Origin of the sequence: Streptomyces sp. NBC_00433 (assembly GCA_036015235.1) — a bacterium.
Lineage (GTDB): Bacteria > Actinomycetota > Actinomycetes > Streptomycetales > Streptomycetaceae > Actinacidiphila.
Genome location: CP107926.1, coordinates 5276668 through 5334338 on the forward strand (window position 1 = coordinate 5276668; position 57671 = coordinate 5334338).

The 57671-nt window shown below is 68.5% G+C and carries 50 protein-coding genes, 1 tRNA gene and 1 pseudogene (1 of these 52 running past the window's edge); 35 read left to right on the plus strand and 17 right to left on the minus strand.

What is annotated here, in order from left to right:
• The first annotated feature begins 104 nt into the window (after positions 1–104).
• The 4 genes from OG900_22645 to OG900_22660 all read left to right on the plus strand — a co-directional run bounded on the left by OG900_22645 (position 105) and on the right by OG900_22660 (position 4629).
• Positions 105–1112: a lysophospholipase gene (locus OG900_22645; protein ID WUH92628.1), complete on the plus strand. Its 1008-nt coding sequence runs from the start codon at positions 105–107 to the stop codon at positions 1110–1112.
• Positions 1113–1126: 14 nt separating this feature from the next.
• Positions 1127–2278: a caspase family protein gene (locus OG900_22650; GenBank protein WUH92629.1), complete on the plus strand. Its 1152-nt coding sequence runs from the start codon at positions 1127–1129 to the stop codon at positions 2276–2278.
• Complete coding sequence (locus tag OG900_22655; GenBank protein ID WUH92630.1) at positions 2275–3807, plus strand: hypothetical protein; 1533 nt, start codon at positions 2275–2277, stop codon at positions 3805–3807. The genes OG900_22650 and OG900_22655 overlap by 4 nt, the downstream gene beginning before the upstream one ends.
• Before the next feature lie 396 nt (positions 3808–4203).
• A complete protein-coding gene (locus tag OG900_22660) occupies positions 4204–4629 on the plus strand; it encodes a transposase (GenBank protein WUH92631.1) in 426 nt (141 codons plus the stop codon).
• Here the strand turns inward: OG900_22660 and OG900_22665 are convergent.
• On the minus strand, positions 4574–5143 hold the full coding sequence (locus OG900_22665; protein WUH92632.1) for a hypothetical protein: 570 nt from the start codon (positions 5141–5143) through the stop codon (positions 4574–4576). The genes OG900_22660 and OG900_22665 overlap by 56 nt on opposite strands.
• 140 nt (positions 5144–5283) lie before the next feature.
• Here OG900_22665 and OG900_22670 point away from each other — a divergent pair, with 140 nt between their 5' ends.
• The 5 genes from OG900_22670 (at position 5284) to aspS (OG900_22690) (ending at position 12041) form a co-directional block, all read left to right on the plus strand.
• On the plus strand, positions 5284–5538 hold the full coding sequence (locus OG900_22670) for a hypothetical protein (protein ID WUH92633.1): 255 nt from the start codon (positions 5284–5286) through the stop codon (positions 5536–5538).
• Complete coding sequence (gene drmC, locus OG900_22675) at positions 5535–6281, plus strand: DISARM system phospholipase D-like protein DrmC (GenBank protein ID WUH92634.1); 747 nt, start codon at positions 5535–5537, stop codon at positions 6279–6281. Before OG900_22670 ends, drmC begins: the two co-directional genes overlap by 4 nt.
• A 120-nt stretch (positions 6282–6401) precedes the next feature.
• The gene (locus tag OG900_22680) at positions 6402–7664 is read left to right on the plus strand and encodes a hypothetical protein (protein ID WUH92635.1); all 1263 of its coding nucleotides are present in this window, start codon (positions 6402–6404) and stop codon (positions 7662–7664) included.
• An 83-nt stretch (positions 7665–7747) separates the two neighbouring features.
• Positions 7748–9871 (plus strand): UvrD-helicase domain-containing protein, encoded by a 2124-nt coding sequence (locus tag OG900_22685; protein WUH92636.1) that lies wholly within the window; start codon positions 7748–7750, stop codon positions 9869–9871.
• Positions 9872–10718: 847 nt separating this feature from the next.
• On the plus strand, positions 10719–12041 hold the full coding sequence (gene aspS / locus OG900_22690; protein ID WUH92637.1) for an aspartate--tRNA(Asn) ligase: 1323 nt from the start codon (positions 10719–10721) through the stop codon (positions 12039–12041).
• Positions 12042–12192: 151 nt separating this feature from the next.
• On the opposite strand, the gene OG900_22695 is transcribed toward aspS (OG900_22690), so the two are convergent.
• The 4 genes from OG900_22695 to OG900_22710 all read right to left on the minus strand — a co-directional run bounded on the left by OG900_22695 (position 12193) and on the right by OG900_22710 (position 15558).
• On the minus strand, positions 12193–12978 hold the full coding sequence (locus OG900_22695; protein ID WUH92638.1) for a hypothetical protein: 786 nt from the start codon (positions 12976–12978) through the stop codon (positions 12193–12195).
• Positions 12975–13883 carry a radical SAM protein gene (locus OG900_22700; GenBank protein WUH92639.1) on the minus strand — a complete coding sequence of 303 codons (909 nt, stop codon included), beginning with the start codon at positions 13881–13883 and terminating at the stop codon, positions 12975–12977. Before OG900_22700 ends, OG900_22695 begins: the two co-directional genes overlap by 4 nt.
• An 11-nt stretch (positions 13884–13894) precedes the next feature.
• Positions 13895–15106 carry a radical SAM protein gene (locus tag OG900_22705; protein WUH92640.1) on the minus strand — a complete coding sequence of 404 codons (1212 nt, stop codon included), beginning with the start codon at positions 15104–15106 and terminating at the stop codon, positions 13895–13897.
• A gap of 95 nt (positions 15107–15201) precedes the next feature.
• A complete protein-coding gene (locus OG900_22710) occupies positions 15202–15558 on the minus strand; it encodes a hypothetical protein (GenBank protein ID WUH92641.1) in 357 nt (118 codons plus the stop codon).
• Positions 15559–15948: 390 nt separating this feature from the next.
• Here OG900_22710 and OG900_22715 point away from each other — a divergent pair, with 390 nt between their 5' ends.
• Entirely contained in the window at positions 15949–17211 is a 1263-nt protein-coding gene (locus tag OG900_22715; GenBank protein ID WUH92642.1) for a hypothetical protein, read from the plus strand.
• Positions 17208–17921, plus strand: a complete 714-nt coding sequence (locus tag OG900_22720) for an SDR family NAD(P)-dependent oxidoreductase (GenBank protein WUH92643.1) — start codon at positions 17208–17210, stop codon at positions 17919–17921. The genes OG900_22715 and OG900_22720 overlap by 4 nt, the downstream gene beginning before the upstream one ends.
• 31 nt (positions 17922–17952) lie before the next feature.
• Here the strand turns inward: OG900_22720 and OG900_22725 are convergent, their stop codons facing one another.
• Positions 17953–18168, minus strand: coding sequence for a DUF397 domain-containing protein (locus OG900_22725; protein ID WUH95880.1), 216 nt, complete (start codon positions 18166–18168; stop codon positions 17953–17955).
• A 17-nt stretch (positions 18169–18185) separates the two neighbouring features.
• Complete coding sequence (locus OG900_22730; protein ID WUH92644.1) at positions 18186–19058, minus strand: helix-turn-helix domain-containing protein; 873 nt, start codon at positions 19056–19058, stop codon at positions 18186–18188.
• A gap of 215 nt (positions 19059–19273) precedes the next feature.
• Between OG900_22730 and OG900_22735 the strand changes: the two genes are divergently transcribed.
• From OG900_22735 to OG900_22770, 8 genes are all read left to right on the plus strand, one after another.
• Entirely contained in the window at positions 19274–19735 is a 462-nt protein-coding gene (locus tag OG900_22735; protein ID WUH92645.1) for an ATP-binding protein, read from the plus strand.
• The gene (locus OG900_22740) at positions 19732–21291 is read left to right on the plus strand and encodes a helix-turn-helix domain-containing protein (GenBank protein ID WUH92646.1); all 1560 of its coding nucleotides are present in this window, start codon (positions 19732–19734) and stop codon (positions 21289–21291) included. Before OG900_22735 ends, OG900_22740 begins: the two co-directional genes overlap by 4 nt.
• A gap of 4 nt (positions 21292–21295) precedes the next feature.
• Positions 21296–22012 carry an SDR family NAD(P)-dependent oxidoreductase gene (locus OG900_22745; protein WUH92647.1) on the plus strand — a complete coding sequence of 239 codons (717 nt, stop codon included), beginning with the start codon at positions 21296–21298 and terminating at the stop codon, positions 22010–22012.
• 379 nt (positions 22013–22391) lie between these two features.
• On the plus strand, positions 22392–23240 hold the full coding sequence (locus OG900_22750) for a hypothetical protein (GenBank protein WUH92648.1): 849 nt from the start codon (positions 22392–22394) through the stop codon (positions 23238–23240).
• Positions 23240–24277, plus strand: coding sequence for a hypothetical protein (locus tag OG900_22755; protein WUH92649.1), 1038 nt, complete (start codon positions 23240–23242; stop codon positions 24275–24277). Before OG900_22750 ends, OG900_22755 begins: the two co-directional genes overlap by 1 nt.
• Before the next feature lie 63 nt (positions 24278–24340).
• The gene (locus tag OG900_22760; GenBank protein ID WUH92650.1) at positions 24341–25870 is read left to right on the plus strand and encodes an amino acid permease; all 1530 of its coding nucleotides are present in this window, start codon (positions 24341–24343) and stop codon (positions 25868–25870) included.
• Positions 25870–27234: a glutamine synthetase family protein gene (locus OG900_22765; GenBank protein WUH92651.1), complete on the plus strand. Its 1365-nt coding sequence runs from the start codon at positions 25870–25872 to the stop codon at positions 27232–27234. The genes OG900_22760 and OG900_22765 overlap by 1 nt, the downstream gene beginning before the upstream one ends.
• A 317-nt stretch (positions 27235–27551) precedes the next feature.
• Positions 27552–29525, plus strand: coding sequence for an ABC transporter ATP-binding protein/permease (locus tag OG900_22770; GenBank protein ID WUH92652.1), 1974 nt, complete (start codon positions 27552–27554; stop codon positions 29523–29525).
• A gap of 16 nt (positions 29526–29541) precedes the next feature.
• Here OG900_22770 and OG900_22775 read toward each other — a convergent pair whose 3' ends face one another.
• From OG900_22775 to OG900_22795, 5 genes are all read right to left on the minus strand, one after another.
• Positions 29542–31239 carry a relaxase/mobilization nuclease domain-containing protein gene (locus tag OG900_22775; GenBank protein ID WUH92653.1) on the minus strand — a complete coding sequence of 566 codons (1698 nt, stop codon included), beginning with the start codon at positions 31237–31239 and terminating at the stop codon, positions 29542–29544.
• A complete protein-coding gene (locus tag OG900_22780) occupies positions 31236–31709 on the minus strand; it encodes a MobC family plasmid mobilization relaxosome protein (protein ID WUH92654.1) in 474 nt (157 codons plus the stop codon). The genes OG900_22775 and OG900_22780 overlap by 4 nt, the downstream gene beginning before the upstream one ends.
• A 572-nt stretch (positions 31710–32281) precedes the next feature.
• On the minus strand, positions 32282–33046 hold the full coding sequence (locus tag OG900_22785; GenBank protein ID WUH92655.1) for a DUF2637 domain-containing protein: 765 nt from the start codon (positions 33044–33046) through the stop codon (positions 32282–32284).
• Between the two features lie 103 nt (positions 33047–33149).
• Complete coding sequence (locus tag OG900_22790; GenBank protein WUH92656.1) at positions 33150–33842, minus strand: ATP-binding protein; 693 nt, start codon at positions 33840–33842, stop codon at positions 33150–33152.
• On the minus strand, positions 33839–34762 hold the full coding sequence (locus OG900_22795; protein ID WUH92657.1) for a hypothetical protein: 924 nt from the start codon (positions 34760–34762) through the stop codon (positions 33839–33841). Before OG900_22795 ends, OG900_22790 begins: the two co-directional genes overlap by 4 nt.
• Before the next feature lie 361 nt (positions 34763–35123).
• On the opposite strand from OG900_22795, the gene OG900_22800 reads away from it, so the two are divergent.
• From OG900_22800 to OG900_22835, 8 genes and pseudogenes are all read left to right on the plus strand, one after another.
• Positions 35124–35642 carry a helix-turn-helix domain-containing protein gene (locus OG900_22800; protein WUH92658.1) on the plus strand — a complete coding sequence of 173 codons (519 nt, stop codon included), beginning with the start codon at positions 35124–35126 and terminating at the stop codon, positions 35640–35642.
• Positions 35643–35806: 164 nt separating this feature from the next.
• Positions 35807–36154 (plus strand): helix-turn-helix domain-containing protein, encoded by a 348-nt coding sequence (locus tag OG900_22805; GenBank protein WUH92659.1) that lies wholly within the window; start codon positions 35807–35809, stop codon positions 36152–36154.
• Between the two features lie 23 nt (positions 36155–36177).
• Positions 36178–37686: a LacI family DNA-binding transcriptional regulator gene (locus OG900_22810; protein ID WUH92660.1), complete on the plus strand. Its 1509-nt coding sequence runs from the start codon at positions 36178–36180 to the stop codon at positions 37684–37686.
• A 192-nt stretch (positions 37687–37878) separates the two neighbouring features.
• Positions 37879–40458, plus strand: coding sequence for a DUF262 domain-containing protein (locus tag OG900_22815; GenBank protein WUH92661.1), 2580 nt, complete (start codon positions 37879–37881; stop codon positions 40456–40458).
• 655 nt (positions 40459–41113) lie between these two features.
• Positions 41114–42016: a pyridine nucleotide-disulfide oxidoreductase gene (locus OG900_22820; GenBank protein WUH92662.1), complete on the plus strand. Its 903-nt coding sequence runs from the start codon at positions 41114–41116 to the stop codon at positions 42014–42016.
• Between the two features lie 62 nt (positions 42017–42078).
• A complete protein-coding gene (locus OG900_22825) occupies positions 42079–43032 on the plus strand; it encodes an FAD-binding oxidoreductase (protein WUH92663.1) in 954 nt (317 codons plus the stop codon).
• Positions 43033–43141: 109 nt separating this feature from the next.
• Positions 43142–43696: a flavoprotein gene (locus OG900_22830; GenBank protein WUH92664.1), complete on the plus strand. Its 555-nt coding sequence runs from the start codon at positions 43142–43144 to the stop codon at positions 43694–43696.
• A gap of 121 nt (positions 43697–43817) precedes the next feature.
• Positions 43818–44005 (plus strand): annotated as a pseudogene (locus OG900_22835) (ARMT1-like domain-containing protein).
• Positions 44006–44092: 87 nt separating this feature from the next.
• Here the strand turns inward: OG900_22835 and aspS (OG900_22840) are convergent.
• Together aspS (OG900_22840) and OG900_22845 are read right to left on the minus strand one after the other, a co-directional pair.
• Positions 44093–45370, minus strand: a complete 1278-nt coding sequence (gene aspS / locus OG900_22840) for an aspartate--tRNA(Asn) ligase (GenBank protein WUH92665.1) — start codon at positions 45368–45370, stop codon at positions 44093–44095.
• Positions 45371–46057: 687 nt separating this feature from the next.
• Positions 46058–46828 (minus strand): aminotransferase class IV family protein, encoded by a 771-nt coding sequence (locus OG900_22845; protein WUH92666.1) that lies wholly within the window; start codon positions 46826–46828, stop codon positions 46058–46060.
• Between the two features lie 143 nt (positions 46829–46971).
• Here OG900_22845 and OG900_22850 point away from each other — a divergent pair, with 143 nt between their 5' ends.
• The 7 genes from OG900_22850 (at position 46972) to OG900_22880 (ending at position 54041) form a co-directional block, all read left to right on the plus strand.
• Positions 46972–47466, plus strand: coding sequence for a hypothetical protein (locus OG900_22850; protein ID WUH92667.1), 495 nt, complete (start codon positions 46972–46974; stop codon positions 47464–47466).
• Between the two features lie 160 nt (positions 47467–47626).
• Positions 47627–48133 carry a hypothetical protein gene (locus OG900_22855; GenBank protein ID WUH92668.1) on the plus strand — a complete coding sequence of 169 codons (507 nt, stop codon included), beginning with the start codon at positions 47627–47629 and terminating at the stop codon, positions 48131–48133.
• Between the two features lie 617 nt (positions 48134–48750).
• On the plus strand, positions 48751–49425 hold the full coding sequence (locus OG900_22860; GenBank protein ID WUH92669.1) for a Crp/Fnr family transcriptional regulator: 675 nt from the start codon (positions 48751–48753) through the stop codon (positions 49423–49425).
• A gap of 161 nt (positions 49426–49586) precedes the next feature.
• Positions 49587–50489 (plus strand): hypothetical protein, encoded by a 903-nt coding sequence (locus OG900_22865; GenBank protein WUH92670.1) that lies wholly within the window; start codon positions 49587–49589, stop codon positions 50487–50489.
• Positions 50486–52585 (plus strand): hypothetical protein, encoded by a 2100-nt coding sequence (locus tag OG900_22870; protein WUH92671.1) that lies wholly within the window; start codon positions 50486–50488, stop codon positions 52583–52585. Before OG900_22865 ends, OG900_22870 begins: the two co-directional genes overlap by 4 nt.
• On the plus strand, positions 52582–53499 hold the full coding sequence (locus OG900_22875; GenBank protein ID WUH92672.1) for a hypothetical protein: 918 nt from the start codon (positions 52582–52584) through the stop codon (positions 53497–53499). Before OG900_22870 ends, OG900_22875 begins: the two co-directional genes overlap by 4 nt.
• 8 nt (positions 53500–53507) lie before the next feature.
• Positions 53508–54041, plus strand: a complete 534-nt coding sequence (locus OG900_22880) for a DUF5706 domain-containing protein (protein ID WUH92673.1) — start codon at positions 53508–53510, stop codon at positions 54039–54041.
• 137 nt (positions 54042–54178) lie between these two features.
• Here OG900_22880 and OG900_22885 read toward each other — a convergent pair.
• Both OG900_22885 and OG900_22890 read right to left on the minus strand, forming a co-directional pair.
• A tRNA-Pro gene (locus OG900_22885) sits at positions 54179–54252 on the minus strand.
• Between the two features lie 49 nt (positions 54253–54301).
• A complete protein-coding gene (locus OG900_22890; protein WUH92674.1) occupies positions 54302–55231 on the minus strand; it encodes a metallophosphoesterase in 930 nt (309 codons plus the stop codon).
• A 121-nt stretch (positions 55232–55352) separates the two neighbouring features.
• Here OG900_22890 and OG900_22895 point away from each other — a divergent pair, with 121 nt between their 5' ends.
• On the plus strand, positions 55353–55811 hold the full coding sequence (locus OG900_22895) for a GatB/YqeY domain-containing protein (GenBank protein WUH92675.1): 459 nt from the start codon (positions 55353–55355) through the stop codon (positions 55809–55811).
• Positions 55812–56022: 211 nt separating this feature from the next.
• Here OG900_22895 and OG900_22900 read toward each other — a convergent pair whose 3' ends face one another.
• A protein-coding gene (locus OG900_22900; GenBank protein WUH92676.1) for a penicillin-binding protein crosses the window boundary here: on the minus strand, positions 56023–57671 show its 3' portion. 661 nt of this gene lie beyond the right edge of the window; the window shows 1649 of its 2310 coding nt (coding positions 662–2310); its start codon lies beyond the right edge, outside the window; its stop codon occupies positions 56023–56025.

Here is a 57671-nt window from a genome sequence, read left to right on the forward strand (position 1 = left end):
CGGCTATCTGGAATCCTTGTTGGGGCGCTCTCTTGCCCCCGCCAGCGTGGGACTGGGCCAGTCTGCGGGTTGACGGCGTCGAATCCCTCGGCGAGGACGGCCTAGTGGCCGACGACTCGGTCGCAGAGATGGTCGCGGGGGTCGTGGCTGCGTCGTCAGACGTCGCCGAAGGACGCGTGCTGGTAACGGCGGCGCGCAAGTCGCTGTTGTGGGCACTGGAGCTGCTGGCGAAGTCGGTGGAAGCGCGATCAGCCGAGGAGCGGGACACGACGGTGGCGTTCTGCCTTCGGGCCGTGGCCTATTGGGCGTGGAAGACCGACGACGGCCGACGCGGCGACGGCATCGGCTTCTTCGGGTGGCTTGGCGAGGTCGAGGCTGACATAGACTTTCTGGACCACCTGGAAGTACAACTTGAGTCCTGGCACTACGAGTTGGAGAACAGCGGCGAGCGGAAGGGCGCACCGAGCGAATGGGAAGCGTTTGGCGCGCTGCCCGTGCCACGGCCCGCCCGTGCGGCCGTGCGGCGGATCAACGCCGTCTTTGCGAGAACCGTCGCCGGCGGTATGGCCGCCGTGAGCCGACGCTTTATGCCGAAGGCTGCTTTGTTGTTCGCGGACGTTGCCGGATACCTTGCCGGGCGCGGCAGTGTTGAACGACCGGGTCCAGTCGTGAACCTGGTGGGCAAGGCGCTGGACGATGCGAGCGGGGCGGCCCGGGCGTGCGGTGATCCGTTGGTCGTCGTGGCGCACAGCATGGGCGGCAACATCGTCCACGACATCGTCTCTTTCCACCGGCCCGACGTGCACATCGACCTGTTGGTCACCGTAGGCACGCAAGTTGGCCTGTTCGAGGAGCTGAAGCTGTTCGCCGCGAGCGACTCGACATTGCCGTCCCCCCAGGTCGAAAGGGTGCCGGCGCTGCCGAACGTGACGCGGTGGATCAACGTCGTGGACGTACGAGATCCGTTGGCATTCGCAGCTAGCCCGGTGTTCGCCGGCGCCGAGGATCTAGTGTTCGACAGCGGGGCACTATTACCGCACGGCTCATATCTCACCTCGCCGGACTTCCATCGGCGACTGGCTCGCCGGGTTGCCGAGGACATCTGCTTGTGACGACACTCAGGGATATGGCCATCGACGGGCCGGCGTTGCACGCGTTCGTCATTGGCGTGGGGCGGTACGACTGGTTCAAGGGCGGTGCGCGTCAGCGGCTCAGGGCTCAGCGTGACGACCACTGTCGCAGCTTCGCGCAGTTGACGGCGCCGCCTGCATCCGCGATGGCGATGTGCGAGGCTCTGCTCGGTCCGCTGGGCGCGCGCCCGGAGTTGCCGCTGGGCAGCCTCGAGGTGGTGATCTCGGCTGAGACGTCGACCCACCTGGCAGGCGACGACGGCCTGACAGCGATCGCCCCCGCCGAGCTCCGCGAGGTGAAGACAGCGTTCGAACGGTGGTACGAGCGCTGCGATAGCCACGCGGAGAATGTCGCGCTGTTCTACTTCTGCGGTCACGGCGTGCAGATCGGCCGCGGCCCGCACGGCCTTCTGTTGCAGGACACAGGGGAGAGCTTGTTCTCCTACTTTGCTAACGCCGTCGACCTGGATCGCACGGTGCAGGGGATGGAGAACAACGCCGCCGAGAAGCAGCTATTCTTCGTCGACGCGTGCCGTGGAATGCCCTCGTCGTTGGAAGAGGCAGCGAGTCTGGACTCCATGGCGCTCAAGTCCCCAGCTGCTGTACCCCGGAGCCGTGATCGGCTGGTGCTGCGGTCCACCGACGTCACCGCCGACGCGTATGCCCGCCTCAAATCGCCGTCGCTGTTCACCCGTGCGGTACTGAGGGCGCTGTGCATGCCGCGCGAGCCTCGACAGGGCTCGCGGTGGGAGGTCACGACGGACACCATCGGGCCGTATGTCCGCCAGCTTACTGAGTGGCCGGGACTACGTGCACCAGACGAGCCACGCCAGGTGTGCGACTCCTCCCTCAGCTCTACTAAGGGCGGAACTCTGTTTGCGTTCGATGCGTGCCCGCCGGTGCCGTTTCACTTCGACACGAATCCTGGTGACGCGCTTTCATCGGCCGCGTGGACACTGTCCGAGCGTATTGGCGGTAATCCCATCCAGCAGCGCGACCCGGGTCCTGACCCGTGGCAGGGCGAGGGTCCCAGCGGTCCGGCACGCGTCGACGCCGACTTCGTTAACGGCCGATTCACCGCGACCGGTTTCGACGTGTGGCTGTCTCCGCCAAGCCACGAAAGCACTCTCACTTTGGGAGAGCTGTGAGTACCCGCACGGAGCGGACCGCCGTGCTCGCCCCAACCCTGCCCGCTGCTGGCGTGGGCACAGTCGTTGGCGCGGCGGAGATCTTGGACCGCCGCAATCATGTCCTGGACCGTTTTCCGCTCTGTGCCGACCGCCCGCATACGGTGGAGCTGCGTGCTGGCGAGCGGTTCCTGCTGCGCGGCTGGTCACCGTACGTGCCGCTGCGCCGCACGCTTGTCACCGGCGGAGACCCGACGGCGCGCCTTGGGACGGTCGCCACTACGGAGTCGCGGCCATCAGATAGAGAGCGGCACAGCACGAGCGGGTGGCTGTGTCTGTGGCAGGGGGATCGAAGTGGTGCCAACAGGTGGGTGCCCCTGGCGACCTCGGCCCTGCGTGACGCGGAGGCGGACGCGACGGCGTTTGTCCCGATGGGTACGGCCGAACATCAGTTCGTCGTGCAACTGGGTGGCGGCAGACGTGCCCCTGCCTGCACGATGGTGCCGCCCGGCTTGCCTATGACCGTTGACCCGGTGGAGGGCCTGGCCAGCAGCCGTCTGGGGCTGCGGCCGACGGCCGACTCCGGCTATACCTTGCTGGAGGCCCTGCGGCGCGGCGAGTCCCTGTGGGCGGGAGCCGTTGCGCAAGCGTGGCGGCCGCTGCCTGCCACCCGGCCACGAGCCGGGGAGTCGACCCTCTTCGACCTGGCCGTCGCGTATCTGCGGTGCCGCCAAGGGGACGTCGATTGGGTCGACGCGTGGCTGTCCTCGCGCTCGGATCTGCCCAGATCGCAAGCCGACGCAGGTGACATCGCCGCACTGTCGGCCTGGGTCGCGCGTCGGAGGGGCGGCCGCGAGTCGCACGAGTCGGCGTTGCGCGAGGTCCTCGACCATTGGGTACTCCCCTTGACCGGTGAAGGGCTTGGCCTGCTCTACGAGGACCTGATCCGGCAACCGGAGCCGAACCGCCACATTGAGTCGCGCGTGATGCCGTTGATGGCGGCTATGCATCCCTCGGCCCTGCTTACGTACACGGCTCCGGAGCCCGACAAGCCGAGGGCGTTCGTACGTCGAGGCGATCGGTCCCCTCATGGGCCGGTGCGGAAGTTCTCGCTGGGCACGCAGGACGGCTCCGGGGTTCGCCTGAGGTTGAATCGTACGTCGACGCCCGCAGAGGTTTGGGAGCCGGTGTCGGTCGCCGCTCAGGAAGCATCGGGCGGCACAGAGTATGACCTAATCGTCCGCTGTGGCCCCCGCCGCGTGGATCGCGACCTATTGTGGGAGCTGGCTCGCGTCGTCATGGACGCGGGCGTGCACGGTGCCGAGCTGCGGTTCACGACGCCCAACCAAATGGTCATTCCGCTTAGCGGCGTCTCGACCCCTTCCCGCGACCGACTCGTGAGGATCGTCCAGGGGTGGTGGGCCGGCGCACCCCACGTCGGCACCCTCACCCTCACCACCCCAATGGGCAGGGTCCTTCTCGATCACGACGTCGCAGACGACCCCTATCCCCGCGCGCTTGAGGAGCTGGTGCACACCGACGAGGACTGACCTCGGGAGGTGCTGCGGGCCGATCGGGTCTGGTGCAGAGTTGGGTGACAGGTTGACCTGCCCCACGTCCTGGGTTCCAGTTTTGATTGGTGATTGACAGCCCTTCACGGAAGGCTGGCAGTCAGTCGCGTTGTCGTACCGGCCGTGCGGGATGTGTCTCGAACCGGAGTTCCCGTTCTTTGGGTAGTGGCTGTGGGGCCGGCGCATAAGGGTGGGGCCTTCTGAACAGTTCGGTGGTGTCGAATCAACGAGCAACGTCAGGAGGCCCCGGTGTTGGAGTGTTCCGTGTGGATGGCCGGGCGGTCCAGTTCGGTCACTCGGGGGTGTGACTGTCTGGCACACTGGTTCGGAAACGCCGCCGACAACGGCACGCGCCGGCGTCGGTATCCGTCGGACATGACGGACGCTGAATGGGCCGCGGTCCGGCCGTTGCAGCCGGTGCCGGGCTGGATGCGGGGCCGGGGCGGGCAGCCGGAGGTCTACTGCCACCGGGCCATACTGGACGCTGTCCGCTATCTGGTCGACAACGGCATCAAGTGGCGAGAAATGCCGGCCGACTTCCCGCGGTGGGACCCGGTCTACGCGTTCTTCCGCCGCTGGCGCGACCACGGTCTGGCCCGGGAGTTCCACGACCGGCTCCGTGACCGGGTCCGCACCCGTGCGGGCCGTGATACCGAGCCGACGGCCGCCGTGATCGACTCACAGTCGGTCAAGGCGGACGCCTTGGTCGGCATCGACAGCCGCGGCTTCGACGGCGGCAAGCTGATCAACGGGCGAAAGCGTCACTGGTGGTCGACACCTTCGGCCTGCTGCTGGGCGTGATGGTCACTGCCGCGGACATCGGGGACCGCACCGGACCCGGCTCGGTCAGCCAGCCCCGCGCGACCAGACGCTTCGCCTTCGACCGCAAACCCTCCACCCGCGCCGGCACCACGTCCATCCCGAACACCGCGGCCATCTCCTGGCACGTCAGCGGCCCCTGACGAAGCCGCACGCGGTCCGCGAGCGTCTGCACGATCCGCCGGTAGTCCAGCGACAACACCGACCGATCAAGGCCCTCACACCACACCGGCACCTGCGACCTCGGCTTGACCGCATCCCCGGACGGCGACGGCACATCCGCGTCCAACGGATCCGAGGTGACCTCCGTACCAGCGGTGCCGGCACCGGGAGCCAGGACCGCATCAACCCGCCTACGGGCGACAGCCCACTCCTGCCATTCCTGCTCCGCCGCGGCCAACTCAGCCTGGATCCGATCGGCCTCCTCCCGCAACCCGTCGACACGACGGCGAGCAGCGAGCTCGTGCTGTTCCAGCAGTCCGACAACCGACGGCATCCCGGCCTCCCCGGCGAGCGACAACCCGACAGGCCACAACTCCCACCGAATCACCGACCCTATGTCTGACCAGCGAAAACGCTGCCCTCAAGTTCGGAACGACAAGAGCGACTGACAGCGACGGCACCCTCGGCGGCCTCGTGCAGCTCAGCGAACCGCAGCGCCTGCAGGGCGTCGTCGCCAGTGCGCTCAGTAAGGCCGCTCGTTACTCGTCCGACCCGATCTGCACCAAACGCACCCCGCAGAAACCCGAGGACTTCCTGCACGGCGCCGCCTGCCACTGCTGCGTCATGGCCTCTGAGACCTCCTGCGAGCGCGCCAACCGCTTCCTCGACCGCCGCTTCCTCCTGGACCTGCCCGGTAGCACCCTCGGCTTCTTCCAGGCCACTGAATGAGCGGACCTCCGACCGCCGTGGCTGCGCCTTGGCTGCTCGGCCGGCTCCTCACCGGCACTGAGGCCAAGGATGTGGCCGACCGCCTGGCCGACAGCGACACCTTGACTACGGCACTCAAGGTTGTTGCATCCAGTCGCAGGGCAGAGGCTCGGCAGCTCCTGGACGCAATTGGGCGCGGCCCCGCAGCGCGGCACGAGTACGTGCTCGTCCTGCGCGCGATCGAGGGCGCGCGGGCACTCCCCAGCAGGCTGTCACCCTTGTGGACGATGCCGGGCCACCTCGCCCAGAGTGGCCCGCTCACCACGTCCGTGAGCCGCATAGTGGACAGCGCCCGCCACGCGATCACCTGCTCCACCTACAACTTCCAGCGCAGCTCTGCCCTCTGGGCCTCCCTGCGATCGGCGGCCCAGCGTGATTCCGTCGCCGTCCGTGTCTACCTCGATGCCCGTGCCGCCGACAACAACAGCCACCACTGGTCCCCGTCCACCTCCGAAGTGGCCGCTCACCTTGCTCCGGCAGAGGTGTGGCGGACCAAGGAATTCGACGGCGGCTACGTCCGCAACCACGCCAAGTTTCTCGCAGTCGATCACCATCTCCTGCTCGTCACCAGCGCGAACTTCTCCTGGAGCGCAGAGAACAACAACGTCGAGTTCGGCGTCCTCGTCGACAACCCGAGCCTCACCGAAGCCGTCGAGCGGGAACTGCACGAGGTAGAGGGAACCCTTTATGAGCAGGTCCGCTGAAGACGTTGTGTGCTCTCGAAAGGCGAAGCGTGGGTGCGGAGTAGAAGCGTCTGAACAATGCGGCTGACGGTGGCGCACTCGATCCTCCCCGCTGTCAGTGGTCGCTCATAGAATGGCTGCATGGCTAACGGCGTGTGGCACACCCGGCACGGCATAGAGATCAATTTATCGCTGCCCGACCTCGGTCACCCGAACCGTCCCGACCTACTCCGAGAGATCACTGCGAACATCGCGGAGCGCGATCCGCGGTTACTCGAATGCCTGGCCCATCACGACGGGCGGCAGTGCCTCTCGGAGGCCGGTGGCAAGTCGCCCTGGATGTTTATCCGCCGCGGCCGGATCGGCGGTCGCCGTCCTTTGGTCGCCTCCCACCTGCCGGTGACGCACAAGGCGACTCCTGCAGAAAGTGAGCAGCACAAGGCCACGAAGGAACGGGTCGTCGACACCGCCATCGGGTACGGCCTGGAGGCTGAAGCCGAGGTCTCCATGGCTAATCGGCGGAGTGTCTCGGATGCCGTCGTCACAGGTCCTGATGGCCTGCGGATTGGCTGGGAGATCCAGTACCACCACCTCAGTCCGAGCAGTGTGCACCGACGGTCGGTCAATGCGGTGGACCAAGGGATCACGCCCCTGTGGGTGGCGAAGGATCGCACGGCGTCCTTGATTGACCGGGCGCCGTGGGTCCGTGTGGACGACATGCTGTGGAGGGACATCGCCGGTGGCAAGGAGATGCTGATTCGCGGTGGATACCGGCACCTTCAGGTCTGGAAGTGCGTTCCGAGTAGCGCGCGTCATTGCCTCGTCCGGGAGGGGGCCGGCCACTGTGGAGCCATGCATGCGGACTGGTTCGTGCCCGCGCTATGCCTGCCCGAGAAGCGGCCGGTGCACATAGAGGACATGGTTCTGCAGAGCGCCACGGGTGAGAGCGTCCCGGTCTACGTACCTAGCCGCGGAGGAGGTCGCGCGGGCCGTCATATGTGGGTCTCGGTCGACGACCGTGCTCTCTGGGAGGAACTGGTCGGGGAGAAGGAATCCCTCCCAGCGGCCTCAGCCTCGGAGAACGACGACATGATTACTTTCGCAGAGCAGGAGGTCGACCGTAGCTGCCGTGCCGGCGAAGAGGGTTGGTTCGTCAGTGATGCCCGGCCCGTCCGTGATCGCTCGCAGCCGACCGGCGGCTTCACTCTTTCCCGGATGCCGGTCCGGCGGCCCCGCGACCCGATGCGGATCACCCACGTGGAGCGAGTCGCAGCCTCTGCCGCACTGGGTTGCCCACCCTGGGAGCTTGGGCCGTGTGCGGAGTGCGGTCAGCTTCTGCGCAGGTACGGGCGGTTCGCGGCCATGTATTGCCGCTCTTGCCGCGAGCTTCTCAACGGCGGGTAGTCGGGCGCCGTCCGAGGCCGCTGCCCGCTGTAGCTACGGCTCGGCAGGCAGCGCGACCTGTCGCCGCTATGGCACAGCATCCTATGATCGTTGTTCCGTGTGAGAGGGGTGGGGCTGTGGGGGCGGACGGATCGGTGGAGCGTCGGGGGCAGGAAGCGCGGCGTAAGGAGAGGGAATTACGGGAGCGGTGGCGGGCCGCTCACCAGGTGGTCCGGCGGTGGGGGCGGGCGAGCGAGGGGGAGCGGCAGGTCGCCGCTCAGCTGCTCACGCTGACTGGCAGAGGGGGCTGGCGGCTGCTGGCCGACCGCCGCTGGCCCGGCGCGGTTGAGGCGGGCGCGTACATGGTGCTCATCGGCCCCGCCGGGATCTTCGTCGTCGACGTCAAGGACTGGGAAGCCGAACCGTTGGTCGTCGACGGCCAGCTCGAGGCGGCCGGGGAGTCTCGGGACGGCGACGTTCAGCGGCTCCTGCAGGTGACACGCACCGTGGAGGAGGCGTCGGCGGAGCTCGGGATGTCTCCCGTGGCCGTGCAACCGCTCGTGGTCTTCGCGGGCAAGCAGCTCGACGCGGCGCCGCTGGGAAGAGTCCACCTTCTCGGGGAGCGTGAGGTCGGCCCATGGCTCATATCTCGCAGCCTCCGACTGCGCCCAGCGTTGGTGCGCCTTCTCGCCGGGCATCTTGAGGAGACCCTCCAGCAGTACGAGAAGGCATCGGTGGAGGAGGCTCCGCAGCCCGCAGGCACGGCGGCTTCCGATGCCGAACCGCTTGGGCTCTTCGACGTCGACGCGATGCGGGACGCCGCTCTCGACGAGGCCATGCGCGCGCCCATCGAGAAGTGGATGACGTTCCTCCACCCCGACCAGGCCGCGCTGGTCCGCCGCAACTGGGCAGGTCCCGCCCGGATCAGCGGTCCGGCCGGCACCGGCAAGACCGTAGTTGCCCTGCACCGAACGGCTCACCTAGCCCAGCGCACGACCGGCCGCGTCCTGTACGTGACGTTCGCGAGTAACCTGCCGCGCGTTCAGCAGACGTTCCTTTCCTCCCTCGCCCCGCACGTCGCCGACCGCGTGGACTTTCACAGCCTGCACGCATGGGCACTCGACTACTTGCGGTCGCAGGAAGTGCAGGTGAACCTGAGCGCGGAGAAGGCGGAGACCGCGTTCAGCCTGGCCTGGCGACGGGTCGGCCGCGAGAGCGCCCTGGCCGATCTCGTCCCCCAGCCGCAGTACTGGCACGACGAGATCACATACGTCATCAAAGGCCGCGGCGTAACCGCCTTCGACGACTACGTCACCGTGCGGCGGCCCGGCCGCCACACGGTGCTCCGGCGTCACCACAAAGAGGCCGTCTGGGCGCTGTACGAGGCGTACGAGTCAAACCGTAGCGAGCGCGGAGTACACGACTTCAGCGACCTGTTGTCCCTCGCGCTGGCCGAGGTACAGGGAGGCGCCAGGCCGCCTTACGCCGCGGTGATCGCTGATGAGGTCCAGGACCTCACCCTCGTTGGGGCCAAGCTCCTGTACGCCCTGGTCGGCGACGCACCGAACGGCCTGCTGCTGGTGGGTGACGGTCAGCAGGCCGTCTACCCAGGAGGCTTTCGGCTGTCCGACGCGGGCATCGAGGTCCGCGGCGACCGCGGCCAGGTGCTGCGCCTCAACTACCGGAACCGCAAGGAGATTCTTGAGGCCGCCATGGACGGCGTCGCGGAGGACTCCTTCGAGGACATCGACGGTGAACGCCTCTCGGGGCGTCGGGATGTGGAAGCCGAGTACCAGGAAGGAGCGGTAGAGCGGGGCGAGTGGCCGACATCGGAGGAGCATGACAAGGTGCTGGTGGAGGCTTTGAGCAGTCTCGACGCGGAACAGCAGGCAGATTCGGCCGTGCTGTGCTCGACCAAGCGTTTGCTGGAACACTATTCGCAGCTGCTCGGCCGGTCAGGTATTCCGGTCGTCTTGCTGGAGCGGTACGACGGGCGCTCGGTGCCCGGCGTGAAACTCGGCAGCTACCAGCGCTCGAAGGGACTGGAGTTCAAGCGCGTCTACCTCCCGCGACACGACGCGGCGATGCCCAAAAGCGAAGGGAATGCGGAGGCTGATCGCGAGCGCCGCGAACTCGGCCGACGCCAACTCTTCGTGGCGACGACGCGAGCTCGTGACTTCCTCTGGACGGGCAGCGTGACGCCAGCCGACAGCGCTCAGCCAGGCTGACCCTGGATGAGGCCGTTCCTTAGGGCGCGGATGTGCGATGCCCTTCGTTCTCTTCGATCTCGACAACACGCTCGTGGGCCAGTGGGTAACGGTCGCCTGCTGGGCCGCTGAGTTCACCTCCCGGCGCGGCCTGGGGACGAGGAGGAGGCCCACGTCATGGGGTCGTTGGCAGATCAAGAGTGTCCGGCGACTTTCGAGGCGATCTGGCGGGTTGCGCAGCGCAATGCCATTGGGGTGATCGCCGCGAGGACGGCGACGCTGCGCTCACCCAAGACCAGCACGCTGCGCCCGTTCGTCTGGTCGATTGGGAGGTCGTGCACGCTTTGCCGCGATCTACCGACGTGAGATTGTAGCGGCGGGCGTAATTCTCGGTAAGCCCGGAATCTCCCTGTCGGATTCCCGTTGGCCACCAGTGGTGCAACCGCCGTGAAAGTGAACTGGAAATTTCCTGCAGTATTATTCTATGACTGAAGCGGTCGGGCAACAACACCGACGGAAGAGCTGAGCCACTGAGGTCTGGTGGCTTACTGCGAAATCTTGCCGCTCTACCCTCCCTGGCCAGCTATGCTCAGCGTCAACGCGTTGAAGGAGACAAGTAGCGGCGGGATCCGCGAGCAGAGAGAGCTGCTGGTAGCTGTGAAGGCAGCCTCGCGCCCCACGTGAAGACCCTCCCGAGCGCGGGGAGGAACAGCCGTTCGATACGGCCCAATGCCCCGCCGACTGGCCCCCGTGACCGGGTCCGAATGAGGTCGTCGCCATCTGGTGGCGGCAAAGGCGTGGTGGCACCGCGAGTCCCCTTCTCGCCCACGCCCCGAAGGGATCATGACGACGCCCCTGGAGGGCCGAGATGATCCACACGACCACCCGCGTATTGGTCTCCGACCTGCGAGAACACGTCGGCGAGACCGTTTCTGTCTGCGGCTGGGTGAACGCCCTCAGGCTGCAGCGCAAGATGCAATTCGTCATCGTCCGCGACCACACCGGAATGGTGCAGGTCACCCACAAACGTGGCGGCGAGAGCGACAGCACCGAAGCCGCTCTGGAGAGCCTGACCACCGAGTCCGCGGTCAGGATCACCGGCCGCGTAGTCGACAACCCGATCGTGAACCTCGGCGGCCTGGAGATCGTGCCCGAGCAGGTCGAGGTGCTGAACCGAGCCGAGACGCCCCTGCCGATCGACGAGAACACCGGCTTGGAGCACCGCCTCGACTGGCGGTTCCTCGACGTGCGGATGCGTCCGCAAGCACAGCTGCTGTTCGCCGTGCAGACCACCCTCGAGCAGGGCATGCGCGAGTACGCCTACAGCCAGGGCTGCACCGAGATGCACACCCCGAAGCTGATGGGAACCGCGAGCGAGTCCGGGGCCGAGGTATTCAAGCTCGGCTACTTCGATCGCTCCGCGTACCTAGCGCAGAGCCCACAGTTCTACAAGCAGATGGCGATTTCCGCCGGCATCGACAAGGTGTTCGAGATCGGCCCCGTTTTCCGCGCCGAGCCGTCGTTCACATCGAGGCATGCGACGGAGTTCACCGGCGTGGACGTGGAGCTCGCCTGGATCGACGACGTCGAGGACGTCATGGTCTTCGAGGAGCAGATGCTCACCCACGCCATCGCCACGGTCGCCGACGTTCACGGTGAGGCGATCCGCGAGACCTTCGGCGTCGAGGTCACGGTCCCCACGACGCCATTTCCACGGGTGACCATGGCGGAAGCCCAGAAGATCCTGCGGGCGGGCGGCTGGGACCCTGCCGGTGAGAAGGAGGACCTGGACCCGGAGGGCGAGCGCGGTATCTCCGCGCACTTCGAGGAGAAGACCGGGCACGAGTGGGTGTTCATCACGCACTACCCGACAAGCATCCGCCCCTTTTATCACATGCGCCCAGAAAGCGACCCGGGCTCGACGCTGAGCTTCGACCTGCTGTGGAAGGGCCTGGAGGTCACCACCGGCGCCCAGCGTGAGCACCGGTACGACGTGCTGCTCAAGCAGGCCGCTGAAAAGGGCATGAGAACCGAGCCGTTGCAGGACTACCTGAACGCTTTCCGCTTCGGCTGCCCGCCGCACGGAGGCCTCGGTATGGGCCTGGGCCGGGTACTGATGGTCCTGCTCGGACTCGACTCCATCCGCGAGGCCGCCTTCCTCTTCCGCGGACCGAACCGGCTCACCCCGTAGAACCCGTGCCGTTTCATGGGATTGGGGCGGTCGGCACTCTTGCTGACCGCCCCAGCATGGTCGTGTCACTTGCCTCGCGTGTAGCGCGTTCGTCGGCCCCGGTACTGGTGGCCGAGTGCCATCCTGTGCCTTGCCCGTCCGGGAGGACCGGTCAGTAGCGGACGTTGCGGAGATCGTGCATCCAGGCTTCGTCGGGATGCTTGTCCCAGTAGGCGCGCAGCGCCAACTCCCGCTCTGAGAAGCGGCCCTGATGGCAGAGCCCGCCGTGGGCGAGGGTGATACTCATCGCGAGTGGTGACTCGGTGGTCACCCAGTGCGGGGTCAAGGCGTGACTCCACAGCCGGTCGCCCGGCTCCATACGGACAGAGAGCCGGTCGGCGGGCGCGTGCTCGGGTGGCTCCTCGGCGGTGGTCTCGCCGACGACCGCGGCGTCGGCGGAGAGGATGCGGTCGGGGTCGTAGAAGCTGTGGAACGTCTTGGTGCCTTCGATCTGCCAGACCAGGCCGTGGGAGTTGTCGTTGTGATACGTCGACGCGGCGCCGGCTGTGGACAGGAAGAGCTGGGGCGCGCACCGTTGCCACGTGTATCCCCAGCCGGACATCCGGGTGCGCCAGGGGATCATGACCTGTTCTTGGAAGCCGGCGAGGATGGCGGGGTAGAAGCGGGTGAGGTTGAAGTGCACCAGACGGAACGGCCACGTGACGATCTCGTCGATCGGGGCGGTGCGGAAGGCGGCGGTGCGATCCATGCGGAGCGCCCAGTCGTCGGCGCCGAGAATCGTGAACCTTACATCCTCGTCCTGTCGGACCTCGTCGAGAACGTCGATGGCGAGCGGGGGGCTGTAGTCGAAGCTGATCAGTTCCCTGTGGACCAGGAAGTTCGGCGGGATGCGCCAGCGGTTGAGGAACTCGTCTCGGGTTCTGATGGGGTTTGTCATGGGCTGCTCGCAGGTGGGGGTTCGGCGCGGCAGATGGCCGCGCAGGAAGGGGTGGTCCACTCCTGGGGCTCGGCGTCGAGGAAGTCGCGGATTGTCGTCCTGGGGGCGGTCACGCTCACTGAGGCTTTGCCGTACGGACAACGGCGGATCTCACCTGCCGCGGACACGTACAGGGACCTGCCCTGGCAACGTCGCCTCCCAGGCGGTTCGCGGTGCAGGGCCTGGAGGTCTTGGACGTGTCGGCGGAAGCGCGGCGTGAGGCGGAAGTGGGCGCCCAACAGGGTGGTGTCGTCGCTCTGCTGACGGAGATAGTCGGTCACGCTCCACCCGGCGCGAGCCCGGTCGGCTTCGTCGAGCATGACCGGACTGAATTGGACCTCTGTCTTCGATTCGGCAACCAGATCGTGCAGGGCGCGGCACTCGGCATCGGTGAGCTGCCAGTAGGTGACGTGCAAGACCCTGCCCAGTGTGACGCTGAGCTTGTCGAGGGTAGCCATCCCCGTGGCGGCGCTGCGTTGGGTCCGACCGAGCCTCATCGCGGCGGCTGAGTCCGCGGACACGGTGACGTTGGCCAGCAGATGCGCCACTTCCTCCAGCCGCTCCACGTCCTCGGGAATGCGGGCGGAAGTGACCGCGGAGATCGGCATACCGAACTGATGGGCCAGGCGGACGAGTTGCCGCAGTTCCGGATGGTGGGCAGGCTCGCCACCAGTGAGACAGATCTCTTCGGCACCTGCTTCCTTCAGTCGGGACAGGCTGCGAGTGTAGAGGGGCAGGGCGAGGTAGCCGTGGGCTCGGTCGGCGCGGAAGCAGAAACCACATGCGATCTTGCAATGGCCGGCGGTGCTGATCAGCGCCGACCGAAACCTCCCACGGCCGGTCCGTGGTGCGGGCGGCGTGGTCACGGTGTGGGTGTTCACTGCAGCCCCGTGCTGTCCCACACGGCGATCTCGACCGTGCTGGTGTAGAACGCGCACATCTGCGGGTCCGGCCGCTCCCCACCGATCAGCAGTTGCTCGTTGCGGGAGGGGCCGCCACAGATCGCCAACGCCGGACAAGTGCCGCACTGCGGCAGAGGTGCCACTTCCTTGGCAATGCCGCCCAGGAGACCTGCGTCGGCCCGGATTTCATCAAGGGTGTGGAGAAACGCAGGCTCGGTGAAGTTGATGTCGCACAGACTGACCCGCTGCCCTGGTAGCAGCGCCGCGTTCAGGGTGCGGTCGCTCTGCATGTGGTCCAGCAACATGGGTCGACGCCGGTCGAGTGCCTGGAAGGCGCGGTCAAGGACGGAGAACATCATTCCGCCGCGGCCCAGGGCGACAAGTCGCGCCTGGTACAGCTCCTTCGACAGGTCGGCCCCGTCGACGATCCACCGACCACCGGTGGGGATGGGGGTGTTGGCGTAGATGAACTTCAGGCCGAGTTCCTCGATGATCCAGGTGACGGTCTCGGCCAGGCGGCCGATGTTCGCCGGGGTCGGGGTGAGATTGCAGCCCACATGGATGCCGTCGATCTCCAGGAGCCGGCGCACGTTGCGGCGGATGCGGTCATCAGCCGCTTGCCCGCCGAGGAGCCGTCGGTGCGCGGAGTTGACGGACGGCGGCCCGTCGATGGAGACGCCGACCCCGTACCGGTAGCGGGCGAAATGCTCGGCCATATCGTCGGTGAGGCGGGCGCCGTTGGTGACGACGGTGCGCCGAACCTGCTTTACGCCGTGTTCGGTTGCGAGCTTGTCGGCGAGGTCGTCGCCGTACTGCATCAGGTCGAAGCGGGTTGTCGGTTCGCCGCCGAACCACTGGACGGCCACCTCGTCTCGGCCGGCGTTGGTCTCGAACAGGTACGTCAGGCCTGCGACGAGGTCGTCCTCGCTCATGTCCGGCTTGCCGGTGTTCGTGTCGACGAAGCAGTAGCTGCATGCCATGTTGCAGCGGTCGGTGAGCACCACACGAAGGCCACTGATCCTGACCGGTGTGGCATCAAGGCCGAGGTTGCTGAGGCGGGAACGGAGTGCCTCACGCGGGTCCGACTGCGGGGTGTCGGGCGTGAAGCCGAGCTCGGAGAGAGCTGTGTGCGTCGCGGTCGGGGGGACCGCGGAGAGGTCAGTGACCTCCCCGCGGTCGAGGTACACGCTCTCCAGCGTGACCGGGTCGAGCAGAGCAGCCTGCCCGTCCCGGTCGTACTGGATGTACTTCCCCCACAGGAGCTGGGAGGAGGCCACCGGAACTACGCGGCTTCCTCGGCGACGATCCCGCGCTCGGTCATCACCTTGCGGACCAGGTCCTCACCCGTGGCCTGCAGCCGTGCCGAGGCCTCCGGGGAGCCACCGTCGGCGAGGACGATGACGCCGGGCAGAGTCGGGTTGGCGGCGATGAACGTGATTCCGGCGGGCTCGGTGGTGACGATCATGATGGCGTTTTCGACCGGGACCCAGTCGGTCTTGTCCTTGACCCCTTCGAGGATCTCGGCCTGCTTGGCCTGGAAGGCGTCACGCTCGCCCATCCAGACCCCTGCCTTGGTCTTCGAGTCGACGACGTCCGCGTAGATCAGGTGGTCGCTCTTGGCTCGGCGAGGTGTCGGCATAGCACTCGTCTCCTGTCGTTGGCGCTGTCTGTCTCGGATCTGGCGTTGCTGTGAGGTCCCGGCAATTCGCTGGGCCTTGTCCATGAGGGCGCTCCCGGGCGATCAAGGTCACCATCCGTCGGCGCCGGGGTCCTCGGTCTCGCACAGCTCGCCGGGACCGGCGGAAGAGACCAGCTAACAGCCGGGTGCAGCGGCTCAGCCATGGAGCAGCTGTTGTTTTCGTGTTGTTTCCTGGCCGACGAGATCCGGCCGCAGAGGCTCCGGTGGGTGCTTGTTTCGCTACCCTGTGAGACGACTTTGGGGGTGTCGATGGCGGGAAGCCAGGCCGCTTCGCGATTAGTTCATCCGCTCAGTTGCGTACGTGCCGCGAAGGGGTGGACGTTCCAGGACGTGGTCGACATCGTTGCCCGAGGGACCAACGGCTCTGCTCGCCGCGACAAGGCATGGCGCTGGGAGAACTGGGGTGTCGAGCCGGACCTGCCGAGCCAACTCGCCATTGCCGAGGAATTGGGCGTCCCCGAGGACCAGGTACGCAGCCAGCGCTGGCCCGCCTGGCTCCCGGACGGCGACCCCATCCGCACAGGTTTCTCGTGGACGGCGCCGGGGACGCTCCAGGCACTGAACGACACATTGGAGCACGCCATCCTCGATCGACGCGCGTTCATGAAATTGAGCGGCCCGACTCTCGTCGGGCTGGCCGAGGAGTGGCTTGCCGTCGAACCGCCGGCGCTGACCGAGGTGCTGTCCGGCGGCCGGGTCGGTGACCACCTGGTCGCGCGGATGGAGGATGGTCTGCCGCGGTTGAGGGAGCTGGAGGCCGCCTGCGGCGGCGAGCGGGCTCGGAAGCTGCTGGACGCCGAACTCGGCATCGTCACCAGGATCCTGGACAGATCCTCGTACTCCGCGGCATCCGGCCGACGCCTCTACCGTCTGGCCGCTGAACTGGGCCGGATCGCGGGCTTCGCCTCATTCGACGCGGGACTGCACTCAGCCGCACAGAGGTACTGGACGACGGGCCTGCGGGCCGCCCACTGCGCCGACGACCCTGCGGTCGCAGCGAACATTCTCAAGTCCATGAGCCTGCAGTGCTACGACCACGGCATGTTCCGCGCGTCCCTCGATCTGGCCCGCACGGCTGTGGACGGCGCCGGGCCGGTCACTGCCAGGGCGCAGGCGATGCTTCTCCTCCGGCAGGCGCGGGCGGAGGCCGCGTGCGGAAACCGGGCGGCCTGCGACCATGTCCTCGCTGCAGCAGAGCGTGCCTACGCCAGATCTGCCGGTTCCGACGGCGAACCGGGATGGACCGCCTACTTCGACGAAGCCGAATTCCACGCCCAGGTCGGAACCTGCCACATCGATCTGGGCAGGCAGGCCGATGCCGGACGCTCCTTCGCCGGCGCACTGGCTCTGATGCCCGAGGCAAAGGCCCGTGACCGCGCGACGTACGTCATCCGCCTGTCGTCCACCCAGCTTGCCTTGGGGGAGGCCGAACACGCGATCAGCCTCCTGCTGTCGGCTGTCGAACTCATCCACGAAGCCCCCTCCCAGCGGAACATCGTGCGCGCGAAGGCCGTCCGAGACCGCCTTCCGTTCGAGAGATCCGACCCCCGGGCCGTGCAACTCGATACCGGCCTCGCCACACTGGTCGCATGACCGATCGCACGCCGCGCCGAGTCGCGCTGATATCCGGCGGCAACCGAGGCCTCGGCCTCGCCATCGCTCGCCGCCTCACCGAGTACGGGCTTCACGTCGTCATCGGCACCCGGGACGAACTCTCTGGACGGGACGCGGTGGAGGCTCTGTCCAAAGAGGGCCACGACGTCCGCTCCCATCAACTCGATGTCACCGACCCAGCAAGCGTCGCCCGTGCAGTAGCAGACGTCGCGAACAGCGCAGGACGACTCGACGTCCTGGTGAACAACGCCGCCGTGGCGATCGATCGAGGCCAGCCCGCCGCCGGGCCGGACTTCGAAAAGGTCCGAGCCACGCTCGACGCCAACCTCGTCGGCGCCTGGCGACTCAGCGCCGCTGCCGTCCGCGAGATGCGCAAGAACGGCTACGGCCGCATCGTCAACATCACCAGCCATCTCGGCTCGCTGAGCAACATGGGCGCGGGCAACGTGGCCTATCGGGTCTCCAAGGCGGGCCTCAACGCCCTGACCGGCATTCTCGCCGCAGAACTCGAAGGAAGCGGCATCCTGGTCAACGCCGTGTCGCCAGGCCGCATGGACACGAGGATGGCCTACGGAGAAACCGACCGCTCAGCCGCGGACGGCGCCGACACACCAGTCTGGCTGGCCACCCTCCCGGACGACGGGCCAACCGGTGGCCTGTTCCACGAGCGTGCGCCGCTGCCCTGGTAGTTCAAAGGCCCCATCATTGCCGCCCCGCGCCTCAGTCCAGCGAGAAGTCGGCCTGGCCGCCCTTGACCCCGGACACGAAGGCGGCCCACTCCTGGCGGTTGAAGATCAGCGCCGGGCCGCTGGGGACCGTCGACTGGCGTACGGCGACACCGCCGTCCGGCAGCGTTTTGATCTCGACGCAGGCGCCGCCGTTCGGGCCGCTCCAGTCCTTGTGCCAACCGTCCTCGCCCAGCTCCAGCGCGGGCATGCCGTTGTAGATGAGGGTCACCGGTACTCCTTGCGTATTCCTTCCAGGAAGACCCTGGTCTGTGCTTCCGACTCGGCCATCTCGGACAGCCTGTCGAGGACCTGCAGGTGCGCGACGACGTCTTCGTCCTCGTCGAGGTAGACGGCGCTCGTGAGGCTTTCGGCGTAGGCGATGTCCGGCAGTTCCGGCTGCGCGAACCGGAAGAAGTGGATAGGGCCGGGGGCGGCGTGCGGACCGGCGGCAAAGGGGAGGTACTGCAGGGCGATCCGGTCGGAGGTGGCGACTTCGAGCAGGTGGTCGATCTGGGCCAGCATGATCTCGGGGCCTGCGGCCGGGCGGCGGAAGACCGCCTCGTCCATGATCGTCATGATGGTGGGTGCACTCGGCCGGTGCAGGAGCTCCTGGCGGGCCATGCGCAGCGCGAGGCGCCGCTCTACTTCGTCGGGGGAGGCCGGCGGCACGCTGACGTTGAGAACGGCACGAGCGTAGACGTCGACCTGGAGGAGGCCGCTGACGAACTGCGGCTCGTAGATCCTGATTTCCTCCGCACTGTTCTCCAGGCTGACGAAGGCGCTGAACCAGCTGGGGAGGGCGTCGCGGTAGCGGTGCCACCAGCCTGGTTTCCTGGCCTCGGTGACCAAGTGGAGGAACTCCGCGGTCTCGTCCGGAGGGACGCCGTATGCCGCGAGAAGGAGCTTCACGTAGGCGGGCTTCAACCCGACATCGCCGTTCTCCAGGCGGCGCACGGTGAGTGCGGAGGCTCCGATCTCGGCGGCTGCCTGCTCGTACGAGGCGCCGGCAGCCTGCCGGAGTGCAGCCAACCGGTTGCCGAGGACCATGCGCAGCACGGTGGGTGCCGGAGGCGGTGCGACAGAGCGGGCGCCGCTCATGACGTGACCTGCTGCTGAACCCTCATGTGGTCGAGTCTGCCACGGAGTTGACTACTCGCCCAGGTCGATACGCTGCGTTCTGAAAAATTCAGAACGACTCTTGCGGACCGATAGTGTGGCGCACATAGTGGTCAGGTGACCCACTTCACTTCGCTCACTTCAAAGGCCCCTTCTGGCACGCGAGTTGTCCAGCGTCGGACGCTTAGAGGCGATCGATGATGACGGGTCTCGCTCACCGGCAGCCTGCGGCTCCGCCGGGTGCCGGACCGCAGGTCGAGGTCTGTGTGCTGCACCGGGCACCGACCACCTTGCCGGACGTCAGGCACTGGGCACGGGCGCAATTCGAGGCCTGGCATGTCCCAGCGGACGCGCTCCAGGAAGCAGAGCTGGTGTTCAGCGAGTTGGTCAGCAATGCCGTCCTGCACGGCTATGGCGATGTGGTCAGCTGTCGGATCGAGGCCGGCGCCGCGGACCTGCGCATCGAGATCCGTGAGCACGTAGTGCGAGAGGGAGCACACACCGCTGCGCCTCCGCCAGACACGCGATCCGAGGACGAACACGGCCGCGGGCTGCTGCTGGTCGAAGCACTCAGCTCCGACTGGGGAGTTGCGCCGACGCTTCCGGGGCCGGACGGCTGCCGCCGTGTATGGGCCCGGATCGGCCTGGCCGACCGGTGACCAGGTCCGTTCCCGCCTACGAATCCACCGTCGGGCGCCAGATCCGACAGAAGCGCCGGGCGCTCGGATTACGGCAGTCGGAACTTGCCGCCGCGATCGGCATCTCCGCTCCGCGGCTGTCTGAGATCGAAACGGGCAAGGTTCTCCCCGAACTCGCCCTGCTCCGGCGCGCGAGAGCCGAACTGGCCGAGCGAGAGCGCATGAAGGACATCCCCGTCGACACGTCGGCCCGCCGAGCCCTCCCACACCCGCTTGCGGTGGTGCGCACCGAGCGCGGGTGGTCTCAGGAGGAGCTGGCTCGCCGCATCGCCGCCCGTATCGGCGGTCCCCGCGAGCGCGGCAAGGTCTGGCGTTGGGAGAACAGGAGCGTCGTACCGGACGAGACCACCCAACGCGCCTTGGCCGTCGAGTTGGGCGTACCCGTGGACCGCCTCTTCTCGCAGCCGTGGCCCACGTGGTTACCTGGCAGGGAGGGCGTCGACGTCGATACGCCGTGGACCACCCCGGCCGCGGTGGCCGCCCTCGACTCGACCGTAGGCGAGGCGCTGGTGGACCGGCGAACATTCCTGACCCTTGGTGCCGAGAGCGCTGCGGTACTGGCGGCGAACTGGCCTGGGGCCGAACACGTCCCTGGGGCCGCTGCAGCGACCCGCGACGGTACGGCCGAGGACCTCGTCGCATCCCTGGAACTGCGCCTCCCGACCCTTCGCTCTTTGGACGACCTCCACGGCGGTGGCGCCGCACGGTCCGTGATCGACGCCGAACTCCGGACCGTCACGGAGGTTCTGAAGCAGGGGGTGCTGCGCGGCTCGGTTGAGCGGCGACTGTTCCAAGTGGCCGGCGAACTCGCACGCATCGCCGGGTGGGCCAGTTTCGACATCGGAATGAAGGCATCCGCGGAGCGCTACTTCGTCACCGGCCTGCGTGCCGCGCATGCCGCCGAGGACCGCGCTCTCGGCGCGAACATCATCAAGTGCACGGCTCTGCTGATGATCGAGTCCGAGCGCGCCCACGACGCCCTCGTCCTGGCCGACGCCGCCCGCCAGGCAACCTGCAGCGCCCCGTCGCGGGTGCAAGCCATGCTCGCGGTACGCCAGGCGAGAATCCACGCCGTACTGCACGACGGCCCGCAGTGCGACGCGCTGCTCGGCCAGGCGGAAGACCTCCTGGACCAGGCGCTCGGTCGTGACGACCATCCCGCGTACGTCAACTACTTCGGCCCGGCCGAACTGACGGCGCAGACCGCCGCATGCCACCTGGTCCTCGGCCGGCACGACGCGAGCACCCGGCTGTTGGAGTCGGCGGTACGTGACCAGCCGCGGTCCCGTGCCCGGGACCTGACCACGTACCGGCTCTGGCAGGCCGAATCCGCCCTGGCGCTGGGAGAAGTGGAGCACGCCTGTGTGCTGCTGGGGGAGACAGCACCCGCCGTCGCAGCCGAGAGCTCGACGCGCAACCGGGCGCGCCTGGCGTCGGTGCGCACGCTCCTGCGGCCGTACGAAGGCACACCCGCGGTGCGGGACCTGGACGAACGGACCCGCGATCTGATCGCATGAAGGCGTGACCACTCCCACCGCACAGCGCGTCGCCGTCGTCACCGGCGCCAACCGGGGCCTGGGACTTGCCATCGCCACCGGTCTGGCGCGGCGGGGCCTCTGCGTCGTCCTGACCGCCCGCAGACTCCCGGACGCGGAGGCCGCTGCCGGGCCGCTCCGGGACGAGGGCCTGCTCGTAGAGGCGGGGGAACTGGACGTCACAGACCCCATCAGCGTCTTCCGGCTCTTCGCCGACGTGGGGCGCGACCTCGGCCGCCTGGACGTCCTGGTCAACAACGCCGGCGTCGCCATCGACCGCAACCGCCGACCTTCCGCCCACGACGTCGGCAAGATCCGGTCCACCTTGGACGCCAACCTCGTCGGCCCCTGGCAGTGCTGCATGGAGGCCGTCCCCCTCATGCGGGAGGGTGGCTATGGACGGATCACCAACGTCAGCAGCCGGATGGGAAGTCTTGCCCTGATGGAGTCGGCGGGCAGCCCGGCCTACCGGGTGTCAAAAGCCGCTCTCAACGCGCTGACCCGCGTCTTCGCCGCTGAGACCGGAGACGAGAACATCCTGGTCAACGCCGTGTCTCCCGGGACGGTCACGACACGCCTCAGCTACGGCTCGGCGAAGCAGACACCGGAGCAGGCGGCAGAGGACCTCCTGTGGCTGAGCGAGCTTCCGGACGACGGCCCGACGGGGGAGTTCTTCCAGGGGCGAGAGCACCTCCCTTGGTAGATGCCGGACCTGCGGCACCCTGCGGAACCCTTTGAACGCATCTGCACCCCGGTGCACACACGAAGCCGACAGCTTCGACCTTGGCGCCGCACGGGGACGGTGATGGTCTGGGGCTGCCGCGCCGACGATCCCCCGTATCGCCGGCGTGGCGTCCACCGTCCACTCCGGCTCAGCGCGTACACATAGGCGCTTGCGGATCGGCGTGGGCCAGCCCCCGACTCCTCTCGGGCAAGGCGCGCTCCCCGACCGGTTGCCGGTTCGCTACTGGTCCCCCGGGCAGGTCGCCGTGATCCCTCAGCGCCAAGGTCTTTCGCCTCTCGCCGCCGCGGTTCCTGCTGCCCCGGAACCCCTGGATCCGGATCGGGCCGACCGACGGCCTGTGAAGGTCGCCGGGCACTCCCCCCGCCAGGCACTGCACCGGCGGCTTGACCACCTGGCGGCTGTCGGGATCGACATGCAGGTCGCCATCCAGACCGAGTGGCTGCTCCCCCAGGAGATCCAGCTGCCGGGAGCGAATGGGAGGGCCGACGCGAGCGACTCTCCTGACCCGCTGGTGGACCTCCTCGTCTGTGTCATCGCCACCTTCGACGAGATCGGGCTGCCGGTGGACTCCGTGAGGACCCGCTCGCACCCCCGGCGGATCGAGACGGCCATGCCGGCCCGCGAGCCGATGACGGCCTGCGACCAGCAGCACCTCTGCAGCCGGGCTCTTGCCGCGATCGGAGGCGACCCGCGCTGGTTCCCGTCCCACGCCGACCCCGGCGCAACCGTTCCGATGGGCGAGATGAGACTGCGCCTGCGCCTGTCGCACGACGACGGAGAGGTGTGCGTCGCAGCTGAGCACGCCATGATCGGGCTGCGCGAAGTGCTGCCCAATCTGGTCCAGCTGTACCTCGCCGGGGACGCCGAACCCGACGCAGGGAAGGACGGCGCGGCATTCGTAAAGGTCAGTCCCGTCAGACTCGGTGCCGACGCAGGGTTGGAAGTCCGCGTATCCGTCCCAGGGGCGGACCCTCACCTGCTGCTCGCTGCACTCATCGCCGGGGTTGTTCACGGTTTCGATCACGAGGACTTCCAGCACTCCGGCAGTGCCCGCACCGAGCTTGGGCCTATCGCCGACCCGAGCGCAGAACGAGATGCCTCCCTTGATCCGCGAGGTGCTGTCGGACACGACCGGTTAGACCACGGACTACCGGCAGCGACTTCGCCCCTTCGCGGTATGCGTTGATGGCCGGCAATGAGGCGACGTACCGGCTCGCTCCCCACCCGGCAGGTCCTGACGGCGAGTTACGGGCAGCACTCGAAGAAGTGCGTATCGGCAGATGGGTCGCCATGCGGGATCTGCTCGCAAAGACCCGCACTCGCTGGGAGTTGCGGACGTCACGGTCCCAGGTCCTGGCAGCCGCGGCAGCTCGGTCGCATGTTGTACGGGAGTGGCTGCTGGACGACCCCAGCGGGGCTGACGCCCTGATGATGCGGGCGCGAGTGGGCACCGAGCGGGTGCTGCGCGCCCACCGTTCCGGGCGGGACGGCACCGCGGAGTTGGCGGTGGAGGCACGGACGGCTGTGTGGGCCGCCGCCAGGGCGGCGCCGGATGACCCGGTGCCGTGGGTGTGCCTGCTGGCGTTGGCGCAGGTGGATCCGCGGCAGCTGGAGCCGGAACACCGGATGCCGGCGCCGGAGGAGATGCTGCCGCCCGGCCCGTGGCGGTTGCTGGCGGAGGTGCAGCGGCGGGATCCGTACAACCGCGAGGCGCATCACCGGGCACTGCAGTTCCTCTTGAACGCGCGGTCGGGAGGGTCGGCGCCGGCCCTGAACTTCGCGCACTGGGTCGGGGGATGGGTGCCGCTGGAGTCTGCCTCGGCCCTGCTCGTACTGCCCCTGTACGCCTATGCCCAGCACTACCGCGACAAGCGGGAGCGCGGCCGGTACGACGCGATCGGGCGGGCGCAGTGGACCCGTGAGCCATTGATCAATGACGTCCAGCGCGCGCTAGTGGGGTGGTTCGAGCGCTCGGTCCCCGCTGAGCGCTCGGTGCTGGACCTGAACCACCTGGCCCACGCCCTGTGGGCGGGCCGCCGCTACGCCGAGGCGGCCGAGGTGTTCGACGCCATCGGCCGGTACGCGACTGCCCAGCCGTGGAGTCTGGTCGCCGCGGAGCCGGGCGATCCGCAATCCGGCGTGGAGGAGTTTCTCAAGGCTCGCCGCCAGTGCCTGGCGGTGGCTGGCCCGGCGCGGGCGGGCCCGCGCACCTCGACCAACTGAACTTCACCGGCGACCCGTTGGGCCGCCGGCTTGTCCTGTCCTTTTTCCTTGGAAGGTTGTGCGATGTCGCATGCTGAACGTGGCGCCGTCGAGTCGGCGCTGGACGATGACCACTTGCTCCGCCAGCTGGGATACGAGCCCGAACTGAGCCGGAGGATGAGCGGCTTCGGCAACTTCGCCATCAGCTTCTCCGTGATCAGCGTTCTGTCCGGGTGCATGACGCTGTACGGGTTCGGGATGGCGACCGGTGGCCCGGCGGTGATGCTGTGGGGCTGGGTGTTCGTCGGGGCGATGGTGATGCTGGTCGGCGCGGCTCTGGCGGAGGTGACCAGCGCGTACCCGACCAGCGGGGCGCTGTTCGACATGGCCAACCGCCTGGGCGGTCCGCGGTGGGGCTGGTACACCGGCTGGCTCAACCTGCTGGGCCTGCTCGGGGCCATCGCCGGTATCGACTACGGCTGCGCCCTGTTCGCGGGCGCTTTCGCCAACCTCCAGTGGGGCTTCATGCCCACGCCGGGGAAGACGATGCTGATCTACCTGGCGATCCTGCTACTGCACGCCATATCGAACCTGTTCGGTGTGCGGCTGGTGACGATCCTCAACTCCGTCAGCGTGTGGTGGCACCTGACCGGCGTCGCGGTGATCGTCGGCGGCCTGGTGCTCGTACCGACCCACCACCAGTCTCCGCACTTCATGTTCACCACGTTCGTCAACGACACCGGGTGGTCGAGCAACTGGTACGTGCTGCTGATCGGACTGCTCCTCGCGCAGTACACCTTCTGCGGCTACGACGCCTCCGCCCACCTGTCGGAGGAGACCACCAAAGCCCAGGTCAGCGCACCACGCGGCATCGTCCACGCGATCGGCTGGTCGTGGATCGCGGGCTTCGTCCTGCTGGCCGGTCTGACCTACGCCATCCAGAGCTACGCCAGGACGCAAGGCACGGCGACCGGTGTGCCGCCGGCGCAGATCTTCCTCGACGCGCTCGGCTCCGGCGGTGCGAAGGCCCTGCTGCTCATCGTGATCGTTGCCCAGCTCTTCTGCGGGAACGCCGAGGTCGCCGCCTGCTCCCGGATGGTCTTCGCGTTCTCCCGCGATGGCGCGCTGCCAGGCTCGTCCATGTGGCGACGGGTCTCGGGCCGCACGGGCACACCGACCCGGGCGGTGTGGCTGGCGGTCGCCGTGGCAGCGGTTCTGGCACTGCCCGCGCTCTACAGCACCGTCGCGTACGGCGCGGTCACCGCGATCAACGTCATCGGCATCACCCCGGCGTACGCCATCCCCATCTACTTGCGTCTGCGCGCCGGGCGCAGGTTCCAGCGCGGTCCGTGGCACCTGGGCAGGTGGAGCAGACTGGTGGGCTGGGCGGCGGTGGTGTGGGTGGCGTTCGTGACGGTGCTGTTCTGCCTGCCGCAGACCAGGCCTGCGGGCCACCTGATAACCCTGTCCTCGTTTAACTACGCCCCTGTCGCCCTTGTCGTCGTCCTGATCCTCGCTGCCGTCTGGTGGCGGACTGCCGGGCAGCGCACCTACGAGGCTGCGCAACTGGCCGGCGGCGAGGAGATGGCCCAGTACGCGGAAGGAATTGTGTGATGGGACCGCTCAGCCAGAAGATTCCGGGCGGCTTGATCACAGCCGACGAGCTCCGAGCGGCGGTCGCCGACGGCGAGGTCGAGACGGTAACGCTTGCCGTTGCGGACATGCAGGGGCGGCTGGTCGGCAAGCGCCACCAGGCTCGCGGTTTCGTCGAACGGTTGCTGACCGGCACCGCGGAGGCGTGCGCGTATCTCCTCGCCACCGACGTCGAGATGCGCCCCCTCCCCGGCTTCGGGGCGGCCTCGTGGGAGACCGGCTACGGCGACATGCGGCTGGTCCCGGACCTCGGCACCCTGCGCCGCCTGCCCTGGCACGGCGGTGGTGCGCTGGTCCTCGCTGACGCCCAGGACTCCCACGGGCAACCGCTGGTCACGGCTCCCCGGCAGGTCCTGCAGGATCAGATCGGCCGGCTTGCCGAGCTGGGACTGACGGCCAAGGTCGGCCTGGAGACCGAATTCACCGTCTACCGCGGCAGCTGCGAGCGGGTCCCGCACACCATGGAGCCGCTCACACCACGGAATCTCGACTACGCCCTTGTCCAGCCACTGGCCGTCGGTGAGTACCTCCACGAGATGGAAGAGCTCCTGACCGAAGGGGGGCTGCCGGTGGAAGCGGTCAAGACCGAGGCCGCACCCGGCCAGGTCGAGATCACCTTCCACTATGGCGAGGCTCTGACGGCGGCAGACAACCACGCCGTGTTCAAGCACACCATTAAGACAGTCACCCCGTGGACGGAGAACAGCGCCACTTTCATGGCCGCCCCGGTCACCGGCGTCGGCAACGGGATGCACATCCACCTCTCGCTCTGGCGCGACGGCGACCGACCCGTCGTCCCGACCGAAGGCGGAGGCCTGTCCGCGACGGGCGCCCACACGGTCGCCGGACTTGTAGAGGGCTTGCCCCGGCTGCTGCCGCTTCTGCTCCCGACGGCAAACTCCTACAAGCGGCTGCGCCCTCACTCGTTCGCACCCACCCGGGCCACTTGGGGATGGGACAACCGCACTTGCGCGGTACGCGTTACCGGCCACGGGAGCGGTCTCCACCTGGAGATCCGTCTTGCGGGAGCCGACGCCAATCCCTACCTCGCCATAGCTGCCGTGCTCGCTGCCTGCCGCTTCGGCATCACCCGCGAACTGCAACCGCCATCCGCGATCACCGGCAACGCCTACACCACCGACTCCCCTGCGCTGGCCTCCACAATCCAACCCGCCGTGGACGCCTTCCGCGACAGCGCGACCGCAGCAGACCTGCTCGGCAAGGAGGTGGTCGCGCATTACGCCACGGCAGCACAGATCGAATGCGATGTGGCCGCGACCCGCGTCACCGACATCGAACGCGACCGGGGGTTCCACGATGCATGACCCTGGAAGCCGGCGCCGGAGGGTGGTCACGACCTCCCGCAGTCGAGGACTTGCTCAAGCGCCCCGACGACGGGCCGACGCGATGCGTACGGTGAGACGCTCCGCCGCCGTGGTGCCGGCAGGCCTAGAGGGTGGACCGCGTGGTTCATCGTTCTGTCGTTTTCGGGCCTCCCGAAGCGGCGGCGGTGCTCACCGGCTACTGGGATGGGACCACAAGCGCGAAACCGTCGCGCGTATCCAGTCCCACCTCGGCGACGTCGAGGAACAACTGCTCCAGCTGACGACCGGCAGATAAAACGGCGGAAGGCGGACACCTCATGACGGAAAAGGCCCATTTAGGTTCTCAGCGGCAGAGCACGGAAAGCGAGCCTGGCAAGACCCGGACCTCGGTGCCGGAAGAGATGCGGCTCGAGTTCCCAGGGGATCGGCGGCTGGAGGCCGGTCACGCGATCACCTTGCGGGCGATGGCCCGTCGGCTTCCCCAACTGGTGGGCCGCGCACTTCAGATGGCCTGGCATGTCGACCGCAACGCGGTGATCGCACTGCTGATCTGTCAGGTGCTGTCCGGGGTGCTGGAAGCGCTCGGGCTGCTGGCCCTGACCGGCACCATCACCGCGGTCATTGCGTCAGGCCACATCGTCGAGCGCCTGCGCCAGGCCGCACCGTCTCTGGTGTTGCTCGCCTCGGCGGCCGGTGTTCGCGCGGTACTCGGCATTGCCGTCGGCGGGCTGTCGACCCGCCTGTCCCCCCGGATATCCCGGGAGGCGGAGCTGCGGCTGCTGGACGCGGCGACCCACGCGGAGCTGGCCGCGTACGACCACCCGGGCTTCAACGACCGCTGGGACGCGGCCGATCGGGGTGTCGAGGTCTCGCAGGACATGCTCAACCAGTCACAGAACATCCTGGCCTCGGCCGCTTCCCTGGTCGCCGCCTCGGCCGTCTTGACCAGCGTCCACCCGGTGCTGCTGCCTTTGCTCGTGCTTGCCGCGCTGCCGCAGGCGGTGGCCGGCGTGAAGGGAGCGCGGCTGACGTATCTGGCGTCGCTGGACACGATGAAGGACCGCCGCCTGCTGGGCATCCTGCGCTGGAACCTGGTCGACAAGCAGAACGCCGACCAGATCCGCTCCGGCACCATGGCCGATTTTCTGCTCGGCCGCTACCGGGCTGCCGGCGCCCGCGTGGACGTCGCCACCGACCGTGCTGCCTGGCGCGCGGCGAAGATGTCGCTCATCGGCAGCCTGGCCGGGGGACTTGCCGCAGGCGTGGTCTGGGCCGCGCTGCTCTTCCTCATCGGCACCGGTCGCATCTCCGTCGCGTCCGCAGGTACCGCCACTTTCGCCCTGCGATCGGTTGCCGTCGGGCTGCACGGCATCGTCGGTTACGGCGCGATCATCTTCCGCACGGGGATGTACCTCGACGACTGGTCGGATTTCCTCGACGAAGCCGGTGGCCACCGCATCAATCGCGGCGAAGTCGTTCCCGCCGGACCGGAGGTCGTACGGGCGAACCGGTTGTCGTACACCTACCCGCACGCCGACAAGCCCGCCCTGGACGGCATCACCCTCGAGGTGCGGCGCGGCGAAGTCCTCGCTCTGGTCGGTGAGAACGGCTCGGGCAAGACCACGTTGAGCAAGCTCCTGTCCGCCCTCTACCTTCCCACCAGCGGCAGCGTCACCTGGGACGGCGCCGACATCCGCGCCTTGGACGCGCACGCGGCCTGGGCTCGCGTCGCGGTCGTACCCCAGGACTACGCAAAGTGGCCGCTGACCGCACGCGACAACATCACCCTCGGCCAGCCGCTCCCGGGGGCCGACAGCACGGTACGGTCAGCGGCCGAGGCCTCCGGCGCCGATGAGGTCGTCACCGCACTGCGCTCGGGACTCGACACGCTGCTGGCCCGCGAGTGGTGGGGCGGCCAGGAACTGTCCGGCGGCCAGTGGCAGCGCATAGCCCTGGCCCGCGCCTTCCACCGGGACGCTGGCCTGCTCGTCCTGGACGAACCCACCGCCGCTCTCGACTCCCGCGCCGAACACCGCATCTTCACCGGCTTGCGCCGTATCGCCGCCGACCACGCCGTCGTCCTGGTCACCCACCGTCTGACGAACGTCGCCGTCGCCGACAAGATCGCCGTCCTCGACCGCGGCCGCATCGTCCAGTACGGCACCTTTACTCAGCTCCGCGACGCTCCTGGACTTTTCCACGACCTGTGGATACTGCAGAACGACCGCGAGCCGACCGTCCCGGCCCAGGACAAGAACGGTGCACGCACTCAGGACGCAGTCCTCTTTTAAACGCCCCCCTCTGCATTCAGCGGCGCTGACGGTTACCGGGCGTGGACGGACCGCCCGGTGGCGGCGTTGCTGAAATGGGTGTGACGCCCGCGGTAGGGCGTGCCGTTGTACTGCGGGCCATAGCGGCCTGGGCTCGGAGACTGGGGACCTGCCGGTGGGCGAGACGCTGGATGCGCCAGGTGAGGACCTGGGCGGGGGATCGCGCGTCGGTCAGCGTGCGTTGGCCAGCCGCTTGTTCGAGGAGCCGTTTGGGGTTGTGGCCGGCGGCCTCGGCGTCGGTCAGGGCGGTGGCGAGCGCTGGCCAGGCGGGATCGCCGAGGATGTGGTCGGCGTGTGCCGGGACGGTCTGGCGGACCTCTTCGGCACGGTTCTCCACGACGGGGCCGAGTGGGCGGCGGGCGGTCAGGGCGGCCAAGGGAGCGCTGGCGGCCTGGTCGTAGGCGGCTTGGAGGTCGGTGAGGGTGCGGCGGGTGGCTTCGACTTGCTGGTTGTGGTGGCGGGCGGAGTGCCAGCGTTGGATGGCGAGCGCGGCGAGGATCGCGGCGTCGAGGAACATCGCCAGTCCGGCGCCGTCGCCGGTGGTGGGTTGCCTGGCTATGGTGCGGATGGCGCCTCGTAGGGCTCGGGCGTGCTGGTGCTCGGCTTGGATACGGGAGCGGCTGGCGCGTTCGAAGTCCAGGGCGGCCTGGCGGAGCTGGGGTCGCAGATGCGCGGGAGCTCGGACGGGGAGGGCGTCAAGGGCTTCGGCAAAGGCGGCGATCTGAGCTTGGGAAGCCGGGTCGTCGTTTCGGTCGAGGTGTTGGGGGATGCGTTCGGTGGCGGCGGTGGCCTGGTGCCAGGGGTCGGGCCGGCGGGGGCCGGTCATTGGGGGTTCGGTGGCGGTGAGGCGGTTGCGGATCTGGGGGTAGGACAGGTCGGGGGCGAGGGTGGAGCCGGAGAACCAGATCGGCTGGCCTGCGGCGTTGGTGTCGCCGTCGAGGGCGACTTTGTAGCCGCGGATGTCGCCGGAGGGGAAGCGCAGGACTTCGACCTTCATGCCGCTGCTGGCCAGGTAGTGGAAGAACTCCTCGGGGCTGGTGGAGACGGCCACGACGGTGCGGATAGTTGCGCGGAGTTGTTCGCGTGGGGTGCGCTGGCGGCCGGTGCGGTGGGCTTTTTCGGTTTCGGCGCGGGTGGGGCGTTTGGCTGCGGTCCCGTCGCCGGGGGTGACGCGGCGCAGTCCGTAGTCGGCTTCGATCTGGCGGGCTTCGGCTTGGGCGCGTTTGTAGGAGTAGGAGTCGCGGGGTTTGGTGCCGTCCTGGCGGACCTTGGTGGCCAGGATGTGGATGTGGTCGTCGGCGTGGCGGACGGCGATCCAGCGGCAGGCGGCGTCGTCGCCTTCGGGTGCGATGCCGGTGGCGTGGACCATGCGGCGGGCGATGTCGGCCCACTGCACGTCGGTGAGCACAGGGTCTTCGGGTGCGGCGCGCACTGAGCAGTGCCAGACAGGCTGGGCGGGCCGTTCGGCGGGGTCGACGGCTTCGACGGGCAGGTCAAGGTAGCCGGCCAGCTGTTTGAAGGTGGCGTCCGGATCGCGGGCGGGGTCCGGGGCCAGGCCGTCGAAGGAGGCGACGAGGTGCGGGTCGGTGTGGGCCTCGTGGCCGCGGCCGGTGCGGTAGAGGTAGCCGATCGCACCGGCGGTGTTGGAGCCTGCTTTGTGGATGGACGGGATCATGCGCGGTCCGCCAGGGTCTGGGCGGCGGCTTCGAGGCGAGCGGTAACGCGGCGGACCTCGGCGAGAGCGGCCTCGGTACCGATGGGGTCGCCGCCGGAGTTGATGGCGCGGGCGATCTGGTTGATGTTGTTGCCGATCCGGGCCAGGTCGGTTCGGGCGGCCATGAGTTCGCGGATGGTGCCGCGCAGGTCGAGCAGGTTCGCCGCGACGCGGTTGATGTCGTGGGCGGTTGCGAGTGATGCCTGTGCCATGAACTTGGCGAGGCTCGCGCCGGTGTGGTCGGCGGCGGCCTTTACTTCGGTGCGTTCGGTGGTGCTGAGGCGGACGCTGACAGCGGTGCGCTGCTTGTTCTGACGCGTACGGGTGCGTCGCTGCGGTCGCGTACGCGATGGGGCTGTCCTTGGTGCGGGGCCGCCCTCGGGCCCGCACCCCGTACCGGTCGCCCCCTGGCGGCCGGTGTCGTGCGCCACCCCCGGGGCGCAGGACCGCGTGCAGGGCGCTCCCCCGACGGGGGAGTGTCCGAACGCACAACTTGCTCCGCTGGTGGCTGGGCTTTTGGTGGTCTCCGTGCCGTTGGGGGAGTGGGCGTAGGCGGTACTGGTCTCGTCGGGGACAGAGCGGGTGCGTGGAGTGGGGACGGCGGGGGTTTCGTTGCGGACGGACATCAGGGCGCTCGTTTCGGCGATGGGGTGTGTGTGGATGGGTCGGACCGGACGCCGCTGCGTCGCCAGCCTCGTGCTGAGGGGTTGGGGCGCTGTCGTTTTTTTCGTCGCGGGCAGCGGGTTCCGTGGCGGAACGGAGTTCTTGTTCCGTGGCGGGACGAGGCGAGGGGCGTACGTTCAGTTTCAGAACACGGCTTCTGTTCAGTTACTGAACGGCCCCGCTGTTCAGTAACTGAACAGGTGAGCTTCCGGCAGGCCGTGTTGAGAGGCCCGTGGGGGTGGTCCGGGGGCTTTCGGGCGGGGGACCGCCGCTTCGGGTGTTGACCGGTTGGGCGGACCAGCTGGGACTGGTCCGCGGGTTGACCTGGGGAGACTTCCGGTCAGTGGCTGTCGCGTTCGCGGCGGAGCGTGGTGATGAGCTGGGTGAGGCGGTCCTCGCTGATGGTGTGGCCGGCGGCGCGGATGGTCTCGCGGACCACGGCGCGGGTGGGGGTTTCGTGCAGGCGGAAGGCGGGGCGGGCGAGGACGAGGAGTTCGTCGAGTTCCGCGCTGGGTGGCCTGCCGATGCGGCGGACCGGGTGGTCGTTTCCGTACCGTGCCGCGGGGAGTTCTGGGCGGGCGTGCTCGATCTCCTGCTCGGGAACGCCCGGAGTCTCGTGTGGATGCTCGACGGTCTCGGCCTGCGTGATGGCACCGGTCGTGGGCGAGGTGTTGTCGGCGCGGGTGATGAGGATGTGGAGGTGGACGGCTCCGGCGAGGGCGAGTGGGGCGATGGTGGACAGGATGCCGACGGTGGTGTCGTCCAGGTGAAGGCCGGTGGCGTGGGTCTGCTGGTTGAGGCGGACGGCGTGGAGGGCGTTGGCCCAGACGCTAGCTGTGGTGGCGGTGGCGAACAGGGTCCAGATATAGAGGCGGGCGCGGAAGGGCGCGTCGCGCAGGACCAGGAGGGCACGGACGCCGTAGGCGATGAAGCCGTCTATGACCAGGGGGAAGAGGTAGGTCAGGGCGGGGCGTATGTGGATGGCGATGGCGATCTGCTGGAGGGCGTCGTAGGAGAGGGTGCAGCCGGCGGCGCCGAGGAGCGCGACGGCTGCGCGGTCCCAGGCGGTTGCCTGGTGGGCTGTGGTGCGGGTGTTCGGGGGCATGCGGGAACTCCGGGGGTGGGTTCTGCTTCCGCGCACGGGCAGGCGTCAGCGGAGAAGCAAGGCGGGGGCGTGACGGCGGGTCCGCGAGGCGACCCGGGGCCGGTTACCAGGCGGTGGTGCGCCTTCTGCGGTCGTGACCGGTGAGGATGACGCGTTCGGTCATCTCGGCGAGGCGGGAGGCGACGCGGTCGCCGACGGCGTCGCGGAGTTCGGCGACGGGCAGGTTGGTGGTGACCAGCGTCGGGAGGAGCTGGTTGTAGCGGTGGTTGACCAGCCGGTAGGTCAGCTCCTCCGTCCACGGGGACTGCTTGGCCGCGCCGAGGTCGTCCAGCAGCAGGAGCGGGCTGCGGGCCAGGCGCCAGAGCTGCTGCTCGGGGTCACTGCCGTGCTGGGGGCGCTGGGCGGCGTAGAGGTCGGCGGCGGTCGTCGCCTCCCACCGCAGCCGGACACCGGCAGCCAGGAGGGTGCGGATCGCGCCGTAGGCCTGGTGGGTCTTGCCGGTGCCGGTGGGGCCTGCGATCAGCAGCGACGGGCCGGTGGCGATACCAGGTGCCCCGCCGGGGCCTGGCCTGCCCGCGTGGGCGATCCCGGTGACCCAGGCGGTGACGCGCGGGTGGTCGGCCAGCGCGTGGCGGTAGCGGGCCGGGATGCGGGCGTCGGCGAGCTGCAGCGCTGCGACCGGTTCCGCTTCCTGGACGACCTCGGCTCGTGGGTCGATGCCCCGGGCAGCCAGGATCGCGGTGATACGGCTCACCGCCCTGGCGGCGGTTCGTGGTTCGCGGGTGGCGGTGGTCACAGGTCACCGCCATAGGCGCTCTCGATGTCGGCGGGGTTGGTCCACGCGCGGTGTGGCGTGCGGGGGTTAGCCTGCGGCGGGGTGGCGTTCATCGCTTCGTTGACCAGGCTCGGCAGGACGCTCGGGCTCAGCCCCTTGGCCCGGAGCCGGTCCAGTCCGGCACGGATGTGGTCGGCGGCGATGTCTTCGCCCAGGAGCTGATGGACTTCCCGGCCGAGGTGCCCGAGGACTTTCTCCGGCGGGCGGCGCGCGCACGCCGCGACGTACTCGCCGATGAGCTGCTTCGCCGAGACGGTGGGGCTGGGCGCGGGGGCGCTCGCGCCCCCCGAAGGGATTGATCCTAGATCCAGGATCCTAGGTCCTAGATCCGGACCCTGAGGGCTCACCGCGGCCTCAGTGAGTCCTCCGTGAGCCCTCGGTGAGGGCTCCACGAGCCGGGCCTGACCTGCGGGTTCGTGATTCGGTGAGGGCTCGTGCGTCTGCCGCGAGTCCTCGGCGAGGACTCCGTGAGGGCTCACCGACTCCTCACGGAGGACTCGCCGACCCTGCCGTGACGGCTCACTGCTCCCGGCGGCCTCGTGGCGGGGGCAGGCGGGTGCGCGGACTCCACTGGGGCGGTTGATCTTCTGGTGGCGGTGCCAGGTGACGATGTGCAGGTACTGCTTTCCGTCGTCGCCGTCGTAGCGGCAGACGAGGTCGGCGGCGGCGAGCTGGGTGAGGTCGTCCTCGACGCCGAGGGGGCCGTGGTCGGGGCGCAGGGACCACAGCAGTCCGGCGATGACGGCGGGTTGGTCGCGGAAGCGGCCGTGGTCGTCGGTCTGGGTGAGCAGGCCGAAGAAGGTCCGCTCGGCGGACAGGGACACCGCGGCCAGGGACTCCGAGGCGAAGGCTTCGGGCTTGATGGTGCGTATCCGGGCCATGCCTCAGCACCCCGCCTTCGGGTCGGGCTGCGGGGACGGGGGTGCGGATACGGCCAGCGGGGCCGTACGCTGGTTCACAGAAGTTCCTCTCCTGGTGGGCTTCGGGACGGCAATCCCGGGGCCGAATGCCGGTCGTGGTCGTTCAGGGATGGGCGGTCTTCGAGGGTTCTGCTTCAGCCCCCGGCGTGTCAGCGCCGGGGGCTTTGTCGCGCTTGGGGGGTCGGTGGGCAGGGTGGGGGATGGTAAGACAATACCACATCTCTGCGGATCGCAGCAACTACTTGCAATCGGCAGAACGGCGTGTATCCTAGTAGTCTCCCTGCGGATTGCAGTGAGGTACTACGAACGGAAGGATGTGCTGGTGGGCGACAACGAGGAGGACCTGCCAGGCCCGAGCATCAACCAACTCGCCGGCGAGGAGAACGTCGCGGTGCGCATCAAGCTCGAACGGGACTCCCGCGGCTGGAGCACCAACGCCCTGTCCGACCGCCTCAACGCCGCCGGCTACGAGATGAACCCCTCCGCCGTATGGCGGATCGAGAACGGCCAGCGCCGGGTCACCGTCGACGACGCCCTCGGCTTCGCCGAGGTCTTCGGCATTTCCCTGGCCAACCTCGTCGGCCCCCCGAGACTCGCCGCCCACGCCCGCGCGACGGAGCTCGTCGAGGACATCAGACGCGCCTATCGCGCCTCCCACATGGCCAACCTCGCCGCCGCCCAGGCCCGCGACGCCCTCGACGCCTACCTCGACGAACACCCCGACGTCCGCGAAGAAGCCGAAGCCGCCGCGTCCCTCGCCGTCGCCGAAGAACTCATCGGCCTGCCCCAGCCGTACCAACTGCACAACCGCCCCAGCCCCAACCAGAAGGACACCGAATAGCCCCGCCTCGAAGCCCCCGCACCGCACCGCCCATCCCTGAGCACCACACCGGCGAGCCGACGGAGTTGCCGCTCCCCACGCCGCCAGAAGAGGACACCCCGTGCGTCACCCCGCCATGCCCGCGACCTCCGCTGCCCGCGCCCGCGCGGAGGAGGCGACCGCCCATGCCTGAACGCCCCCAGCACGAGGCCCCAGTGCCCCGGCTCTACCGCCCCGAGGAGATAGCCGACGTCCTCGGCTGTTCCGCCTGGTGGGTCCAGGACCGGGCCCGCCGACGCCTCATCCCCTTCACCCGGGTCGGCCGCGCGTACCGCTTCACCGCCGAGCACCTCGCCGAGATCATCCGCCTCAACGAGGAGCGACCGGCGCGGATGCCGGAGCCCGAGGTGGCCACGCGGAGGCCGGTTCCCCGGCCATCCGCTTCCACGGCTGCCCATCCGGCCCAGGCGGAGCGCCTTCGCGCGCGTTCTCCCCGTCGGCTGCGCCGCGACCAGTTCGATACGGCCGCGTAGAGCGACACTGGAGAGGAGGACCCATGGGTTTCGCGGAGAAGCGGGGAAGCTACTGGCGCGGCCGGTTCAAGACCGCGCCAGGCAAGCACGGCACGGTCGTCGACGCGGCGGGCGCGGTGGTCAAGTTCCCGACCAAGCGGGAAGCAAAACGGGCTGCGGACGAGGCGGAGTTCGGGTTCCGGCGCGGCAAGTGGCGCGATCCGGGGCTCGGCCAGGAGACGTTCGGCGAGTACGCCAGCCGGTGGTACGCCGCCCAGGACCTGGCCGCTTCGACCATGCAGAACTACCGGCGCCACATCGAGGAGCACCTGCTCCCTGACTTCGAGGACAAAGCACTCGGCGGCATCCTCCGGACCGACGTCGCGCTGTGGGAGAAGAAGGAGAAGGCGCTGTACGCCGCCACCAGCGTGAAGACCTGGCGGGCGGTGCTCCACCTCATCCTGGCCGACGCCGTCGATGAGGGCCTTATCGAGGCCAACCCGGCCACGACACGGCGCGGGCGGGGCAAGCGTGCCGGCCGCTCCCGCAACCGCGGGCCGGAAAAGGTCATCACCGATCCGCTCGGCGCCCTGCTCATCGCCGAGCGGGCCGCCCTCCTGTCCGGGCGCGACGACGAGTTCGTCGCCGTGGTCCTCATGGCCTTCACCGGCATGCGCTGGGGCGAAGTCGTCGGTCTGGAGACCGGCTTCGTACGCCCCGGCGCCATCCGCGTCGAGTGGCAGCTGTACCAGCTCGACGACGGCGAAATGGTGCGCTGCCCGCCCAAGGACGACAGCTACCGCACCATCGACCTGCCGCCCTGGCTGAGGGCACTGCTGGCCGACCACATTGCCCGGACCAAGCCGACCCCGTGCTCCTGCCACGACAAGACGTACGTCTTCCGAGGGCAGCGGGCGGCACGCACCGGAGGCCACCACGGCGCGAAGCTCGTCGACGTCGCCCGGCGGGCCGGTACGTCCGCCGGCACCGTGTCCAACGTCCTCAACCACCCGGACCGGGTCACCGAGGCCACCCGCATCCGCGTGCAGAAGGCCATCGCTGACCTCGGCTTCGTACGTGGCGGCACCATCGTCGGACACACCCCGCACTGGCGCCGCAGCAGCTTCGCCACGTGGCTGTTCATCCCGGCCGTCTCGGGGTCGTACCGGTCGAGGGGTGGGTCCCGACCTGTGCCTCTCATCGGCGAGCCCTGGCCAGGAATCCCGGTACGGGGACGCAACGCCGAGGGCCGAGCCGATACCTGCTGGGCGCCGATCGCCAAGGGGCTCACTCCTCACGGCCTGCGGCACACCCACCGGACGGTGATGGAGGGCCTGGGCACGGAAAAGGTCCTCATGGACGACCGCATGGGCCACTTCGACGGCTCGGTCTCGGCACGGTACGCCCACGTCACCCCTGCCATGCGCCAGCGGCTGACGGCCGGCCTCACCGCGCAGTGGGAAGCGGCGCTCGACGCCCGGCTGAGCATGCACCCCACCTCACCGGTCGACACGCTCAACAGGCTCCTGCACGCACGAGCCGCGAGCGGGTAAAGAAAGTCGTCGAAGACGGCGGTCGCAGACGCATGGCCTACGCGCCTGCGGCCGCCTGTCGACGCCAAGGTGTAAGTGGTGCAGCTCCCTTTACAGGAGCGCCTCTCGGGCTAGTTGTCCGGTTTTCGGCCTTGGGCCGTTGTGGCAGTGGAACTATGGAGGCCTATCGAGACCTGCCTGGAAGAGGTATTCGTGCACGCTCAGGAGACCACGTTCAAGAACCTCGTCCAGGGCGAGAAGCAGTACCAAGTGCCGCTGTACCAACGCACCTACAGTTGGGAACGGGAGCATCTGCAGCAGCTCTGGGACGACGTGCTGGAGCTGGTCGAGGACCAGTCGGAGGGGAGAACTCCGACGGCGCACTTCCTCGGCTCCGTGGTGCTGGCACCTGGTCGGATCACTGCGGGAGGGATGCAGCGCTGGCTCGTTGTCGACGGGCAGCAGCGGCTGACCACCCTGATGCTGGCGTTCACGGCCTTGCGTGACTGCCACCGTGCGCGCGGAGCGGAGCAGAGAGCCGACCGCATTCATGACTTGGTCCTGGTCAACAAGTACCGAAGCGGTGATGACCACTACCGGCTACTGCCCACGCAAGCGGACCGTGACGCGTTCATCGGCTGTATCGAGACCTGGCCCAAGGCGGGCGGGCCCGGCAACGTGGGCGCCGCCTATCGCTTCTTCCTGTCGGCACTGACCGACGGGGAGGAGAACGGAGGCGAGGCGTGGACGGATGTGGTGGAGGCCGTCTTGGGCGGTCTGTTGTCGGTCGTCGAGATCACCGCGGCCGAGGGCGACAACGTTTATCGGATTTTCGAGTCGATCAACAACACCGGTGTGGGACTCAGCCAGAGCGACCTGCTGCGCAACTACGTCTTCATGTGTCTGCCGACGCGCGGCGAGTGGGTCTACCGCAATCGCTGGCTGCCGATGCAGGAACTTCTCGGTCCTGCCAACCTCGAACTGCTCGTGTGGCTGGACCTGGTCGTCGGCGGCAACAGTCGTGCCAAGCAGAGCGAGATCTACCGCGACCAGAAGAGGCGCCTGGAACCCATCAGCACGGACGAAGCCGCACTCGAGAAGGAGATCACGGCCCTCGCGCAACGCGCCGAACGCCTCGTGCGCATCCTGCAGCCCGAGCGGGAACCGGACCCGGATCTGCGCGAAGTCCTTGAGCGTCTCTCCCGCTGGGGAGGCCAGACGCACTACCCGCTGGCGCTTCAACTCCTCGACCGCGTGGACGCGGGCCAGACTGCGCCCAGCCAGGCAGCCCAAGCGCTCGCCTATTCCGAGAGCTACATGGTGCGACGGCTGTTGGCCGGCCAGTCCACGATGGGCAGCAACCGCGTGTTCATGGAGATCCCCAAGGAGTTGGAGAAGGACAACGACCCTGGGGAGGCCGTCCGCCGCTTCTTGTCGAAGAACAAGACCGGGGCACGGGTCTGGCCCGACGACGACGCCGTCCGCAAGGCGATTCGCTTGCGGCCCTTCTACAAGTCGGGTCGCAGCAACCAGCGCTTCCACGTACTGCGCAGGCTGGAGGAGAGTTACGGGGGAAGCGAACCGGTTGACTACGCCAAAGCAGATCTCACGGTGGAGCATGTGCTCCCGCAGAGCCCCGCTCACCAGTGGCTGGACCTGCTTGCGGAGGAGACCGATGACAGGCAGACCCCGGAAGAGCTCCACGCGTCGCTCGTCCACACACTGGGCAATCTGACCCTTTCGGCGGACAACGCGAAGCTGTCCAATCACCCGTTCCGCCGCAAGCAGGAGATCTTGGACTGCAGCGCCCTGCGCATGAACCAGGCCATCGCCGAACAGGAGCGGTGGGGTCAAAGGGAGATCCTGGCTCGCGCCGACGAACTCGCTGACCGGGCAGTGAGGCTGTGGCCCGGGCCGGTCACCGGGACGATCCCCGCGGACGACGAGTGGACCGGCTGGAAGGAGCTGCGCGCTGCTCTCCTTGCCATGCCGGCCGGCACGTGGACGACGTACGGCGATCTTGCCGCACTCATCGGTACCCATGCCGTTCCGGTCGGCCAGCACTTGGCCACGAAGGGCGGACTTCACGGCGCCTACCGAGTGCTGACAGCGGACGGACGAGTTGCAGCCGGCTTTCGATGGCTGGACGGAACGAAGTCCGGAGATGCCCGCACGAGCCTGGAAGCGGAGGGCGTCCCCTTCGACGAAGCCGGCCGGGCTCGACGCTCTCATCGGTTGACCACCTCAGACTTGGCGACCCTCACGGGCAAGGACCTCGACGAGGAGTCCGTGCCTTCCGCTCCCGGGAGCGACGCGGGGCAGCAGTCGGCAGCTGCCCGCTTCGAGACGCAGCTGCGCGACAACCAGACAAGCGAGACCGTGGACGGCGTCCTGGAGGCGCTGCGTTTCTGGGAACAGCAGGGTGGCCACCTCGCTTACGGGCGCGCAGCCGAGACGAGCTGTTTCCCCACAGCCCCGCTCAGCGGTACGTCAGGTGTCCGTATGACATGGCCGCTGGGGATCTACCCGGTGTCCGGCACGGTAGAGGTCGTCTTCCAGTATCTGAAGCGGCGTCCGCCCTTCGACGACGAGCCGCCGCGGCGCGAGCTGCTGAGCCGGCTCAACGCGATTGCCGGAGTCGAGCTGGCAGAGGCCAAATTGGACCTGCGTCCGTCCTTCCCCCTGGAGGTCTTCGCGACGCACAGCGGTGAGCTCTGTGCGGTGCTGGAGTGGTTCGCGCACACCGTTGCGCAAGCTCAGGTGACGAGCGGGCCACCTCCTGACGCTACCTAGCTGTTCGGGGTCGTCGCAGGACGGACTCACCAGATCCGGCGGGATTCAGAACCGCGACACTACCCCAAGGCTGTCAAATCGGCTCCAACCGAGGGCGCTTGCGGCATAATCGTGGTGCTTACCTATCCGTCGGTTCCCTGCATCCACCGCCCCAAGGGGCACTGATGAGGGAGTCCGCCATGGAACCGATTTCACTCCTGTTGATCGTGGTCATTATGTTGATCGCGCGAGGCAGGTGAGACCTTCGGAGGTTGAGCGCCGAGGGCTCCTGAGGGGGCCCTCGGTCATGTCCGAGGCCAAGAGCTTTCGGGATGGGAAGATCCTCCGCATGGGGCATGGCCTCGGTGCATACTCACCCAGCAGCTGGGAGGGGACTCCCAACGACTGCCGCCATTGTTCTCGACGGTGGTCGGCTACCGGCCATTACAACCGGCGCAGGAGCACTCTCGATGGTGTGCGAGACAGGGGCGAGCTGCATTCTGAGATCCGCGGCAGATGCCTTCGAGCCGGGCTACGCGCCTTGGATCCTCACCGATGCCTCCGCCAGCGACGGAGGGTCGCGTCCACGACTCCAGCCTCACGGTCGCCGCCGGTTCATCGGCACAGGCCACTCAGCTGGTCCCGAAGCTCGACGTCCTGGTGCTGGAATAGCCCCATGACAGCGATCACGGACCTGGTCATCGTCGGCGGAGGGCCGGCCGGCTGCGCGGCTGCGGTGATGGCCGCGAGCGTCGGCATGCGGTCGATCCTGATCGAGCCGGACGCCTTGTGCGCCAAGCTCCAGCACATCGCCGCGATCAACAATGTCGTGGGCGGCCATACCGGCGGGCCGGAACTGGCTGCAGCTATTGCGGAGGACGTCGCTCGCGCCGAGCTGTGCGAGGTGGACCTCGGCGCGCGGGCGACCGAGGTCTGTGCTTACGACGACCACGTGGCGGTCACGACGGACACTGGCCGCACCGTCAGCGCCTCTTACGCTGTCGTGGCCACCGGCGTGGGCCCGGTCTCCGTCTCGGCCGCCGCCTGGCTGACGGTTGCAAGCGACTCTGACCTGCCCACCCTCTGGGGCGCGGAAGCCCGCGAGACGGCTGCCGGTTCCCTCCTCGTGCTGGGCGCAGACCGTCCCCTCGGCACGTTCCTCCGTGCCCACCCCGCACTCGACACGACGGTCCTTGTCGCGTATCCGCCGGAGGACGACTACAAGATCGACGAAGTACGCGAGGACGCCCGCGTCATCCCGCTGCCGGTCACCCGCCTGTCGGTCCAGGTGGGCGGTGCTTCGGCGTTCTCCGCTGAGTGGCTCGGCCGAGACGGCCGCCGCGGTGCGGGGACTGCCGACGCTGCCTACCTCAACCTGGGGAGCGCCCCCAGGCCACCGCAAGGCGCCCTGGTGCCCGACAGCACCGGCTACTGCCCGCCGGACCGCCAGCACCCGCGCATCCTCACCGCCGGTGACCTGCGCTCCTCCCGCTACCAGCGCATCATGCCCGCTACCGGCTCCGGGAGCGAGGCCGCCCTGGGGGCGTACTACGGCCTGCGGGGTGTGGGGTCTGCGTAACGTGCGGCATCCGAACGAGAAGCGCTGGAACCCGCCCTGTCACGAGCCGTGAGGGTCGTCCCGTGACCTCAGAGAGGCGCGCTGTCGTCGTTGGAGCCGGTGTGGTCGGACTGACCACGGCGGTGCTGCTCGCCGAGAGCGGCTGGCGAATTCATGTGGTCTGCGATCGGCTTCCCGGGGCCACATCACTTGCTGCGGGGGCGATGTGGGGACCGTACCTGGTAGAACCGAAGGACCAGGTCGATCACTGGAGTCAACGGTCGCGGGAAATCTTCGGGACATTGAGCGAGGACTCGGCCACAGGGGTGCGGCTCACCAGCGGCATCGAAGCCTCCCGCACAGCCGAAACCGCGCCGGACTGGGCTACAACGCTGCCTGGCTTCCGTCCGTGCAAGCCGGCCGAACTCCCCAGTGGATTCACCGCCGGTTACCGGTTCACGGTGCCCCTCATCGACATGCCGGTCTACCTTGCCTACCTCCAGCAGCGCCTGCGCAGGGCCGGAGGAACCGTTGAGCAGCGAACCCTCGGCTACCTCGCCGAAGCCGGTCCGTCCTCGGCGATCATCAACTGCACGGGCCTCGGCTCCCGCGCTCTCGTACCGGACCCCGACCTGCGTCCGATCCGCGGACAGCACGTCGTCGTCTCGAACCCCGGCTTGACCGAGTTCTTCTCCGAGGACACCGGCACGTCGCCGGACCTCCTGTGCATCTATCCGCACCGCGACACCGTCGTTCTCGGCGGCACGGCGATCGACGGTGAGGGCGGCTTGGGACCGGACGAGGAGGCAGCGTCGGCGATCCTGCGCAGGTGCGCCGAGGTCGAGCCGCGGTTGGCAGAGGCGCGGGTTCTCGGCGGCCGCGTCGGAGCCAGGCCCACCCGGAGCAAGGTGCGAGTCGAGGCTGATCGGCTGGCGGACGGGACGTTGGTGGTACACAACTACGGCCACGGCGGCGCGGGCGTCACGCTGTCCTGGGGGTGCGCCGAGACCGTTCTGACCCTGCTCGGTGAGCGGTGACGAGAGGCCACGAGCCGCTCAGGAGCGCGGTGGACGATGCTGCGTCCGTTCGCCGTTACGGTCCAAAGGAGCGCACCCCCGTGCTCCGCCGTCGAGCAGGGAGTTGCCTATGAACGAGTCGTTGGGCGAGCGACCGAAGCCGTTCCTGTACGTCGTGGTGTGCGCGGCGGGTGTCGCGGGGGACGTGGGCACGCTGATCACCATGGCGCAGGGCCGCGGCTGGGGCGTTGGGGTGGTTGCGACACCACAGGGGCTCGGTTTCATTGATGCCGCGGCCGTCGAGGCGCAGACGGGTTACCCGATCAGGTCTGCGTGGCGGTTGCCCGGCGACCCGCGGCCGCTACCGCCTGCGGACGCCATCGCCGTTGTGCCGGCGACTTTCAACACGATCAACAAATGGGCTGCCGGGGTCTCCGACACGCTGGCGTTGGGCATTCTCTGCGAGGCGTACGGCCTTGGCATTCCGACGGCTGTGCTGCCGTACGTGAACTCGGCCATGGCCGCCCACCCCGCTTACCAGGAGAGCCTGGCCCGGCTGCGGGGGATGGGCGTCATGGTCAGTTCCCGCGAGCCACATCCGCCGAAGGCCGGCGGGGGCGCTGATCGGTTCCGCTGGGAGGAAGCGCTGGAACTGCTCGGCCCAGCTGTGGACGCGCGGCGGTGAGCACCCTTTCCGGGCGAGTGAGCGTTCTCCTCGCTTCGGAGTGTGAGGGCCAGCGGTCGCTCGCCGAGCAGACGGAGATTGCGCAGATCCGAGTCGATGCCGCACCGCATGTGCTGGACGTCAGCCGCATCCGTACTACGTGTCCGACGCCACGACCGCGGACGTCGTCGACCGCCTGGGCCGTATCACCGACGCCCGGGCCGGGCCGAGAAGATCGGCGCCCGGCTGTGGGAGGCGCTCACCAGCGGTCGGCTGAGCGTGCGCAGCCACTCCTTCTCATGCGCTCCGCTGCCGTACACCGATACGCCGGGGCGATCTGCTTCCGGCCCTGACCGGCCTGGTGGCTTCGGGCTGCGCAGAACGCCCCGAGCCACCAGCGCCCGGTCAGGGTCACGGTCAGGGCGTCAAGCGATGCAGGTCGCGAGGGAACAAGGTGGTGCGGCGGATGTTGTCGGCGCCGGTCAGGCGGGCCGTCCAGCGTTCCAGGCCGAGGGCGAAGCCGCCGTGTGGGGGCATCCCGTGCGCGAAGGCGGACAGGTAGCTCTCGTACGGCTCCGCGGGCTCGCCGCGCGCGGCCAACGCGGCCACGTAGTCCTCGTAACGGTGCAGCCGCTGCCCGCCGGTGACCAGTTCCAGGCCGCGGAAGAGCAGGTCGAAGCTGTTGGAGTACGCGGGCCGGTCCGGGTCCGGATGGGTGTAGAAGGGGCGCTTGGCCATCGGGTAGCCGGTCACGAACAGCAACTCGCTGCCGTGCTCGCGCAGCGCCCATTCGCTGAGGAAGCGTTCGTGTGCCGGTGCGAGGTCGGGCTCGTCCACACCGAGCATCTTCATCGCGTCGGCGAAGTGGATCTGCGGGATCTCCGCGGGCACCTCAGGGAGCTTCAACTCCAACCGCTCCACGGCCTCGGCGGACCGCTCCTCGATGCTCTCGACCATGCCGGCAATGGCTTCCCGCACCACGGCCATCACGTCGCGGTGGTCGGTGATGAACCCCAGCTCGGCGTCGAGGCTGGTGTATTGGGCCAGGTGGCGGGCGGTGTCGTGCGGCTCGGCGCGGAAGACCGGGCCGGTCTCGTAGACCCGCTCGAAAACCCCGACCATGGCCTGCTTGAAGAACTGCGGGGACTGCGCGAGATAGGCGGGGCGGCCGAACCAGTCCAGAGCGAAGACGTTCGCACCGGACTCCGTTGCCGAGGAGACGACCTTCGGCGTGTGGATCTCGGTGAAGGAGAGTGCGTCCAGTGTGGCCCGGAATCCCGCCACCGAGGCGGCGGAGAGCTGGAACGGCGCCTTGAGCTGCGGATGGCGCAGGGCCCCGGGTGCGTGGTCGAGGATGGTGGGCAGTCCTGCGGACACCGCGGGGCGGTACAGGTCGAACGGCGGGGCTTGGGCGAGCGAGGACAGCGGCTCGATCTGCGGCGAGGTCAGCTCGATCCCGCCGGGCGCCTGCGCGTTGGCGGTGACCGTGCCGCGTACCCGCAGCACGGTCTCTTCGGGGACGTCACCATCGGGCGTGGTCAAGACGACCTGGGCCAGCCCGGAGCGGTCCCGCAGGACCAGGAAGGTGACGGATTTCAGTTCACGGCGGCGGTGCAGCCAGCCGGAGACTTCGACGGTTTCGCCTACGTGCGCCGGCAGCTCGGCCGCCAGGACGCGGTTCGTCGTGCGGATCATCGCGGCCCTCCAAGGGGCGTCGTGGTGATCCCTTCTGGGTGCGGGCGAGAAGGGCAACTCGCGGTGCCACCGCACCTTCGCCGCCACGCGCAGCGTGACGGCCTCGTTCCTGCCCGGTCACGGGGGCAAACCGGCGGGGCATGGGGCCTTCGGCCGTTCCTCCCCGCGCTCGGGAGTGTCTTCGCCCCAGGTCGCGAGGCTGCCTTCTCAGCTACCGGCAGCTCTCTCGGCTCGCGTGGGCCTGCGGTTACTCGTCTCCGTCTACGCGTTACGGCCGAGAATACGGGGGCTACTGCGTGTCAGCAACGAGATACCCTGCGGGTCACCGGGCGGAGAGATCGAGCCGGCCGGCGGACCTGCTGCAGCCGGGTCGCCGCAACCTCGACATTCAGTCCAGAAAGAGGTCCGCCTGGTCGGTCGCCCTTCATCGCTGGACACGCTCAGCAGCTACGAGTCGAGCGGCGTACGGGCTGATGGGATGACGTCTACGACGAAGGCCTGAAGCCAGACCGGCATTCGTCCTCCAGGCCGCCGAGACCGACGCCCCCTTCGACCAGAGCCATGGGTCTTCCCCCGCTCGGTTGCCGTCCGTGGTACTGGACGACGGCTCGTACGGCCGGGTGCCGTTCGTCATCTCCGGCTGCCTTCGTAGCCCACGCCGGCCCGAGGCCCATGCCTGCGCGCTGATCAGATCTGCTCGCCGGGGATATCCAGGTACTCCGTGCGGAGGATGTCCAGAATCGGGTGGTCGGCGGCGAGTTCGGTGTTGTCGATGCGGGCGATGGCTCGGACGCCGATGGCGGCGTTGGTGGCGAAGGCCGCTTGCATCGTGCTCAGGCCGGACAGGGTGACGGGAATGTCGATGTGCTGGTAGGCGTCCTGCAGGAGCAGCATGGTGATGCCTGGGAGTGCTGCGGCGGTCGGCCAGATGATGCGGCCGTCGTAGAAGCCGATGTTCCACGTGACGCCTTCGCTGATGACGCCGTCCTCGTCCACGAAGAGGGCATCATCGAAGCCGTGGAGCTGTGCGGTCCTTCGTTGGTGAAGGGAGGCGAAGAGCCCCACGCTCTTCACATGGGGCACTTCGCGCCGGTAGACCCTCGACTGGACTGACAATGGCGGCAGTGGCAAGACCCCGGCCGACCGTTGGGTCACAAGGATGCGCGGATTGTCGGCACGGCTGGGATGGCCGAGATCGGTCTCGGGGTCGAAGACAGTGACCCGAATGGTCGCTGCCCCAACCCTCGGCGCGACGCGGCGAACGAGGCTCCGGATGTGCTCCAGGTCGAGGTCGACCCCGAACAGGATTCGGCTGTCCCTGGTGAGCCGCTCCAAGTGCAGTGCCAGGCCCCGAACGCGTCCGTCGTCCACCCGCAGGCTCGTGAACGAACCGTAGTTGGTCAGGGCGAGAGCCTGGAGTTCGTACACGGTGACGGGACGTCCGTCGAGTTCGGCCATGGGCGAAGCATGACAGTCAGGTTGGCGACCGCATTTCCAGGAGGCAACCGTCGTCAAGCTGGATGCGGGCGAGTAGCCGGGCAGGGCGGGAATTGGCCTGCTAAGGCAGGATGAGGCCTTCGACCACTGCGGGAGGGCCGGGGATGGGTTACGAGCTGCAGGCGGTGATCGCGGAGGAGCTGCTGCTGCGTGCTGCCGTACGGGACCTTCCCGGTGCCGGGGTGGCGTCTCTTGGCCAGGGCCTGTCGCTGATGGTGATAACGGACCAGCTGTTCGACGCCGTCACGGACGGCGGCTCCGTCGGGGCTTTGGGATTCTGGCGACTGCCGAGAGGTTTCGAAGTGACGCTTGCGGAGTGGTCGACCGCAGGGCCGGTCGCCTATGTGGAAGCGGAGTTCTTCGGCGGTGATGGTGAGCAACGAGCCGCAGTGTGGGCTGGTGGGGCCAGGGTGCTGGGACCGCTGCACACGCCGCCGGGTCGGCCCTTCCCCTCTGCCGGCAGCCCGATCTCACAGGCGCTTCGACGGTTGGGCGCTGTGAGGCGCGCGGACGGGGACGAGTTTTTGGCCGTGGGTCTGGACCGCCATCGATTCAGCGAAGACTGGATTGATGGCGCTGGCCGTCAGGGTCCGCGCTGAGACGTCGACGGTTTCGGGGAGAGTCGGCGCCTATGTGATGGCGGTGGCCGTCGAGCTGGTGGGGGCGGCGTTTGCACCGCGAGCAACTCGGTCCTCGTCGCAGTCGCGGTTCCGTCGCGGACGATGTTGAAGTGTCCGCCCGGCGGGTTAGCGTGGTCCGGTGACTCAGCTCGTCTTGGCTGCCCAGAGCTTCGTGAACTTCCGGGACTACAAGTTCCCGGGACACGGTCATCGATGGGCCGACGTGAAGTCCTTCCGGATCCTCTCGGGTGCCAAGGACGATGAGCTGCTGGGTCTGCTGGTCGCCGACGAGCAGTTCCGCGATGACTACGCCGGGGGCGGCACCGATGCGGCCGGGCAGTGCCATGGGCCGTACTGGCAGCGTCACATCACCGCAGGTGCCTTCCAGGAGGTGGGCAGCGCTGAGGCCGCAGGCGCGATCCGTCGCTGGGCCGACCAGCATGGTGCGCTTCCCGAAGCCTTGGAAGCGGTGATGGCCGCGGAGGTGTACGCGGTGCTCGCGGCGGCCGCCAGGTGCTTCGTCCTGCCGGATCTGGGCAGGACCGCGTTTCACGACTGGGGCGGGGTGCATACCGAGTTCCATGAATACGTCGTGATCGACCGCGAGCGGGCGTCCTTGGCGCTGATCGTCGCAGCAGACGACTGACGGCGGGCTCCCCTCGATCCGAGACGGTCTGGAATCGATCACAGGTTTGCCGCCGGAGCGGTGCTGTGGCTCTGCTCGGGATAGCACGCGAGCCCAGCTTGCGGGCACGCTCGGGGGACAGGCGCACGTTGGCGTCAGCCGCGAAAGGCGAGGTCAGGCTCTTGCGCCGGACAATGGGCTGGGGTGGTGGCCGGTGGGGGCGGCGCGGGGCCTGGGCTCGTCCGCGTGTGGCGGTACGGGTGCGCTCGATCAGGGTGTCCTGCGAGGTGACGTCCGGGCCCGCGCAGGTGCGGCGGATGCCCTCGTGTGGGGCCGGGCGCGCACAGACGGTGTACTCGTACCGGCGAGGCAGGCCGGTGATCGGCTCCGGCGCCGGAGGGAGCTTGCGGGTCAGGCGGTCGCGGGGAAGGCCGACGCGCTGTGGACCCGTTCGGGCAGGCCGCCAGCAGAGCAGATGAGAGGTCGCGGGTGCCGAGGGCGCGTTCCAGCTAGGGCCCCACGATAGGGGAAACTTCAGCCTGTGTACCGGCCGTCTTACGCGACGCACGCGCGGAGAGTACAACCATCGGTGACGAAGCAGTTTCCAACCGTGAGGATCTCCGCGAGGAAGGCGAGCCGTGCTCTCCGTAGACTTATGGTCCGAGATCCTGGCCCAGGGCTCGGAACGACGTTTCCGCGCGGGCAGCGTGATGCTGCGGCAGGGGGATACGGGGACTCATCTGCTCGCCCTCACCAAGGGTCTCGCTAAGGTTGTAAGCCGAGATCGGGACGGAACCGCGACCCTGCTCGCCTTCCGCGGGCCGGGAGATATGCTCGGCGAGGTGGCGGTCTTCGATGGTGGCACACGCATTGCCGATGTGATCGCGCTCAGCCCGTGTTCTGCGGTCATCCTTGAGGCCGCCAGATTCAGGGCTTTCGTAGAACAGCGGCGTCTGGTGATGGACCTGATGCGACAAGCGATGGCCAGGCTGCGTGAATCGGACCTTTTGAGGTCGGAGTTACTCACTCTGCCGTTGGTCGTACGCCTTGCGCGCACCCTCGTGAGGCTTGTCGACCTGGCCGACCCCAACAGCGCGACGCACTCCGCCTCGGTACCGCTGTCTGTGTCGAGGGCTCCGCTGCGGCTGACGGGTCTGACGCAGGAGGAACTGGCCCAATCGATCGGGGTGACGCGCAACGCGGTGGGCAGTGGGCTCAGACAGTTACGGGCGTCGGGGGCGGTGGAGACCGCCCGCAGGGAGATCATGATCAAGGATCTGGAAACACTTTTGCTCTGGGCCAAGGGGGGCTGAGCGCTGCGCGCCGGAGTGAGTGACGCACGCGGCGATGTGACCGCCGTTACGTGCCGGGCGCCCAGCGGTGTGCACAGCGGACCTCGGAGGAAGCGAATGCTGGAAATCGGTGGCCGTACGGCCGTACCGACCCCAGCCCTTGCCCCTCCAAGGAGAGATCCATGTCCACAAGCGTTCCCGTTCCCGGCGCGGAGAGCCGGCCGCTGCCTCCTTATCGCGCTCTGCTGGCAGTTGACGCCAAGGACTTCACCGGCTTGCCGGCCGTCCAGCACGGCGCGGTCAGCGAGCTGATCCCCCAGCTTGTCGACCATGCGTTGGAGAAGGCCGGCCTCATCGAACTGAGGGACGCCAAGAGGTTTCCGGCAAGTACCGGGGACGGCATCGTCTTCGGCTTCGACCCCGCACACCTGCCCTTTGTCCTCTGGCCGTTCCTCGCCGTCCTGGACGAGGAACTCGGCTGGTACAACATGACGTCGGTCGGGCCGCGCATTCGGCTTCGGGCCAGCGTTCACGTCGGCCCGCTGCCCGACTCGGGCGCCGCCGGCGACGGCAACGGCACCGCCCGCAATGACACCCATCGGCTGCTTGACTCGCGCCCGGTCAAAGCGATGCTCAGCGCCGCAAGCGAGCGGACCACCCACCTGGTCGCGATCATTTCCGACCGGGCCTACCAGGATGCTGTCGTCGGCGGCTACACGCGGCTGCTTCCGGACTACTGCACCGAAGTACCCGCGACCGTCGAAGGAAAGAGCTTCGCCCAACGGGCTTGGCTGTACGTGCCGTCGCCGTCGGGGAACCTGCTGAGTGCCGGGCTGCCGGAGAAGGAGCCGGTGCCTGGCGGGGAGCTGGAGCCGCCCACTGCCGCAGCGCCGTCCGGAGCCCGCTATCAGGGCAACTCCCAGCAGGTCGGGGAGGGCGCCGCCGTCATGGGTGACGTCCGAGGGGATTTCTCCTTCACCGGCCGATCCACCACCACAAATCGCGCAGCTAATCAGCACTGGGGCAGCGGCGACAACGTCTCCGGCTCCAAACACGTCGGCGGCACGCACGAGGATGGCCGGTGAACACCGCAGCCGAAGAACCGAGCGACACCGCGGAGCGCGCCGACGAGGGCTCGGCCGGGGAGCAAGGGCGCGCGGATGATCCCGGCGAGGCGGGACGCTCCGCGGGAGGCGCGACGTACGAAGGGAATCGCCAACGAGTTTCCGGCGGTGGATTCGGATTCATCGGGACTGCCAGGGACATCCACCTTCATCTGCCGCCGGACGAAGCAGACAACGCGATCGTTGATCCGCGATTCCGCGAGGGTCCCTACCCGGCTGAGGAAGTGGAGAAGCGGCTACGCGGCTTCGTCGAGCCGCCGTCGTATGCCGCCTGTCGTCGGGTGCTGGAACGGCGTGTACTGCTGCTGCGGGGAGGTGGAGGAACCGGTACGGGCACGGCGGCCTTCGCGCTGCTCCGTGAGCGGTTCGGCGCCGGCGGTATTACCGGCCTCGATCCTGGCCTGGACCTGACGAGATGGTCGCCGTCCGCCCCCCGCGGCTACCTCCTGCAGGGGCTGTCGTCCGATGCGGGCGCTGCCCTCAGCGAGACCGCGTTGCTCGCTCTGTCGGAACTGCTGGGACAAACCGGGAGCGCCTTGGTCGTCGTCGTGGGAAACGGACAGGCACTGCCGGGTGCCACGGCGCCCTGGCAGGTGCTTCACGTCCCGCCGACGGCATACGACGTGGCGAAGGGGCATCTGTTGTCGATGGCGCAGGAGGGGAGACTGCCAGGACACATGCTCTCCACGGCCCTGACGCACCTCGATGAGCCCCGTTTCGCCGACTACGTCGGACCCGTGCAGTTGCCGGTGGCGGGAGTGGACGTCGCGGAAGAGCTGCGCGAGGTGGCGATCGGCGAACGATTAGTGGCAGACGCGGTCGAGAACCTCCGAACCGGAGGAGACAAGGCCGTGCAGGAAACGCTGACCAGGCTACGCGCCAGCGCCGAGGGACTGGCGTTCGTGGCGGCTGTCGCGCTGTTGGAGCACCAGGACCGCACGGTCATCAGGCAGTACGCCAACGGACTTCGTGATCGCATCACCGAGCGGGCCGTTCAGCGAGGGGCGGTGCCGCCACCGGTGTCCGACACCTCACCGCAATGGGACCTCCTGGGCTGCAGTTTCGAGGACCGCTTGACCGAGGTACGGGCGAAACTGCTGTCGCGGCGCGCGGTCCGGATCAACAGAACCCGCTATTGGTCACAGCCGGTCGTGTTCCAGGGCAGGCATCAGGCGGAATTCTTGCTGCGCCGTCTGTGGTGGGACTATGACGGGATGTCCGAGGACATCTGGTCGGCCCTCCGAGACATGCCTTACCAGTTAGGAATCGATCTCGCGGCAGGCCGGGCCATCGGGGCCGTTCTCTGCCACGCCACCGGACCCAAATGGCTCCAGCCGCTGTACGAATTCGCTTCTTCGGATGACCGCTGGCGGCGCAGACTGGCGGCGTACGCGCTGGGAGAGGTGGCGCAGAATCCGGACCTGTCCGGCGCGGTGCGCGCACAGCTCAGGGATTGGAGCCGTCTGCGAGACGTCAACATGCGCTGCACGGTGGCAGAGACCTGCGCGGGCAGCTTCGGGCTCAGCCGTCCGACCGCCGCTCTGGATCTGCTCCACGCGATTCTGCAGGGAAGCGACGAGGAACTGAGGCCGAGACTCCGCAGCGCCGTCACTTTCGCACTGAACGTCCTGCTCGCGGAGGAGTCGAATCGCCCGGCGGTACTCGGCCGCCTGGCCGAGTGGCTCACCGAACCCGTCGGCTCGCTCCGCCGCGCATACGCGGTCCACGCCATCACAGCGCTCAGCCCGACCAGTGCAGCCGGACCGTTCCGCCCGACTGCTCTGAGACTTCACCTGGCGGAACTGGTTGTCGCTCGGGAGGAAGGCCTCCTGCCGCTGGTCACTGCCGCACTGGAAAATCCCGCCTCACATTTGGCGATGGCAGAGGCGTTGACCGTGGTCGGTTCGTCTCCCGACAGCCGGCAGCGCGTCTGCTTGGCCGAGCTGCTGGCCGCCCTCTCCGATGCCTCGAACGGCCGTCGTGGGGTCGTCACCTTCCTGCTCTCCCGCTACCGCGCCCGTACCGCCGCCGCCATCTTCGAAAGGACACGCCAGTGAACAAGCCCTTGGTCGAGCCGCTGACTTCTTCGCCCCTGTGGTGCCTGCTGACCTTTCGCAGGGGTCGGAGCGCCTTCAGCGGCCGGGCTCTGGTTTTTCTCCACCCCGACGATGCGGACCGAGTGGAATACCCGAATCGGCGTGCCTCCCGCACCTATCCAAGGCCGTCGCTGCTCCAGGCCTGGCAAACGACCCGGGCCGACGCCCGCTGGGTTTCGCTCACCGAATACGAGTGCCAGGTGGAGGCGCCGAGCCGTGGGCGCACCAGGGACGGCCGGGCACCATCGGGTGCGACGTCTCCGCAGACCGTGATCTGGTGGGTGATCGACCCCGTCATCGTCGCCCGGGAAGCGCTGACCGAAGAGGAAGTCGCCAGGCGTGTCGCCGCTGATGCCACTTCTCGGGGGCTTGGATCGGGACATCCCGAGGCACCTCGCCCTCCTTTCGAGGCCGGCCCGCCCGATCCCTTCCGCCTCGCCTACGAGGTGCAGGGATACGGGATCGCCTACCGGCTGCTCCCCCGGGCACCTGGCGAGACGAGTCCTCCAGCCGGGCCCGTCCTTCCGGCGGTATGGGGCGCGGAGCATCACGAGGCCTATCGGTTCTACCGGGACGTGGTCGCGGGCGGTCCGCACGGCTTGGCTGCGCTCTGGCTGCTTTACCACCCCGAGCAGGCAAAGGATGTCCTTGAGTGGACCGTTACGCATCGGAGCGCGCTGTCTCAGCCGGACAGTTGGGAGCAGTCCCTGGCCTCCGTGCTGCAGAGCCTCACCGGCGCCGACCGTGCTTTCCTCGGTGTCAAATTCGCCGAGGTCCTGAGCGACGCGGGCGTGCCACAAGGCGAGGAAACGCTGAATCGGGTGCGCGAAGTGAGTGACGCGGGCACCGAGGGTGCGCCTGGGGGACCGTGGTGAGCCCGCGGGTGGAGGCTGATGCAATAGGTCGCCCCAATCGGCTCCGAGCCAGAAGGCCCCCTTCGCCGCCCGGCACCACGGCCCTGCTGCGCGAGCTGATCGCCCACAACCACCTGGAGATCGGCCGGGCCGACGGGAAGGCCGCGGTCCTGATCGCCACCGACGGCTCACTGCTCAGCCTGCTCATCGTCCGCCGGCCGGCCACCTCACCGTGGGCGCAGTTGTTCTGGTGGAGCGCCGTGTCCAGCACCGCGGCAGCGCTCGGGGCGCTCCTTCTGGTCCTCATCCCGCGCCGGGACACCCCGCTGCGCCAGGGCATACGCCTGCTCACTTACTTCGAGGACGTGGTGCGGGCACAGCACCAGGCCCGCCTGCCAGCGGCTATCGAGGACACCAGCAGAGCACCGGAATCGAGGCTTCTTCGAGCTCTCGAGGAGACCAGCAGGATTGCGCACGTCAAGAACCGCTACGTCCGTCGCTCCATTTTGCTGCTGCTCCTCTCCCTCCTCGCCACACTCGTGTCTCTGGCACCCAAGAGCTGACCAAGGCCACACCCGCGGCTCCACGGCTGGGAGCCGGATGTCGAGGTTGGCTCCCAAATGGCTCCCAAGAGGGTCCCGGGAACGACTCAGGGCCTTGATCCTCGTGAGGATCAAGGCCCTGACCTGCTGCTATACCGTCGGGGTGGCGGGATTTGAACCCACGGCCTCTTCGTCCCGAACGAAGCGCGCTACCAAGCTGCGCCACACCCCGGTGCAACGGGGTTTACTTTAGCGGACCCGGGGCCGGAGGCGAAATCCGGTTAGGCGGGGGTCAGGGTCAGGAGGGTTGCTTCGGGGGGGCAGGCGAAGCGGAGGGGGGTGTAGCGGTTGGTGCCGCAGCCCGCCGAGACGTGGAGGTAGGACGTGGAGCCGGTGGCCGTGTGGGTGGAGAGGCCCTTCACGCGGTCGGTGTCGAGGTCGCAGTTGGTGACCAGGGCGCCGTAGAAGGGGATGCAGAGCTGGCCGCCGTGGGTGTGGCCGGCCAGGATCAGGGGGTAGCGGTCGGCCGCGAAGGCGTCGAGGACCCGCAGGTAGGGGGCGTGGACCAGGGCCAGGTTGAAATCGGCGTCCGGGTCGGGGCCGCCGGCCACCGCGGTGTAGCGGTCGCGCTTGATGTGCGGGTCGTCCAGGCCGGTGAGGCCCAGGACCGGGCCGTGGTCGAGCTTGAGGTGGCCCCGGGTGTTGCTCAGGCCCACCCAGCCTGCCGCGTCGAACGCGTCGCGCAGGTCGCCCCACGGGTTGCGGATGATGCCGTGGCCGCCGCCGCTCTTGCCGTTCAGGCCGTGCTGGCCGCGGGCCTTCTCGACCAGGTAGCGGCCGGGGTTGCGGAATTTGGGGCCGTAGTAGTCGTTCGACCCGAAGACGTACGTCCCCGGGAAGCGCAGCAACGGGCCCAGGGCGTCCAGTACTTCGGGGACCGCGGTCGGGTCGGACAGGTTGTCGCCGGTATTGACGACCAGGTCCGGGCGCAGCCCTGCCAGCGACTGGAGCCAGCGGCGCTTCTTGTGCTGGCCGGACACCATGTGGATGTCGGACAGCTGGAGGATCCGGATCGGGCGCATCCCGGGGGGCAGCACCGGGATGTCCACCCGGCGGAGCCGGTAGGACCTCGCCTCGAAACCGGCCGCGTATGCCAAGCAGGCCGCGCCTGCCGCCGTCACACCGAGGGGGACTCCGTATCGCGCGCGCATACGCCCATCGTGTCAGAGTCCGGGGCACAGCCGGTACGGGCGGCTGGCCCGGGATGGGCCGCGGGTCGATGCGCGGGGTTAATCCGGGGCGTGCGCGTCGCCAGGGTGCGAAAATCGGGGTATGACCACGACGCTCAAGCAGCGACTCAAGGACGACCTGACCACGGCGATCAAGGGCCGTGACGAACTGCGCTCCGCCACGCTCCGGCTCACGCTGACCGCCATCACCAAGGAGGAGGTCGCCGGCACCACGGCCCGGCAGCTCTCCGACGACGAGGTGCTGACCGTGATCACCCGGGAGGCGAAGAAGCGGCGCGAGGCGGCCGAGGCGTTCGAGCAGGGCGGCCGCGCCGAGTCCGCGGAGCGCGAGCGGGCCGAGGGCGAGGTCCTCGCCGGGTACCTCCCGCAGCAGCTCACGGACGACGAGATCGCCGCGATCGTGCGGGAGGCGATCGCCGAGTCCGGTGCCGCCGGGCCCAAGGGCATGGGCGCCGTCATGAAGCTGGTCAACCCGAAGGTCGCCAAGCGGGCGGAGGGTGGCCGCGTCGCCGCCGAGGTCAAGCGCCAGCTCGCCGGCTGACGGACCCGGCCCTTGTCGGTTCTACGGGGCCGCACCGGTCACGGGTCCAGTGCCGGTCACGGGTCCCGTACCGGTTGCGGGGCCGCCTCGCGTACGGCCCCGCACCGCGTCCGGGGTGCGCCACCCGCCCCCCGTACGCGGACCCCCACGCGTAAGGGGCGCCCCCCCAGGAGGGGCGCCCCTTACGCGTCTCACCGTCGGACTGTGCGGATCACGGCCCGCCGTTGCCTCCGCCGCCTCCGCCGGAGCGGCCGTTGCCGCCGGTCATCCCCGGAGGGAGCGTGAAGCCCGTGCCGCCGGGGCCCTTGCCGTCGTCCGGGGGCTTGGTCGGGTCGGTCGGCTGGTTCGGGTCGGCGGGCTGGTTCGGGTTGTTCGGGTCGGCGGGCTGGTTGTTCTTCGGCGGGGAGTCGGGCAGCGGCACCGTGACGAAGTGCTCCTTCTCGGTGCCCTTCAGCGCGCCGAGCATCGCGTCCCGCCAGATGGGGGCGGGGCCGGTGGCGCCCTCGACCTTGTCGAAGGTCTTCGGGCCGATCTTGACCTTTATCCCGCCGACGCCGTCGTGGCCGCCGTTGTCGTCCGCGCCGGCGTACATCGACAGGCGCCGGCCGTGGATGCCCTTGTTGAAGGGGTCGCCCAGCCACACCGCGGAGGCCAGGGACGGGGTGTAGCCGGCGAACCAGGCGTCCTTGCGCTCGTCGGTCGTACCCGTCTTGCCCGCCGTGTCGCGGCCCGGGAGGTCGGCCGCGGTGCCGGTGCCGTCGTCGACGACGCCCTTGAGCATGCTGTTCAGCGTGTCCGCGGTGCTCTGCGACATCGCCCGGTTGCACAGGCTCTTCGGCACGGTCATCTTCTTGCCGTTCGGGCCGGTGGCCGACTCGATGGCGATCGGCGTGCAGTAGACGCCGCGGTTGGCGAAGGCGGCGTACGCGGCGGCGACGGTGAGCGGCGAGACCTCGTTGGTGCCCAGGGTGAGCGACGCGGTCTGCAGGAGCGGCTTGCCGTCGGCGCGGCCGAAGCCGAGCTTGGCGGCCATGTTGATGATCGGGCACAGGCCGACGTCGGCCTCAAGGGCGACGAAGTACGTGTTGATCGAGTGTTTGAGGGCGTCGGGCATGGCATAGGGCCCGACTTCCGACTTCATCTCGTTCTGCGTGCCCTCGTCCGCGTGGGCGTGGACCACCTGGCCGGCGCAGTTGGTCACGTCGGGGTAGGTGTCCATGTGGTACGGCGACGGGTAGGCCTGGTCCGGCTTGTAGCCGGCCTCCAGGGCCGCGGCCGCGGTGATCGGCTTGAAGGTCGAGCCGTTCTGGAAGCCGCCGCTGTTGCCCATGTTCCGGTCGACGGACAGGTTGAGCTGCGTCTGGTTCTTGCCGAAGCCGTAGGGCTTGCTCTGGCCCATCGCGATGATCTTGCCGGTACCCGGCTGCACCATGGTGTCGGCGGCGACGAAGTTGTCGGTGGCGTAGACGTGCTTGCCCAGGCCCTTGAGCAGCGCGGCCTGCGCCTTCGGGTCCAGCGTGGTCCTGATGGTGAGACCGCCTATGTCCCACGCTTTCTGCCGGTCGGTCTTGGTCTTGCCGAACGCGGCATTCTGCAGGAAGGTCTCGCGCACGTAGTCGCAGAAGAAGCCGGCGCCGTTGACGGCGGTGATGCAGCCGTTCTTCGGCGAGCTGACCTTCAGGCCGAGCGGGGCCTTCTGCGCGGCCGCCGCCTGGGCCGGGGTGATGTCCTTGAGCTGGGCCATGCGCGCCAGCACCGTGTTGCGCCGGGTGAGGGCCGTCTGCTCGTTGCTGATCGGGTCGTAGCGGCTCGGCGACTGGACCATGCCGGCCAGCAGCGCGGCCTGGGTCAGGGTCAGCT

Bases quoted from the DNA above. Each gene is read 5' to 3' on its own strand.
- OG900_22680 (WUH92635.1), top strand. From the start codon at position 6,402: ATGGCTAACGGCGTGTGGCACACCCGGCACGGCATAGAGATCAATTTA.
- OG900_22795 (WUH92657.1), bottom strand. From the start codon at position 34,762: ATGGCCCGGATACGCACCATCAAGCCCGAAGCCTTCGCCTCGGAGTCC.
- OG900_22720 (WUH92643.1), top strand. From the start codon at position 17,208: ATGACCGATCGCACGCCGCGCCGAGTCGCGCTGATATCCGGCGGCAAC.
- OG900_22665 (WUH92632.1), bottom strand. From the start codon at position 5,143: ATGCCGTCGGTTGTCGGACTGCTGGAACAGCACGAGCTCGCTGCTCGC.
- OG900_22805 (WUH92659.1), top strand. From the start codon at position 35,807: ATGCCTGAACGCCCCCAGCACGAGGCCCCAGTGCCCCGGCTCTACCGC.
- OG900_22765 (WUH92651.1), top strand. From the start codon at position 25,870: ATGGGACCGCTCAGCCAGAAGATTCCGGGCGGCTTGATCACAGCCGAC.
- drmC (WUH92634.1), top strand. From the start codon at position 5,535: ATGAGCGGACCTCCGACCGCCGTGGCTGCGCCTTGGCTGCTCGGCCGG.
- OG900_22730 (WUH92644.1), bottom strand. From the start codon at position 19,058: ATGAGCGGCGCCCGCTCTGTCGCACCGCCTCCGGCACCCACCGTGCTG.
- OG900_22725 (WUH95880.1), bottom strand. From the start codon at position 18,168: ATGCCCGCGCTGGAGCTGGGCGAGGACGGTTGGCACAAGGACTGGAGC.
- aspS (WUH92637.1), top strand. From the start codon at position 10,719: ATGATCCACACGACCACCCGCGTATTGGTCTCCGACCTGCGAGAACAC.
- OG900_22770 (WUH92652.1), top strand. From the start codon at position 27,552: ATGACGGAAAAGGCCCATTTAGGTTCTCAGCGGCAGAGCACGGAAAGC.
- OG900_22810 (WUH92660.1), top strand. From the start codon at position 36,178: ATGGGTTTCGCGGAGAAGCGGGGAAGCTACTGGCGCGGCCGGTTCAAG.
- OG900_22710 (WUH92641.1), bottom strand. From the start codon at position 15,558: ATGCCGACACCTCGCCGAGCCAAGAGCGACCACCTGATCTACGCGGAC.
- OG900_22895 (WUH92675.1), top strand. From the start codon at position 55,353: ATGACCACGACGCTCAAGCAGCGACTCAAGGACGACCTGACCACGGCG.
- OG900_22695 (WUH92638.1), bottom strand. From the start codon at position 12,978: ATGACAAACCCCATCAGAACCCGAGACGAGTTCCTCAACCGCTGGCGC.
- OG900_22850 (WUH92667.1), top strand. From the start codon at position 46,972: ATGGGTTACGAGCTGCAGGCGGTGATCGCGGAGGAGCTGCTGCTGCGT.
- OG900_22890 (WUH92674.1), bottom strand. From the start codon at position 55,231: ATGCGCGCGCGATACGGAGTCCCCCTCGGTGTGACGGCGGCAGGCGCG.
- OG900_22865 (WUH92670.1), top strand. From the start codon at position 49,587: ATGTCCACAAGCGTTCCCGTTCCCGGCGCGGAGAGCCGGCCGCTGCCT.
- OG900_22650 (WUH92629.1), top strand. From the start codon at position 1,127: ATGGCCATCGACGGGCCGGCGTTGCACGCGTTCGTCATTGGCGTGGGG.
- OG900_22830 (WUH92664.1), top strand. From the start codon at position 43,142: ATGAACGAGTCGTTGGGCGAGCGACCGAAGCCGTTCCTGTACGTCGTG.
- OG900_22820 (WUH92662.1), top strand. From the start codon at position 41,114: ATGACAGCGATCACGGACCTGGTCATCGTCGGCGGAGGGCCGGCCGGC.
- OG900_22785 (WUH92655.1), bottom strand. From the start codon at position 33,046: ATGCCCCCGAACACCCGCACCACAGCCCACCAGGCAACCGCCTGGGAC.
- OG900_22760 (WUH92650.1), top strand. From the start codon at position 24,341: ATGTCGCATGCTGAACGTGGCGCCGTCGAGTCGGCGCTGGACGATGAC.
- OG900_22845 (WUH92666.1), bottom strand. From the start codon at position 46,828: ATGGCCGAACTCGACGGACGTCCCGTCACCGTGTACGAACTCCAGGCT.
- OG900_22735 (WUH92645.1), top strand. From the start codon at position 19,274: ATGATGACGGGTCTCGCTCACCGGCAGCCTGCGGCTCCGCCGGGTGCC.
- OG900_22660 (WUH92631.1), top strand. From the start codon at position 4,204: ATGACGGACGCTGAATGGGCCGCGGTCCGGCCGTTGCAGCCGGTGCCG.
- OG900_22685 (WUH92636.1), top strand. From the start codon at position 7,748: ATGATCGTTGTTCCGTGTGAGAGGGGTGGGGCTGTGGGGGCGGACGGA.
- aspS (WUH92665.1), bottom strand. From the start codon at position 45,370: ATGATCCGCACGACGAACCGCGTCCTGGCGGCCGAGCTGCCGGCGCAC.
- OG900_22755 (WUH92649.1), top strand. From the start codon at position 23,240: ATGGCCGGCAATGAGGCGACGTACCGGCTCGCTCCCCACCCGGCAGGT.
- OG900_22775 (WUH92653.1), bottom strand. From the start codon at position 31,239: ATGATCCCGTCCATCCACAAAGCAGGCTCCAACACCGCCGGTGCGATC.